Raw genomic sequence first — 57,671 nt, forward strand, 5'->3', positions numbered from 1 at the left:
GGGGTCAGTCCCGAATGAGGAGGCTTTTTATTATAGCGTGTTAAGCATTTTTCGTAATGATTCACGCTCAGGTTCAGTTAAAGGAACAAGTGGTAAACGTACAGATCCTACGTCTAAGCCTTTAAACTGCAGAGCTGTTTTTACAGGTGTTGGGCTTGGAGCAGAGAAAAGAGCCTTCATAACAGGCAATAATTTACCATGTAGTTGAGCTGCTTCTTTTACTTTACCCGTCTCAAATGCTGATACCATCGCTTGCATCTCGTTACCTAATACGTGAGACGCCACAGAAATAATACCATTACCACCAATTGATAATACCGGCAACGTTAAACCGTCATCGCCACTATAAAGCGCAAAGTCATCAGCTGTATTGTTAATAATAGCTGTCATAGCGTCAAGATCTCCGCTTGCATCTTTAATTGCTACTACGTTTGAAAGCTCTGACAAGCGTACAATGGTAGTAAGCTCCATGTTAATAACAGAGCGACCTGGAATGTTATAAAGCATCACAGGAAGCTTTGTGCTCTCTGCAATTGCTTTAAAATGCTGATATAAACCTTCTTGATTTGGTTTATTGTAATACGGCGCAACGATCATTACAGCATCTACGCCAATTTCTTCAGCTTTTTTTGTTAGCTCAATCGATGCATACGTGTTGTTACTACCAGTTCCAGCTACTACTGGAACACGACCTGCCGCTACTTTAACTGAGTGTCTAAATAGAGCTAGCTTTTCTTCTGTGGATAACGTTGGTGATTCACCCGTTGTTCCAGCAATGATTAAAGAATCTGATCCATTCTCAATCAAATAGTTAATTAACTGTGTTGTTTTTTCAAAATCAATGTTTCCCTTATGATCAAAAGGGGTTACCATAGCCGTTGCTACTTTACCAAAATCAATCATGTCTTCACTCCTTGACGTTCAATTATCTCCATTGGTAAACAACTCCATCAACAATATTTAATTGATGGAGTCTGTTTACTTTATTGAGTTACTTTTGATAAATCAAAAGCACGGTGAAGTGCATTAACTGCTTTCTTCAAATCCTCTTCTTTTACAAGTACCCAAATTGTTGTGTGACTATCAGCTGATTGTAAAATTTGAATTCCTTCGCTTGCAAGCGCCGTTACAATTTTAGCCGTTACGCCAGGCACACCGGCAATCCCTGCACCTACGATAGATACCTTAGCACAATTGCGGATAACAGAAGGCTCGTAACCAAGCTCTTGTAAAACCGCAATCGCTTTATCTGTTGATTCTTCAGTAATAGTGTACACAACACCTTTTGGTGAAATATTAATAAAGTCCACGCTAATCTTTTCCTGAGCCATAGCTTTAAATACTTCAGCCTGCGTGTCGTAATAACCGTCCTTACTGAATACCTTAATTTGTGTCACATTGGATACGTGAGCAATGCCTGTTACAAGACGCTCTTGGACATCGCTTCCACGCTGTTGAGCCGCACTATGGGAAGTCACTAGTGTACCTTCAGAGTCAGCATAGGTTGAACGTACGCGCATTGGTACTTTGGCCTGCATAGCAATTTCAACAGCTCTTGGATGAATAACCTTCGCACCTTGATATGCCATGTTACAAATTTCATTATATGTCACAACCGATAGCGGTCTTGCATCTTCAACAATGCGTGGATCTGCTGTCATTACCCCTTCGACATCTGTAAAAATGTCAATGTATTCAGCTTGTAATGCAGCTCCTAAAGCAGAAGCAGACGTGTCGCTACCTCCTCGACCTAACGTTGTTGTATCACCGCTTTCGTTTGCTCCTTGAAAGCCTGTTACTACCACGACATCATACTCTTCTAATTCTTCTATTATACGGTCACATTTCATTTCAATAATCTTGGCATTAGTAAAATCACTATTCGTGATAAAACCAGCCTGAGCACCATTTAGAGCTGTAGCCTTTATGCCATTTTCGTTTAATAAGTTAGTGAATACAACGGAAGAAATTAATTCTCCACAAGCCATTAACATATCTAACTCTCGTTTATTCACAGAAGCCTTATTACCATTCACAAGTGATAACAGCGTATCCGTTGCATATGGTTCGCCTTTACGTCCCATTGCAGATACAACTACCACTACTTTGTAACCTTCTTTTTGTGCATTTTTCAGATGATGAATAGCACGTTCTCTTCCTTGTTCATTACGAACGGAAGTTCCTCCAAATTTTTGGATGATGATTTTCATACTTACACCTCATTAATACTCTGAAACACGCTAGTTGCGCTTATTTTACTAAGCCAAGCTTAATAAGTGACTCTGCAATTTGTACAGAATTCCAAGCTGCACCTTTTAATAAGTTATCAGATACAATCCACATATGGAAGCCATTTTCGTGATCTAAATCTTTACGGATACGACCAACGAATACTTCACGCTTGCCTACGCAGTCTGCAGGCATTGGATATACTTGATTCTCTGGGTCATCTTGTAAAACGATACCAGGTGCATCAGCTAGTAATTTTTTCACATCAGCTACCGTTGCATCATTGTTTTCAATTTCAATATAAACTGACTCTGAATGTCCTGTAACAACCGGTAAGCGAACACAAGTAGCAGCTACTGGTAGTTCAGGCATGCTCATAATTTTTTTCGTTTCGTTAATCATTTTCATTTCTTCGAATGTAAAGCCGTTATCTTGGAACTTATCAATCTGAGGAATAGCGTTAAAAGCAATTTGGTAATGCTTTTTATCCCCACCAACTGGTAAAATTTCTGGCGTGAATTCTTTTTCGTCCAGGATTGCTTGTGCTTGTTCCTTTAATTCATTAATTGCTGCGGCACCAGCACCTGAAACAGCTTGATACGTCGATACAATCACTTTAGATAAACCGTATTTTTCACGCAGTGGCTGCAGTGCTGCTACCATTTGAATCGTTGAACAGTTTGGATTTGCAATGATTCCATTATGTGCTTTTAGTGCTTCTTCGTTTACTTCTGGCACAACTAAAGGTACGTTTTCATCCATACGAAATGCGCTTGTATTATCAACTACAATCGCTCCACGTTTCACTGCTTCCGGTGCTAACGCCTTGGAAATGCTTCCTCCTGCGCTAAATAAAGCAATATCTACTCCTTCAAAGCTCTCTGGCTTTGCTTCTTGAATGATTATTTCTTCTCCATTATAAGTGACTTTCTTACCCGCTGAACGAGCTGAAGATAATAATGTTAATTTGCCAATTGGAAGATTACGCTCTTGTAGAGTTTTTATCATTTGTTGTCCTACTGCACCTGTTGCTCCTACTACTGCTACATGTAATTCTCTTGTCATTTTAATACCGCCTCCAACAATTTTCAACTACTCAACATTTTTCTGCATATACTGACTATTTTAACATAACACCTTATTTTATTGCGCTAAAGAAGAGAAGATTTTAAAATCTTCTCTTCTTTTTTCACCTTTGACAGAAATATATTCTTAAAATTACTTTATGATGCGGCGCGCTACTTTGTTTCTTAATCGCGAAAACGCTCCACGACAACAGGTTGAATTTGTTTCCCTTCCAATGCCGCATACACCGTATCAGAAAGCATAGGCATACGAGCTACCATTGAGTTTGGCTTTGAAATAGGATCATCTTGACCAAATGGAATAAAGTAAATGTTTTTAGTAGCCATTAGTCGCATTAAGTTTACACCATTTAGACCCAATGCGTCATTGGTTGAAATACCTAAGACAACAGGCTTATTATTACGTAGCGTTGCTTTTGCAGCCATTAGAACTGGGGATTCGGTCATAGCATTCGCAAATTTACTCATTGTATTTCCAGTAATTGGAGCAACCACCATGCAGTCAAGTGGAATTTTGGGTCCTAATGGCTCTGCTTTTACAATGGTATTGATAACAGAGTTCCCGGTAACTTCTTCAATTTTTCGAATCCAATCTTCGCCATCTCCAAAACGTGTATTTGTTGATTGAACAGTATAAGATACCACAGGCATTACTTCTGCTCCTAAATTGACAAGCTTTTCAATTTCTGGCATTACTGCATCGTACGTACAGTGAGAGCCCGTTAAACCAAAACCAATTCGTTTTCCTTTAAGTGACATTATTGTTTCTCCTCCCTTTGATCAGCAGCTTCTTTCAGTAACGTCACAATGACATTGGCAACGATTTGTCCTGCTGTTTTTGGTGCCACGATTCCAGGAAGTCCCGGTGCTAGAATCGCTTTAATTCCTCTTTTTTCAGCGTAGCGAAAATCAGTACCTCCAGGCTTTGATGCAAGGTCCACTACAAGAGCATGCGTTGGAATATTGGCTAAGACACTAGATGTCAAAACCGGATATGGAATCGTATTAATACAAATATCACTATCCGTTATTTCTTGAGCTAAATCGTTTAAATGAAACGGTGTTAACCCCATTTCGCTAATGCGTGCTAAATGCTCTGATTTACGCGCACCAACCTTTACATTTGCTCCTAATGCTGCAAACGAGCGCGCCACACTCATTCCTACTCTTCCTAATCCAAGAACGGATATATTCGCTCCATGTATTGTAAAATCTGTATGTTGAATGACCAGCATAATTGTCCCCTCAACTGTTGGAACTGAGTTGTAGATAGCAACATCGTCACGCTCAAACAGCTGAATGAGTGTTCGATTTGTCTTTTGAACAAGGCTATTTAAATAATCATTACTAATTCCTGAATAAATGGTACAATGCGCAGGAGTACTAGCTAAGATCTCTTCTGTTAAAATTACTTTTTCATTTGAAAAGATGGTATCGACTTGCCCTTCATGATTTGTACCTGGTACAGGCAAAATAATGGCATCGACATCGGAAAAATTTAGTTCATCAATTTGATATTTAGTCGCACCAGTAAAGCCGTGATCAAGCTGATCAAACCCTATAAGCGATGTTTTTGCATCTAATTGGATGAGCTTTCGTATGACCTCAAGCTGTCTTGCATCACCACCAATGACAGCTATGTGCAAATCCGTTAACATGTGTCTGTTCACCTTCTTTAATATTAAATAGAGACGTCTAGTTCTTTAAAATTATAGATATCATAGAATCATTCATTACCATTAGATACCTATTGCATTTTCTTCAACATAGTATGTAAACAACTGAGAATCGGTGAATCTTTCTCCGCATTGTATGACAAATATTCGAGTCCAAAAAAAGCATGGCTACTAACAGCCATGCTTTTCTACTATTCAATCGATGTATTTTCGTATTGTTCTAAATTAACTATAACCATATCGGTTCCTATCTTTTCAATATGAGACCATGGTACTCTTACATCACTACCCTGCTTTCGGAAACCAAACCATTTCATAGAAGGAATTAATAGCGCTTTTATTTGGCCCTGCTCATTAAATTCTAAGTCCGTTTGCCCCAGTACACCAAGGCGTTCAGCTCGCTTTAAATCCACAATTTCCTTACCGCTTAGTTCACTTAACCTCATAAACCTCTCCCCCTTATAACTAGTTTATCAATGAACATAGTAAAAACATGACAAGAAAATAAAAAAAGTGTGGGACAAAACGAAATGTTTCTTTCTCAAAGACGAGTTATGCCTTTTCTAAGGTAGTTAGGTTATAATAACAGGTTCGTTTCGTTCCATTGCGCTACGGACACTCGCTTTCCGCGGGGAGGAATCTGAGCCTCCTCGCTGCGGAGTCTCAGCTCTTCCTCTAGTCCCCCTAGGAGTCACATGCCTTACGCTCCATTCCACTAATTCTTTAAAATTAGTTTCCTAATCAACAAAAAATCCGAACTATAAAAGAGTCGTTAACTCTCAATAGTTCGGATAGATCATTGACTGAAATACTTATGTTCCAGCCGCTTTCGTACTCTTATTTTTTATTCAATCCTTTTGGCATTTCACCGCTAGGGCTAATTAAAGATAGTGCAAAATCATCTTTGAAAATAGAACGTGCCAATGAATTAACGCTGTCAATTGTCACATTGTTAACTAGATCTAAAATTTCATCTAATGAGCGATGATGACCCAACATTAGTTCATTTTTTCCGTTGCGACTCATACGACTATTTGTGCTTTCTAGACTCAGCATTAAGTTTCCTTTTAACTGCTCTTTACTGTTAGCAAGCTCTTTCGCCGTAATCCCTGTGTCTGTAAGCTCTGTAAGCGTATCTTGAATTGTATCATACAGCACATCAAGCTGATTGCTACCTGTTCCACCATAAATAGTCACAAGACCACTATCACGGTAGGAAGAATGATAAGAGAAGACCGAATAAGCTAATCCACGTTGCTCTCGTACCTCTTGGAACAAGCGACTGCTCATACTTCCTCCCAATACGTTATTTAAAACGATTAGGCTATACACATCTTTTCCACCAATTGGAAGCCCTTTGAAACCTAAGCATAAATGCGCTTGTTCTGTATCTTTTTTGCGAGCGATGTGATTTGTATGAAAAGCTGGCTGTACATACTGATGGGCACCATATGATGAAGTGTATGTACCAAAATACTTTTCAACTTCTTTAATAAAAGAATCATCTACGTTACCCGCTACTGAAATCACAACATTTTCAGGAATGTACATTTTTTCCATATAGCTACGAAGCGAATCACCGTTAAACGTTTTTAACGTCTCTTCCGTTCCCAAAATTGGATATCCTAACGGATGGTCACCATACACAGCTTTACCTAATAAGTCATGTACGATGTCGTCTGGCGTATCTTCATACATCTTAATCTCTTCGTATACTACATTTTTCTCTCTAGCTAACTCTTCTTCATCAAAAGCAGAGTTAAAGAACATATCTGCTAGCACATCAAGCGCTTGATTGGAATGTTCATCTAACACTTTTGCATAGTAACAAGTATATTCCTTTGATGTAAAGGCATTAACTTGTCCTCCAATTTGATCAAAGCTCTCTGCAATGTCACGAGCAGAGCGTGTCTTAGTACCTTTAAAAAACATGTGCTCTAAAAAATGTGAGACACCATTAATTTCTGGATGTTCACTTCGAGAACCAGTCCCAATCCAAACTCCAATCGCTACCGAACGAACCGTTGGGATATTTTCAAGCACAATTCGCACACCATTTTTGCATGTATGTCGAGTAATCAAGCTAACTCCTCCTTTGTCATTTGCTTCATTTTAATGAGATACGTTTATAAGAAAAATACGCTTGATATCCGTTAATCTTTACGATAACTGACCATTCTTTCTTCATCAAGCAGCATCGTTACCGTCGTAACATCTAACCCTTTTTTCTCAATATCCGTTAACAGCTGATCCAATGAATTCGCTGTAGCCTCAGTAGGATGCATCAGCACGATTGCACCTGGATGAATTTTTTTCATCACGCGATTAATCAGCACATCTTTTGTTGGCTTTTGCCAATCAATTGTATCTACTGTCCACATAATTGTACTCATTTTTTGCTCTGAAGCTAACGTTACTACTTCTTTTCGAAAGCTACCGCTTGGGGGCGCAAACCACTTTACTTTCTTACCAGTAGTAGCCGTAATTACTTCATTCGTTTTCTTTAATTGATCAACAATTTGTCCTGATGATAATGTAGCCATGTTAGGATGCGAGTAGGAATGATTTCCAACTTCATGTCCCTCATCTACAATCATCTTTGCCAACTCAGGGTTATTTTTAACCCATCTTCCTTCTAAAAAAAACGTTGCTTTTGCATCGTGCTTCTTTAAAGTTTGAAGCATATCTGGTAAATATTCATTTCCCCAGGCCACATTTATCGTAAACGATACCATAGGCTTTTCAGGGTGTCCACGATAGATAGCTTCAGATGGAAGATCATCTAAATGCACCTTTGGCTTTATTTGTTTATAAACCAGCTTGTCTTCATTAAACTTACCGCTTTTTTTCATGTTCTCATAGGAAGCCTTTACATCTACAGCGATTCCATTGTAACCCGGCGTTTTCTTCCAGACTGGGTCAATGGCTGCATTAGAAGGCTTAACGTTATATATCTTTGCTTTCTCGGCAATCTTCTGATATAGGTCGTTTCTTTCGACACCAGCTTGCTCAACCGTTGTCTGAAATGCTTCCACATAATCAGTAGCAAACGGATTATAAATTGATTTATATGTAATTGCAAGTAAAAATAAAAATGCAGTAAATTGAATGATTGAACGTTTCACTTATCCTTCCCCCTTTTCCATACAAAGTATGTAGAAAAAGGACAAGGTAGAACAGCGTCTTCAAGCCAATGTAATAAAACCCCCACATCAGTTAGACTGCGTGGGGGAATAACAAGGCAATTATTTTGTTTCTTTTGCCTGCTCTTCTTTTTCTTTTTGCTCTTTCAGAACTGCTTTCCTTGATAAGTTAACGCGACCTTGCTTGTCGATTTCCATTACTTTCACAAGAATTTCATCACCGATAGCAACAACGTCTTCCACTTTACCAATACGTTCTTCAGCAAGCTCAGAAATATGAACAAGGCCATCTTTACCGCTGAAAATTTCAACAAATGCACCAAACTTCTCGATGCGTTTAACTTTACCTAGATACATTTGTCCAGCTTCAACTTCACGAACAAGATCTTCAATGATTTTCTTCGCTTTTAGGTTCATCTCTTGGTCAATTGATGAGATAAAGATTGTACCATCTTGTTCAATATCAATCTTAACACCAGTTTCTTCAATGATCTTATTAATTTGTTTACCACTTGGTCCAATAACATCACGAATCTTGTCTGGATTGATTGCCATCGTCAAGATTTTCGGAGCGTACTGAGACAGCTCTTCACGAGGTGTATTAATTGTAGAAATCATGTGATCTAAGATCTGCATGCGTCCTTTTTGTGCTTGTTGAAGAGCCTCTTCTAAGATTTCACGAGATAGGCCATCAATTTTAATATCCATTTGTAACGCAGTAACACCTTTTGCTGTACCCGCTACTTTAAAGTCCATATCACCTAAGTGATCTTCCATTCCCTGGATATCAGTTAAAATTGAGTAATGCTCACCCGATTTAATAAGACCCATTGCAATACCCGCTACAGGAGCTTTAATTGGAACCCCAGCATCCATCATTGCAAGCGTACTTGCACAAATACTTGCTTGAGACGTTGAACCGTTTGATTCTAACACTTCAGATACAAGGCGGATTGTGTATGGGAAATCTTTTTCTGTTGGAATAACAGGCTCTAATGCACGTTCACCAAGTGCTCCATGACCGATTTCACGACGTCCAGGTCCACGCATTGGTCTTGTCTCACCTACGCTGAAAGAAGGGAAATTATAGTGATGCATAAAGCGTTTAGATTCTTCTACGCTTAAGCCATCTAGAATTTGCACATCTCCAAGCGCTCCTAGTGTACAAATGCTAAGTGCCTGCGTTTGTCCACGCGTGAATAACCCAGAGCCGTGTGTACGCGGCAATAAGCCAACTTCAGATGATAATGGTCGAATTTCGTCAATGCTTCGACCATCTGGACGCACTTTTTCTTCTGTAATTAGACGACGCACTTCGCTTTTAACAAGCTTAGATAAGATCTCACTGACTTGACCTAATACATCAGCTTCAACTTGTTGCTCTTCAAACTGCGCAATTACCGCTGCTTTTACTTCGCTAATTGCTTCTTCACGAGCATGCTTTTCTTGAACTTGAACAGCTCGGTTCATGTCTGCTTCTGCAATTTCACGCACTTGTCTTTCTAAGTCTGCATCTACTGTATAAAGTTGCACTTCCATTTTCTCTTTACCAACAGCTGCAACAATTTCTTCTTGGAATTCAATTAACTTCTTAATTTGGTCATGTCCAAACATAATTGCTTCTAACATCACTTCTTCTGGTACTTCATCTGCACCAGCTTCAACCATGTTAATAGCGTCTTTTGTTCCAGCAACCGTTAAATGAATATCGCTTTTTTCTTGGTCTTCTACACCTGGATTTACAACAAATTTACCGTCTACACGCCCTACGATAACCCCAGCAATTGGGCCTTCGAATGGAATATCAGAGATAGAAAGTGATAAAGAAGAACCAAACATAGCGGCAACTTCAGACGAGTAGTTTTGATCTACACTCATTACAACACTTACGACCTGTACTTCGTTACGGAATCCATCTGCGAATAGCGGACGAATTGGACGGTCAATTAAGCGGCTAGCTAAAATAGCTTTCTCACTTGGACGACCTTCACGCTTAATAAATCCACCTGGAATTTTACCAACTGCGTATAAACGCTCTTCATAGTTAACTGTTAAAGGAAAAAAATCTACGTCTTTCGCTTGTTTTGAAGCTGTTGACGTGCTTAATACTACTGTGTCTCCATAACGAATCAGTGCTGCTCCGTTAGCTTGCTTTGCTAATTGACCAACTTCAACCTCTAGCCTTCTACCGGCTAGGTCCATGGAGAACACTCGTTTTTCTTGTTCCATATCGACGAGTACCCCTCTCTACATATAAAATATATGTATGTAAATAAATGTGATAGTTTTATTATAAACGAAATACTAAAAAACAATAGCTTTTTTCACATTATGTAGCATCTTTTCAAAATATCTAAATGTACATACTAAAAAAGCGGGAATGCTCCCGCTTTCTTCTTATTATCGACGTAAACCAAGCTTGTTGATTAGATCACGATAACGAGTAACGTCTTTGTTACGAAGATAGTTAAGTAAGTTACGACGTCTACCTACCATTTTTAGAAGTCCACGACGAGAGTGGTGGTCCTTCTTGTGAGTACGTAAATGATCGTTTAGATTGTTAATTTGCTCTGTTAGGACAGCGATTTGAACCTCTGGAGATCCAGTATCGTTTGCATGAGTTTTGTACTCATTAATGATTTCATTTTTACGCTCTTGTGTGATAGCCATCCTATTCACCTCCTTGTTTATAAACCCCAGTTACCGAGCAAGACGTTGGTGAATCGTCATGCCAAGCAATGGTTGTTTTGCATACAAGTGTTATATTACTACTTTCTTTTCAAAAAAGCAAGAAGATCTCTGCTTTTTCTTTTAGTTTATTGTACGTTTTTTGAAACACCTACAAAGTACTGGTTTGCTTCTTCTTTATCTAATGAAATTTGTTCAATTAGCGCTTCAATTCCAGAAAATTTGCGCTCACTACGAATGAGCTTATGCCAACGAACTCTTACATGCTCACCGTAAATTTGCTTATTAAATGATAGAAGGTGCACTTCAATTGTGGGCTTTTTTAAGTCTTCATGAAATGTTGGTTTATATCCTATATTGCATACTCCTTGATACCATTGATTATTTAGCTCTAACTCCACTGCGTATACGCCTGTTCTTGGCAGGAGATAATCAGCGGCTAAGGAAACATTTGCCGTTGGAAACCCAATTTGCCTGCCTCTTTTTTCACCATGAACGACCGTTCCTTCTACTTCATAATTACGTCCAAGCAGCAATTTCACTTTCTCCATTTCACCATCAGCTAAGAATTGTCTAACTAACGTTGAGCTTACTTTCTCTTCATTTGTTGTTAGCTTATCTACGACCGTCTGCGTAAACTGTGAACGAGAGTGAAAAGGTAACGTTTCCATCGTCCCTTTTCCTAGCTTACCATATGAATAATCGAATCCTGCCACAACATGCTCTACGTTTAAGCCGATAATATACTGATCAACAAACTCTTGTGGTAATAAAGATGCAAACGCCCGATCGAAATGCACTATATATAAAAAGTCAATTCCCAGTTTTTTAATAAGTCGTTTTTTTTCTTCTAAAGGTGTAATCATATCAACGTGCTGAACGTTTTTCCCAAGAATGACGGATGGATGAGGTGTGAAAGTCATCACTGCGCTCGCTACATTTTTCTCATCAGCGATTTGCTTTGCTGTTTTAATCACTTGCTGGTGCCCCAAATGTACACCATCAAAAAATCCAAGAGCTAAAACAGAACGCTGTACAACCTCTCGTCCTAAATGATGTGGATGTCGAATCTCTATCGTTTCCAAAACGCACTTCACCTTTTCCTTAACCAATTCAGTCGATTGCTAAGACTTTTACCGGTTTAATTAAATGTTTTTTTGTGGGATGCTGCGCATAAATCGCCATGCATTTTCCAGCTGAATCCACCATTAGAAATTGCCCCTCGAGTAAAGATTCATCTTCTGGACATGGTAATACCGCACCGTTTCTCACTTTCTCTGCTAATGTATCATTTATTTTGAATTTCGGCAAATGAAAGAGCGCACGCTCAATAGGATGTAAAAGTGATTGAATTGTTCCTTCTTCTACTGCTAGTTCAATCTGTTCAAACGTTAAGCAATCCTCTAAAGAAAACTGACCCGATCCTGTTCTTTTTAAATAAGACATATGAGACGGGTAACCAAGTTTCTCACCGATCATAACAGCAAGTGTTCTAACATACGTTCCTTTACTACACGTCACACGGAAGCGAAATGAAATGTTTTCGCCCGTAAATACATCTCGGTCATCAAGAAGTTCAAACTGATAAATTTGAATAGTACGCGCAGGTCTTTCAATCTCAATCCCTTGCCTTGCGTATTCATATAACTTTTTACCATTAATTTTTACGGCTGAATACATGGGAGGAACTTGTTCAATCGTCCCCGTTAAGGATTTAAGAACCTCTTCAATTTGAGCACACGTAAACGTCTCATTTATCTCTTTTCTTTCCACCACATCACCAGATGAGTCTTCCGTCGTGGTAGAAAAACCAATAGTGACTTCCCCTTCATACGTTTTTGTTGCACCTGTTAAATACTCTACAATTTTGGTTGCGCGACCGATACAGATGGGGAGTACACCTGTTACATCTGGGTCAAGCGTGCCCGTATGACCTACTTTTTTTGTTTTTAGTAGCTTTCTAACTTTAAAGACACAGTCATGAGACGTCATCCCCGCTGGCTTATTTAAAACTAAAACACCATCCAACTTACTCAACTCCTTTTCCTCCATAAAAAAGGTGCCTCAAAAAGCACATGTACTTGTTGAGACACCCTTTATCATGCTCATTTGAGCACCCTAATCATCCATTAATTATGGTCTTGCTCATCGTTGCTTTCTTTTTTAATTTCATGAAGTAACGACTCAATCCGATTACCATAATCAATTGACTCATCAAATTCAAATGTAATTTCAGGTGTTTTACGTAAGCGAATGCGCTGACCAATCTCTGAGCGAATAAAGCCTTTTGCTTTTGCAAGACCTTTTAACGTATTCTCACGCTGCTCAGCATCTCCTAATACAGAGATATATACTTTTGCTTGCTGCAAATCGCCTGAAACCTGAACGTCCGTAACCGTTACAAAGCCGATGCGTGGATCTTTAATCTTTCGATTTAAAATCTCACCTAGCTCTTTTTTCATTTGTTCACCGACTCTAGTTGCTCTAATTTTCATACTGTGTCACCCCTTTTATACCACTTCAACAGGCTGACTGCTATTAAATCAGCTTGAAAAACCCAATTGGTTCCAACACTTCATCAACAGAAAAATTTTCTGCTTATAATCGGTATTATAACCAATCAAAGGTTGTAATAGTGCGTTCGATTTCTGGAAAAGAATCCATTAGAGCAATTGCTTTTTGTAATTCTTGTTCCGTTGCGATGCGACTAGATGAAACTGCAACTATGCTAATTTTTGTACGCTGCCACACATCTTGAAAATCTGTTTCGGATACCGATACATTATACTTTTGTTTTAGGCGCATTAAAATCCGCTGTAAAACCGCTCGCTTATCCTTTAGTGAGGCCGCGTTATAAATTAAACATTCACATTCCACTAATCCAATCACTTAGGATCGATTTGCTCCATTACATATGCTTCAATAACATCGCCTTCTTTAATGTCATTGAAGTTTTTAATTGTAATACCACACTCGTAGCCTTGAGCTACTTCTTTTGCATCATCTTTGTATCGTTTTAGGGCATCAACTTCACCTTCAAAGATAACGATACCATCACGAATTAAACGGATGCTGCTGTGGCGCGTAATTTTACCTTCTGTGACGTAACCGCCGGCAATTGTACCAATTTTAGATACTTTGAACGTTTGACGAACTTCAACTTGACCAATAACTTTTTCTTCAAACTCAGGATCAAGCATTCCTTTCATCGCTGATTCAATCTCTTCAATCACTTTGTAGATAATACGATGTAGACGAATATCTACTTTTTCAGCTTCTGCCGTGCGTTTTGCACCTGCATCTGGACGTACGTTAAATCCAATTACGATTGCATTAGAAGCTGTTGCTAAGATGATATCAGATTCTGTAATTGCACCTACACCAGTGTGAATGATGCGTACGTTTACGCCTTCAACATCAATCTTTTGTAAAGATGCTGCTAAAGCTTCAACAGAACCTTGTACGTCAGCTTTTACGATTAAGTTTAAGTCTTTCATTTCACCTTGCTTGATTTGCTCAAATAAATCATCCAAGCTTACGCGCGTTTTTTCACCACGCTGTTGTTCAAGCTGCTTTTGAGCACGTAGCTCACCGATTTGACGAGCTGTTTTCTCATCTTCAAACACCATGAAGCGGTCACCAGCTAACGGTACATCGTTTAGACCTGTGATCTCAACTGGAGTTGAAGGACCAACCTCTTTCACGCGACGACCGATGTCGTTTACCATTGCACGAACACGACCGAACGTGTTTCCGACAACGATTGGATCTCCAACTTTTAGTGTTCCATTTTGAACAAGTAAAGTAGCTACTGAACCGCGACCCTTATCAAGCTGTGCTTCGACAACCGTTCCAACAGCACGACGATTTGGGTTTGCTTTTAATTCTTCTACTTCACTTACCAATAGGATCATTTCAAGAAGCTGGTCAATACCTTCTCCTGATAGAGCAGATAGCTTACAGAAGATTGTATCGCCACCCCATTCTTCCGCTACCAATCCGTGTTCCATTAGTTCTTGCATAACGCGGTCTGGGTTTGCTGCTTCTTTATCCATTTTATTAACAGCTACGATAATTGGTACTTCAGCAGCTTTCGCGTGGTTAATTGCTTCAATTGTTTGTGGCATTACACCATCATCAGCTGCAACAACAAGAATTGTAATATCTGTTACTTTTGCTCCACGCGCACGCATTGTTGTAAACGCGGCATGTCCTGGTGTATCTAAGAACGTAATCTTCTTCTCTTCTACCACAACTTGGTAAGCACCGATATGCTGCGTGATTCCACCAGCTTCTCCAGCCGTTACCTTCGTGTTACGGATTGAATCTAATAGCGTTGTTTTACCATGGTCTACGTGACCCATAATTGTAACAACTGGTGGACGAATTTGAAGGTCTTTCTCATCGTCAATGATTTCCATTGCTTCAAAATCAGTTGCGTCTAACACAACTTCTTCTTCCACTTCTACGCCATACTCACCAGCAATTAATTCAATTGCTTCTTTTTCAAGCTCTTGGTTGATTGTTGCCATAACACCAACCATGAACAGCTTTTTAATAATCTCTGAAGGCTCTTTGCCTAACTCTTTTGCCAATTCAGAAACTGTTAAACTTTCAGAGTATGTGATTTTTTCAGGAAGTTCTTTTGGTTGTGCCGGAGCCGGTCTTCCTTTTCCTCCCTGAGGCTTTCTATTACCTTTTCCACCTTTGTTGGCAGCAGGTTTTGCTGGCTTTTTGTTGCCTTTTTTATCATTATTATTTGGTTTTGAATTATTATTTAGTGCTGCATCTAGTTTTTTCACATGCTCATCCTCTAACGTTGTCATGTGGTTAGACACTTCAACATTCATTTCTTTTAATTTTTCTATAACGTCTTTGCTTGAAATATTGTATTGTTTTGCATATTCATGTACGCGAACTTTACTCAATATTTTCACCCCCAAAAAGATTAATCGAGCATCGTGATTAGCTTTTTGGCAAAGCCACTATCCATCACTGCAACGACAACACGTGCATCTTTACCGATTGCTTCTCCTAAAACGTAGCGATCCACAACGGTTCGAACCGGAACTTGATAATACGTGCATTTGTCGATGACTTTTTTTGTTGTGTTATCTGATGCATCACCGGCTAAAAGAACAAGCTTTGCTTTTTTTTTGCGCACTTCTCCTATTACAAGCTCTTCACCAGAAATTAATTTACGTGCTCGATTTGCAAGTCCTAAAAAAGAGAGCCACTTTTCATTATTCAATGTCATTGCTTCTCCTTCTCTACAAGCGTCAACAATTCATCATAAACTGCATCTTCAATCGGTGCGCTCAAGTGAGTAGATAAGACATTTTTCTTTTTTGCTAATAAAATGGCTTCTTTATCTTTACTTAAATAGGCACCGCGCCCGGACTTTTTACCCGTTAAGTCAACCGAAACTTCACCTTCTTTAGAGCGTACAACGCGTACTAGCTCTTTTTTAGGCATCATTTCACCAGTGGCCACACATTTTCGCATCGGGACTTTTTTACGATTGTTCATTTGGCTCACCTCTTATTCCATGTCATCTTCGTCTGAATCAAATGCATGTTGACTCACTAACATGTCATCACTTTTTTGAATATAAATACCTTCTTGCTCGGCTTCGGATTGACTCTTAATGTCAATTTTCCATCCTGTTAACTTAGCTGCTAAACGTGCATTTTGTCCACGTTTACCGATTGCTAATGACAGCTGGTAATCTGGCACGATAACCGTTGTTGCTTTTTCCTCTTCATCCACCATTACTTCTAATACTTTTGATGGACTTAATGCATTTGCCACAAATTCTACCGGGTCATTTGACCAGCGAACGATATCAATTTTCTCACCTTTTAATTCATTCACAACAGCCTGAACACGTTGACCTTTTGGTCCTACACAAGAACCGACTGGATCTACTTCAGCATATTCTGAGTGAACAGAGATTTTAGAACGATCGCCAGCTTCACGTGCAACTGACTTTAATTCAACTGTACCATCATAAATTTCTGGTACTTCTTTTTCAAATAAACGCTTAAGTAATCCAGGGTGTGTTCTTGAAACGTAAATTTGAGGACCTTTTGTTGTTTTTTCCACTTTTGTGATATACACTTTAATACGGTCATGTGGTTTATATTGTTCGTTGGGCATTTGTTCACTTTGTGGCAATAGAGCTTCGATTTTCCCAAGGCTTACATAGATAAAGCGTGAGTCTTGACGCTGAACAATTCCTGTCATGATGTCTTCTTCACGATCGCTAAACTCAGAATAGATAACGCCACGCTCTGCCTCACGAACGCGCTGTGTTACAACTTGCTTCGCTGTTTGTGCAGCAATGCGACCGAAGTCTTTTGGCGTTACTTCAATTTCTACAACGTCGTCTAATTGAAAGTTAGGATTAATCCCTTGGGCTTCTTCAACTGAGATTTCCAAGCGTGGATCATACACTTCATCTACAACGTCTTTACGTGCGAATACGCGCATTGTTCCTCGATCTAAATTTAAATCAACACGCACGTTTTGCGCTTGATTAAAATTGCGCTTATAAGCAGAAATTAACGCTGCTTCAATCGCTTCAATAATAACATCTTTACTAATGCCTTTTTCTTTTTCAAGAACTACCAAGGCATCTAATAACTCACTGCTCATTTTGGTTAATCCCCCTTTAATATTCACTAGTTGCTAATGCGTTAAAACACAATTGCCAGCCTAGCAAACGCAACTTTTTCATATGGTAATTCCACTGTTTTTGTACGTGTTTTAATGCGAATTGATAACGTTACTGTTGTACCGTCAAATGCTACTAGTTCGCCTTCAAACTCCTTTGCTCCTTCAATTGGCTCATATGTTTTTATGTATACATGCTTACCGATTGAACGTTCAAAGTCTTTGTCCTTCTTTAAAGGTCGCTCAGCACCTGGAGAGGATACTTCAAGAAAATAGTTATGTGTGATTGGATCAACTTCATCCATTTTCTCGCTAAGCTTTTCGCTTACAGCTCCGCAGTCTTCAATATCTACACCCGTTTCAGAATCAATAAAAACTCGAAGGAACCAATCGCGCCCTTCTTTTACATACTCTATTTCCACTAGCTCTAAGTTCATTTCTTCTAAAATTGGTGTAACCATTTCTTCTACTGTTTCTTTTACGCTTTTGCCCATTTCTAATCCTCCTTTCGAGACAACAAAATCTATGTCTCTTATCTAAAAAAGAGTGGACACATTTGATACTGTCCTTTCAATACCTAGTATGAAGCTGGTACATACGCACGATATACTAATGAGTAAGAATGATGAAAATAATAATGAATGTTTTCAATTCATATCGCCGTGATACAGTCCGATACTTAAGTTTCGATGCTAGAACGTCTCGAGTCAAAAAGCATGCACGTACAGAAAAAACGAATCATGCTAACCGCCGATTCGTTTCCCATACTCCTTACTAGTTCGTAAGTTCATATCAATAAGAAAGAGCGGGTTTCCCCACTCTTTACTCGTCCGTATCCTTAGCATTTCCACATTCACTATATCATAACCGCTTATTTTATGCAAATGTTAGAAAAGTGAAAGTTGGTTTTGATCTGGCAAGCTTTCTAAGCAACCGTGATTGTCTAAATACTCTAGAATTGTCTTTGATACTTTTCCTCTTTGCTGTAGATCTTCTTTTGATAAAAACTCTCCATCCTTGCGAGCTTTCACAATATTTAAAGCCGCATTAGTACCCAATCCTGGAATGGAATTAAATGGTGGAATTAACGATGTACCATCAATAATAAACTCATCTGCACTCGATTCATACAAATCAACTTTTTTGAATGAATAGCCACGCTCACACATTTCAAGCGCAAGTTCAAGCACTGTTAATAAGTTCTTCTCTTTCGGAGAAGCATCAAGTCCCTTACCATTGATTTCTTCCATTTTCGCCCGAATAGCAGTCGAACCCTTGATCATTGTGTCAATATCGAAGTCATCGGCGCGTACTGTGAAATATGCTGCATAATATAAAAGCGCATGATGAACTTTAAAATACGCAATACGTACAGCCATTAAAACGTATGCTGCTGCATGGGGTAGCGATAGGTAATATTCCCCTCAGCCTCACCTGTTTGGGTTCCATTTTCCCCCGCTTCACACCGTACGTGAACCTTTCGATTCATACGGCGTTCCATCGAACAACAACCAAATGTTACTTCACTAATTTTTCCCGAAATGAAAGTATCTTTTTAATTTGTTTTTGCTTATAACCTAAGCTAAGAAGCTTGTCTTCATTGCTTCTAGCTACTTCAATAATTCCTTGGAACTTAGGTTGCTTTCTCTCAGCGATTGCGGCTTTCGTTACCGCGTATATTGTATCTCTAAGAGTTTGAAACTCCTCTTCCGATTTCGGTATGCTAAGTTTTATAGATGCTCGCTCCTTTCACAAGGATACTTGCATCTCGGTACTTTACTCTCAACGGAATTTCTTAGCAGTTAGTGAATGTTGGTTGCTCCTTTTCTTGAGTCCGACTATGCCCCTTCGCTCCACTTCCATTACAGAAGCTTCAACACTACTACGGGCTGCCGCCAGGTGTATGAAGAGAGTCATTTCCTACTCTCAGGGATTTCACTTGGCTCCTGCCATCCATCCTACACCCTTCACACGTTCCACATGAAATTATCCCTTCTTTAGTGGTGACCTTAGGTGTCCTCTCTGACCCGACATTTAGCTTAATCTAACAGGAGTTTAAAGACTTCAGCCGAACAACCTTTAATGGTTGAACGCAGATATTCCCCCAAAAGATAGGTAATCCGCAAATGTTCCATCGCAAGCGATAGCCTCAGCTTCTCAACTGAGTTGTCCTTACGAGCCTTTCCATACGAGGATTCGTTGCCTCACCATAGCCACTTTTTGGGACCCCCGCCTTTACTCACGTCTACGTGTCACGCTTTTAAGACGAACCTTAGCGAGCTCTCTTACAGTTCAAGCCAGGAGACCATTCCTGCAAGTCGCGGTGCTCAGGGGGTTTCACCGTATCCTGTTACGGTAGGAGGGGATTTCACGCCTCCGACTCATTTCATGTAGTTCTCATGTAGATTTACTGTCTTTGTATCTACACGGGCTTGTCTTTATCCAACATTTCTGTTGGGGTTAAACGAGCAACGTGTCGCACCTTTCGGGAACATGTACTTAATCTTTTTACACGAATCAATGTACCAATCTGGCACGCCGTTTTTAATCATTTCTTCTTCGAATTCAGGGGTCAACCCTTTCCCTTTACGAACTGACTCCATAATTTTAAACGCTAAGGAAGGCTCTAACCCTTGATAAATTAAATACACCATAATATCATCACGACAGCCAATTACTTCACTTAGGTTACAAATATTATTACGAATTAACTCTTGCGCATTTCCTAGCCATACATCCGTTCCGTGAGATAGCCCAGAAATTTGAACAAGTTCTGAGAACGTAGATGGTTTTGTATCCTCCAACATTTGGCGAACAAATCGAGTACCGAATTCAGGGATACCAAGAGTTCCTGTTTTACACATAATCTGCTCTTCTGTTACACCTAAAGATTCCGTTCCGCTAAAGATCTTCATGACTTCAGGGTCATCTGTCGGAATGGTCTTTGGATCAATTCCACTTAAGTCTTGTAGCATACGAATAACCGTAGGGTCATCGTGCCCTAGAATATCAAGCTTTAAGAGATTGTCATGAATAGAGTGGAAGTCAAAATGAGTTGTACGCCACTCAGAGTTTCGATCATCTGCTGGGAACTGAATTGGTGTAAAGTCATAGATATCCATATAGTCTGGTACAACGATAATTCCTCCAGGGTGCTGACCTGTTGTTCGTTTTACTCCTGTACACCCTGCTACTAATCGATCAACTTCTGCATTTCGCAAATGCAATTCATGATCTCCAGCGTATCCCTTTACATATCCATACGCCGTTTTCTCTGCAACGGTACCGATTGTTCCAGCACGGTATACGTTGTCTTCTCCAAACAGCACTTTTGTATAGTTATGCGCTCTTGGCTGATATTCACCAGAGAAGTATGATGATAGGTAAGCATTTGAAGTTATCTCCAGCTTTTCCCCCATCTCACACCGTACGTGACCCTTTCAGTGTCATACGGCGTTCCATCGTTAACATTGTCGAAGTTACTCAGCTAAGTTTTGGATTTCCTACTTCCGTTCTTAACTGATTTAGGTTTTTAATTGCTTTTAAATCAAAAGTTTCAAGTATTGCTTTGTACTTTGGATTTGTCGTTGGATTGTTATTATGAATTAACATATGGTAGTCTTTTTTGATAATTATTAGATTATCGTAGTCATCAGTTCCGCCTTGGGCAGTTGGTTTCTTGTGGTGACATATTGCATTAAACGGGGTTAATCTTTCACCCGTTATTCCGCAGCAACCTTTCTGGGCAACGTATTTACTTAGACGATTGTCTTCGTATTTTACGCTCTTGGACTTATAAGTACCTTTTCTAAACATTTCAATTTCAGTAACGGATACGTTTTTAATCTCTTTGTGAATGGCTTTTCGGTCTTTAGCATTATAGATTGTAAATTCTGGCTTGCGTTGACCTCGGATATCGTGTTTAACTGCTTCCATCGGATATACTAAAATGCCATTACTTTTAAATCTAGGACATCGGTAACCAGTGTAAAATTTTTCAATCACTTTGTTTTTCTCTTGAGTAAAGTTAAAAATATTTCTGTATAAAAGTGATTTAATATTTTTGTGTACTCTATGCCTTATATCATTAAAGTCTTGGGATACTCTTGTAGCTATTCTGTAATAGTTCTGCATTCCAAGGATATTGGCGTTGTACATCATAATCTTTTCTGGTGTAGGACTTTTTCTTATCTTTACTAACTTATGCCTAATTACTTCTTCTACCTTATTTTTAGATTTAGGACACATTTTTGAGTTTACTATATATCCTGTTTTTCCAGTTCCCTTTTTAACGGCTCTGAACCGTACTCCCAAAAAGTCTGTACCATTTTTTCGGATATTTGTGATTTTGCTTTTCTCTTTGCTTGTCTCTAAGCCAAGTCTTTCTTGTAACCATTTTTCGACGGCTATTTTGATTTTCTTGGCATTATTGTATGAGTTCGTAAAGATTTTAAAGTCATCCGCATATCTTACTAGGTACATCGGTTTGAGTTTCGTCTTTTTAAGAGCATCTGTTTTGTTTCGTTTTAATTTATAAGGTATTTTCGTAGGTTTTGTTTCCCATTGGTTTGATATCCACCAATCTAACTCGTTTAATACAACATTTGCGAGTAGTGGTGATAATATCCCGCCTTGTGGCGTGCCTTTCTCTGGTACTCCAATTCCTTTGACTTCGGCTTTCAGCATTTTCTTAATAATTGATAATACTTTTTTGTCCCGTATCCCGATGGTCCATAGTTGTTTGAGAAGCTTGGTGTGATTAACATTATCGAAAAATCCTTTTATATCTACATCAACCACATAATGATTGAAGCTGTGATTTACTAGATGATAACATCTAGCCAAAGCGTCGTGGGTACTTCTTTTCGGTCTAAACCCAAAACTATTTGAGTTAAACTTTGCTTCCACAATAGGTTCAAGAATTTGCAAAAACATCTGTTGAATTAATCTGTCCTCTATTGTGGGAATTCCAAGTGGTCTCTTATCGCCATTAGGTTTAGGTATCAATACCCTTTTAACAGAATGTGGTTCGTAGTATTTAAGTCTTTTTCTTGTTATTGCAACAAGCTTGTTAATATCCATTCTTTGTAAATATTTAATGGTATGTCCATTTGTGCCTTTTGTTTTGCTTCCAGTATTACTTTTGATATTTCGATACGCTAATCTAATGTTCTCTTCCGATACAATAAAATCATAAAGGTTTTTAAAGTATCTACCATTTGCGCTTTCTTCATAAAGATTATCCAACTGGCCTTGCATACCAAAGTATTCGTTATTTCTCAACTTTTGTATCATTAAGTCAGTCAACTAATCACTTCCTCTCGAAAGTTTTCGTTTCTTTAAGTCTTACTAGAACCTGACTTTTGTAGGTTTGTTTCGACGTTAACGACTAATGCCCTTCCCTCAAGAGTGTTTTATCCTCCGACTTATTGGTTATTCAGTCATCATAGGCAATCTTGTAAGCGGTACTACGGCATCACTGCCACTTCCATAAATCTATGTTATAGCTGTTACTTTTCCATAGAAACACTTTTAACGAAGTGCAACCTTCTGATGTGTTGGAAGCTTCTCACGTTCCACTATTTCTATCTTTACATAATCTACTTAGGTTCCCCCTAAATCCCGTTGAGCTTGACTGTGCCTGTAACACAGTATGGACTTTCATAACCAAACGTTTACTCATCCACACTCAAAATTCCTATTAGGAACCCATATCATTTCTGATATGTGACATTCACGAGAAGTCAATCGAGGGTTCGTCCCAGTTATTCTACTGATTCTAACCATATAGATTTTATAGACACCAGACCTATCGTTCACAGAAGCTTTATAGCTCCCTTTCCTCAGCCGTACTGTTAGGGTGACCTTCAGCCTACTTTAGCGGGCTTCAGACAAAAGTTGTTTTTGCATTACTTCTTATGCCTGCCGCAGCTTCAGTGAGTGTGTTTCAGGGCGTTACCCCATCATTCCACACTTCGAAATAGTAGTTCTCCTAGCATTATAGCTAGTGGCTAATCTTTTCAATTAGCAACGTGACGCACTCAAATCGATATCCGGTACTTTATCTCCTTTGAAACCAAGGAACGTTTCAAACGGAATGTCATGTCCGTCTTTTTTATACGGAGTGCCACATTCGACGCAACTTTTATCAGGGAGGTCAAATCCAGAACCTACCGAACCGTCATCAAAAAACTCCGAATGCTTACATGAAGGGCAAACATAGTGCGGCGGCAGTGGATTTACTTCGGTAATTTCCGTCATCGTCGCTACAAATGAAGATCCGACAGAACCACGCGACCCAACGAGATAGCCGTCATCTAGCGATTTCTTTACAAGCTTATGAGAAATTAGATAAATAACCGCGAAGCCGTGACCAATGATACTTTTTAACTCTTTTTCCAACCTTGCTTCAACAACTTCAGGCAAATCGTCTCCATAGATGCTTCTAGCCATCGCATAGCTCATCGCCCTCATTTCTTCATCGGCACCTTCAATTTTCGGCGTATATAAGTCGTCTTTAATCGGCTTAACTTCTTCAATCATATCAGCAACTTTTTGCGTATTGGCTACGACAATTTCCTTGGCTTTATCAGCACCTAAAAATGAGAAGCACTTCAACATTTCATCTGTTGTGCGGAAATGAACGTCCGGTAGCTGATGACGATTAAGCGGATTAGCGCCACCCTGTGAACTAATTAATATTTTTCGATATATTTTATCTTCTGGATTCAGATAATGAACGTTTCCAGTAGCAACTACAGGCTTCTCTAACTTTTCACCGAGCTTCACAATATTGTTAATAATGTCTTTTAACGCTCGCTCATCTCGCACCAGCTCTAGTTCGATGAGGTGCTTGTAGTTTTCAGGCGGCTGTACTTCAATGTAATCATAGAATTCTGCCGCTTCTTGCACTTCATCGATACCTTTTTGCATCATTCCTTCGAATACTTCACCGCGGTCGCAAGCAGTCCCGATTAAAATCCCTTCTCGAAACTTTTGAAGTTTGGAACGCGGGATACGCGGTACACGATAGAAATAGTTTAAATGAGACATTGAAATGAGCTTAAACAAGTTTTTTAAGCCTGTTTCATTTTGAGCCAACATCGTTACATGATACGGGCGTGCGCGCTGGTAAGCATTCCCTTCTCCCATATAATCGTTAAGCTGATTATGATTTAAGATATCACGTTCAAACGCATCTTTTAACATTTTGACTAGTAAATAACCAGTTGTTTCAGCATCATAAATCGCACGGTGATGCTGGACTAGCTCTACATCAAACTTTTTCGCTAACGTGTTCAAACGATGATTTTTCATATGTGGATATAAAAACCTTGCTAGCTCTAAGGTATCAATCACACCATTTTGCACTTTTTCAAATCCAGCTCGCTGTAATCCTGCATTTAAAAAGCCCATGTCAAAGCTCGCGTTATGTGCAACTAAAATGTCATTTCCAATCCAATCGCTGAACTTCTTTAATACCTCTGAAGCATCAGGCGCATCTTGGACCATATCGTCTGTAATGCCCGTTAATTCAATTGTTGTAGCTGAAAGAGGGTGATGCGGGTTAGCAAAGCTTTCAAACTTATCAATGATTTCTCCCTCTTTCATTTTAACAGCAGCCAGCTCAATGACCGTGTCATACACGGCTGATAAACCAGTTGTTTCTACGTCAAATACGATATACGTGGCATCTGGAAGCGAAACATCTTGAGGATTATATGCAATCGGCACACCGTCATCCACGAGATTTGCTTCGACACCATATAAAATTTTAATCCCGTTTTTCTTTCCCGCACCGTATGCTTCAGGGAAAGATTGTGCTACAGCATGGTCCGTTACGGCAATGGCTTTATGTCCCCACTTTTTAGCTTGACCAACCAATGTGCTCACCGATGTTACAGCGTCCATTTGACTCATCGGTGTATGGAGATGAAGCTCAACACGCTTTTCGTCATCAGAAGCTTTATCCTGTCTTGTAATTGGTGAAATTTCATTCACATCGTTTCCAATCATAACAAGATCGCGTACAAACGTATCATTTTGTACACTGCCTCGTACTTTCACCCACATGCCTTTTTTAATTGCTTGAAGCAGTGGAATATCTTCTTTATCGCGTGAGAACATCTTAATCATAATGGAATTTGTATAGTCTGTAATTTTAAAGATTAATAGCGTACGGCCGCTTCGAAGCTCTCTTGTTTCAGCATCAAATACATAGCCTTGTACAGCAATTCTCTTCTCTTCATCAACAATGGTATCAAGTGAGACCACTTCATCTTTAATTGTATAACCGATTGTAAGCGGACCTTTTGGTAAATCTGGCCCATCACTTTTATCGTTTTCTTTATTCTGCATTTCAGTAATGGCCTGAAGCACTTTTTCTGTATCTTCCTGCTTGCGCTGCTCAACAAACTGTTGAAAAGCTTCCTCAGAATGCACAACCTCTGTTACCAGCTGCATCTGTGGAAAACCATAGGACGAATACTGGTCGGCAATTAGCTGACCATATTTTTTTCGCAGAGCCGTTCCTTCCGCCTCATGTCTTGCATTTAATACTAGCTTTACACCATTTAGCGTTGGCCTTTGTCCTTGTAAAAGCGACATAAGTAAAGGCGAAATACCTTGAAGTTCACTGATACAATGTTGCCAGTAGCTTTGAATGTCGTCCTGTGTACATTCTTTCGTCTCTGCCGTAATAGAAAAAGAGACGTTTGCTATATGTGAGAAAGCTGACCGAATACGTGTTTGAAAAAGCTCATACACATTAAACGGAAGCACTCGTTGAAATTGAAAGTAAAAGTGCCATTTTTTTTGTTCTTTATTAATGACTACCTTCTCAATTGAGGCTTGGTCAAAATAAGGAACAACTTGGTCACTCGTTAACTCTAACTGCTGCAGCAGTAGCTTAAAACGCTCTTTTTTTCCTAGCGTTTGTTCTCCCAAAACTTCTGCCTCCTTTAAAAAATAATGCACTTCATTTTAACATAAACCTAGCATCGGCTGTTGACGCAATGCTTATAAAATCAAACGAAAATCGCTCAACTGCAAATACGAAACTTGTCATATTTGCATTGAGCGATTTTAAAATTAGCGTAAATTACTTAGCTAACATTTCCATAATTTTCGATTCTACTTCATCAACATGGACTTCAAATGATTCCCCTGTTTGACGCATTTTCACTTCTACAATTCCTTCTGAGGCACGTTTACCAACCGTAACGCGCACTGGAATTCCAATTAGATCTGAATCTGCGAATTTAACTCCTACACGTTCTTGTCGATCATCAAGCAGCACTTCTACACGACGATCTAATAGCTGGTTATATAACGTTTCACCAAGCTCGCGCTGCTCATCATTTTTCACATTTACCGTGATAACATGGACATGATAAGGCGCAACAGCTTGAGGCCACACAAAACCTTTCTCGTCATTAAACTGCTCAGCAATCGCTGCTAATGTACGCGATACACCAATTCCGTAACAGCCCATAATCATTGGCTGAGAACGGCCATTTTCATCTAGGTATGTTGCGCCCATTGCTTCGCTATAGCGCGTACCTAATTTAAATACGTGACCCACTTCGATTCCTTTAGCAAACTTAATAATACCTTGTCCATCTGGAGAAGCGTCTCCCTCTTGAATAAAGCGGAAGTCTTCATATGTTGCTGTAAAATCTCTCTCTGGATTCACGCCTTGGTAGTGAACACCATCTTCGTTTGCTCCGCATACGCCATTTACAACAGCTTTTACTGCATGATCTGCGACTACTTCAATCTTCTCGCTTACTTGAATAGGACCAAGTGAACCAATTTGAGCTGCCATCACTTCTTTTGCTTCCTCTGGCGTTGCAAGCTCAACAACTGTTGCTTCAAAATAATTTTTTACTTTGATATCATTAATCTCATGATCTCCACGAGCTAAGACCAACACAAAGCGATCATCTACCTTAAATAGCAGCGACTTAATGCATGATGATGCTTCGACATTTAAAAACGACGCAACTTCTTCAATTGTGCGCGCATCAGGCGTATTTACTTTTTCAAGTTCAACAGGTGCTTCGTTTGATTTCTTATACTGCGTTACGACTGGAGCCATTTCAATATTTGCAGCATAAGAAGATGTATCTGAATAAGCAATTGTATCTTCACCGATTTCAGATAGCACCATAAACTCATGCGTATCTTTTCCACCCATTGCCCCTGAATCTGCAATAACTGCGCGGAAGTTTAATCCGCAACGCTCAAAAATGCGGCTGTATGCTTCGTACATCTTATCATACACTTCATCTAAGCTTTCTTGTGAAGCATGGAAAGAATAAGCATCTTTCATCACAAACTCACGACCACGTAATAGTCCAAAACGCGGACGTTTTTCATCACGAAACTTTGTTTGGATTTGATATAGGTTTAAAGGTAATCTTTTGTATGATTTTACTTCATCACGAAGCAAGCTTGTAATAACTTCTTCATGCGTTGCGCCTAAAGCGAATTCACGGCTATGGCGATCGTTCATACGCATTAATTCTGGTCCATATGAATACCAACGGCCAGACTCTTTCCACAACTCTGCTTGTTGAAGTGCAGGCATTAGCAATTCAACTGAGCCAGCACGCTCCATTTCTTGTCTTACAATTTCTTCAACCTTTTGAAGCACTTTTTTACCTAAAGGTAAGAAGCTGTATACACCACTAGCATTTTGGCGAATAAAGCCTGATCTCACTAAAAGCTGATGACTTTTTACTTCTGCATCAGCAGGTACTTCTCTTAATGTAGGAATTAATGTTGCACTTTGTCTCATAACCTTGCACCTCTTTACTCACTTCTCTATTTTCATAGTTTATCACGCTTTTACAACCACAGTAAGCCCCTATTTACAGGGGCTTACCTTTGTTCATCACGTATTCCCTATTTGTTTTTATAAAAAGAAACTTTGAATGTCATTCCACGTTACTACAAGCATTAATAGCATAAGTAACGCAAATCCAATAAAGTGAACTACACCTTCTTTTTGACGATCAATCGGCTTACCCCGTACTGCTTCAACTGCAAAGAACACGAGACGTCCACCATCTAAAGCCGGAATAGGTAATAGATTCACGATTCCTAAGTTGATGCTTAAAACAGCCGCCCACTTCATTAGGTAGTAAATACCTGACTGTGCCACTTGGTCAGTAGCTGCATAAATACCAACAGGACCTGAAAGCATATCAAGTGAAAACTGTCCTGTCACTAGCTTTCCTAACCCAGTCACAATTTCTTTCATCCACGTTGCTGTTTCAGTTGCGCCGTTTGTGATAGAGCCAATTACCGACTTTTCAACAGGTGCATACACACCTATTAAACCGATTTTTTCTTCTCCCATTTCACGACTATCCGGTGTTACCTCTATTTCACGCGTTTCATCACCGCGATTAACAGTGAACGTAATCTCTTGCTCTGGATGCTTACGGATGACTTCAACAACATCTTGCCATGTCGAAACAGCTGCACCATCAATTGCTTGTACTTCATCACCTTGTTTCAAGCCCGCTTCAATAGCAGCGCCGTCCTTTGTTAATTCACCAAGTACCGGCTTATCAACTGCATAGCCTTGTGAAATCCCTAGTACCACAAAAATAACGAAAGCTAGCACAAAGTTCATTAAAGGACCTGCAAAGATAGCCATAGCACGTTGTCCCAATGTTTTGGAAGCAAATTGACGACTGTACGGTGCGATTTGAACCTCATCACCATCAACAATAAAGTACGACTCTTCAGCTACTCTAAAGGTGTGTAATCGTTCTTCATCTTCTGATTCATATCCTTTAATAACCATTTCATGCTCTAAGTCTGCATGCTCTACTTCAATCACTCTAGCATCTGGATATTGCTCTTTATTATTAATAATGACTTTTTCTACCTTTTCATCATTATTAAACAGTAAGCCAATAACCTGACCCGGTTTCACATCAATCATTTCCGGATCTTCCCCGGCCATACGTACGAATCCACCTAATGGCAATAAGCGAATTGTATAGACTGTTTCATCTCGTTTGAACGAAAGAATTTTCGGCCCAAAGCCGATAGCAAATTCACGGCATAGAATTCCAGCTCGTTTCGCAAAAATTAAATGCCCTAACTCATGGAAAAAGACAAGAGCACCAAAGATAATAATAAACGCAATGACCGTATTCAATGAGTATGCCCCCCTTCTTATGATAAGGTGAAACGTTAATCAGAAATGTACGCCTTCTTAAGTTATCATACTAACTTTAATTAGTACGAGCTAAAAGGTTTACAAGTTTTCTTGTTTCTAAATCTACTTCTTTTATTGTAGACAAGCAAGGATTTTTTATAACCTGATGCTCATTCATTGCTCGTTCAATCACATCTTCAATCTCTAAAAACGTAATAGCCCCATCTAAAAAGGCCTGAACAGCGGATTCATTTGCTGCGTTTAAAACCGTTGGCATCGTACCGCCTACTTTACCTGCTTCAAAAGCAAAACGCAAACATCTAAAGCGGTCTTGATCCATTTTCGAAAAGTGTAGCTGTCCAATATCAGCCAAGCTTAAACGATCTGTGCCCTGCAGCGGTAAGCGTTTTGGATAGGTTAACGCATATTGAATTGGCACGCGCATATCTGGTGTTCCAAGCTGTGCAATTACACTAGTATCAGCAAACTCCACCATTGAATGAATAATACTTTCTTTATGTAATAATACATCAATTTGTTCATACGGAATATCAAAAAGCCAGCGTGCCTCAATGACTTCTAGTCCTTTATTCATCATAGTAGCTGAGTCAATTGTAATTTTTGCGCCCATCGACCAATTTGGATGATTTAACGCTTCTTGAACGGTTACACCTTTTAACTCTTCTCTTGTTTTATCTCGGAAGCTACCGCCAGAAGCTGTTAAGATTAAACGATCGATTGCTTTATCATCTTGCCCTTGAAGGCTTTGAAAAATAGCTGAATGCTCGCTATCTACTGGTAAAATGTCCACTCCATACTCCTTAGCCGCACTCATAACAATATGGCCTGCTGTAACTAACGTTTCCTTATTGGCTAACGCAATTGTTTTTCTCATTTTAATCGCTTCAAGCGTTGGTACTAATCCAACACTTCCCACAACGGCATTCACTACTACTTCCGTTTCCGGGTGTGTCGCTACCGCCACCAAACCTTCTTCACCATACATGAACGTTACGTTTGGAAACTCCGCCTGCAGTGTTTCACTGTCTTCTTTGTTCATAAGTGAGACAAGAGATGGCTTACATACTTGAATAATCTTGCGTGCTTCTTGTACATTTCGACCAAATGACATAGCTACAAGTTCAAAAGAATCACAGTGAGCTTGAACAACGTCAACTGTTTGAAGTCCAATCGAACCTGTAGCACCTAATAAAGAAAGTTTCTTCAAATATATTCACTCCCATTACTTCAAAGACATGTTTTTACTGAGTAGACAAGCCTTAGCTATTTTTAATTATGGTTCTACTAGAGAGATAAAAGAAACGCCAGAATTGGCATAATAAATAGCAGACTGTCAAATCGGTCTAGTATTCCTCCATGCCCCGGTAAGAGTTTACCTGAATCTTTTACTCCATAATATCGTTTAAATGCCGACTGTACTAAATCTCCCATTTGTCCAAACAAAGAGATGATGATTCCAATTAAAAGTACTGCGCCCATGGACTGCTCAATGCCCGACGTGACTTTAAAAATAACCGCAACTACTAATGCACATACTACTCCACCAACAAAACCTTCAATTGTTTTATTAGGACTAATCTCAGGCCACAGCTTTCTCTTCCCCATTGCTCGTCCGATAAAGTAAGCGCCAGAATCAGTTGCCCAAATTAAAAGAAATGCGAAAAATAAATATGTTAACCCATGCTCTGCACGAACTTCAATAAAGTAGTGAAAGCCTAGCCCTACGTAAATGGTCGTTAATAAAAGAAAACCTACGCCATCAAATGTAAATACATTTTTTACAACTACTGTATACATTAATAATAACAGCGTAGCAAATAGAGCTACTTCTACTTTATGTTCACTTACCATTTGAAATGCAACATCTGAGCTATTTGGTAGTAAAAACACCCACGTTAGTAGGAAACTGATAATGCTGGGAAAAGACAATGGTTTGATTTTTTTCATATTTAACAGTTCAACAACACCAATTGTTGCTAACAAATACATTAAAGCAGTAAATGGCATGCCACCAATCATGACAATAGGAACAAACACCGCTAGTGCAACAATGGCTGTAATGATTCTTTGTTTCATGTTAGTTCAACACCCTCTTAGACTCCACCAAAGCGACGCCCACGATTTTGGAACGCCTCAATTGCTTCAATTAAATGATTTTCTTTAAAATCTGGCCATAATACATCTGTAAACCAAAATTCAGTATAAGCTAACTGCCAAAGCATAAAGTTACTTAAGCGCAGTTCACCACTTGTTCGAATTAACAAATCTGGATCTTGTAAGCTCTTACTCATTAAATACGAAGAAAACAATTCGTCATTAATTTCAGAAGGATTTAAATTGTTAGATTCAACATCCTTCGCAATAGCCTGGACAGCCTTAACGATTTCATGTCGACTTCCATAATTAAGTGCAAAGTTCAAAATAAGGCCTGTATTATCTTTTGTTTCATCAATTGCCTTATCAACTGCACGTAATGTATGAGAAGGTAGTTCACTCTTATCTCCCATAATGCGCACCTGAACATTTTCTTCAATCAGCTCCGGTAAAAAAGTCGTTAAAAATTCCTCAGGTAACTTCATAAGGAATTCTACTTCCACCTTTGGTCGTTTCCAGTTCTCTGTTGAAAAAGCATATAAAGTTAGCGCTTTAACGCCCAATTGACTTGCTGCTTTTGTAATTTGTCGAACGACTTTCATTCCCTCATGATGTCCCATCATTCTAGGAAGTGCTCTTTTTTGTGCCCAGCGCCCATTACCATCCATAATAATTGCAATATGTTCTGGTACAGCCTGCTTCTTCACTCGCTCTTTTCGTTCCTCAAAAGACTGTGTGCCTGGATCTTGACTTTTTTTCCATGCTTGAATTTTTTTTAACATGCAAAGGTCCCCCGTTGTATGTTCTCATTGACATTTTGTTCTTTGTCATTCGATATTTTGTCTTACTACACATTATTAACAAAAAAACCCCCTGTAAACAATAGAGGGTCTTTTACAATATATTTTACATTGAAATGACTTATACCGCCATAATTTCCTGCTCTTTATCTTTTGTCACGCTATCAACTTTAGCAATGTGGTCATCCGTTAACTTTTGAATATCATCACTATATCCGCGAAGATCATCTTCTGTAATTTCACCGTTTTTCTCTAACTTTTTAAGGTCATCGTTTGCATCACGACGAATATTACGAACTGCTACTTTCGCATCTTCAGACGCTTTCTTCACTGTTTTAACAAGCTCTTTACGACGCTCTTCTGTTAAAGCAGGAATTGATAAACGGATGATTGAACCATCGCTTGTTGGCGTTAGGCCTAGGTCAGATTTCATAATTGCTTTTTCCACTTCACCAAGCTGTGATTTATCATAAGGTTGGATTACCAACATACGAGCTTCCGGTACGCTAACTTGTGCAAGTTGATTAATTGGTGTTGGAACACCATAATATTCAACCGTCACGCGGTCTAATAATGAAGCACTCGCACGTCCAGCACGAATTGAAGCTAATTCACGACTATATGACTGAAGTGCTTTTTCCATTCTTTCCTTTGCATCTTGCAACACTTGTTTTGCCATCATTATTTCCCCCTTACAATTGTTCCAATATTTTCGCCTGTTACGGCACGTTTGATGTTTCCTTCTTCCGTAATCGAGAAGACGATTAGCGGAATATCATTATCCATGCATAGAGAAGAAGCAGTCGAATCCATTACAGCTAGTCCATCCTTTAAGACATCAATGTATGTTAATGTTTCATACTTTACTGCGTCTGGAACTAGTTTCGGATCAGCATTGTATACGCCATCAACATTATTTTTCGCCATTAGAATTACATCTGCTTCAATTTCAGCCGCACGCAACGCAGCTGTCGTATCAGTAGAGAAGTAAGGATTTCCTGTACCTGCTGCAAAGATTACAACGCGTTTCTTCTCAAGGTGACGAACCGCTTTTCTTCTTATGTATGGTTCAGCAACTTGTCTCATTTCGATAGATGTTTGAACGCGAGTTTGTACTCCAATGTTCTCTAAGCTATCTTGAAGTGCTAGTGAATTCATAACAGTTGCAAGCATGCCCATGTAATCTGCAGCTGCACGGTCCATTCCCATTTCGCTACCAATTTTACCACGCCAAATGTTTCCACCACCAACGACTACTGCTACTTCAACGCCTAAGTCATAAACGTCTTTCACTTGCTCTGCAACCGACTTAATGATAGAAGGATTAATACCAAATCCGTCTTCTCCTGCTAATGCTTCGCCACTTAATTTTAATACAATACGATTATATTTTGCTTGACTCATGCCTAACCTCCATCGTCAACGGTGAGATCCATTTTTTTGAAAAAGGGAACACAGAGTGTTCCCCATTTAATCACATTCTTACTTTTTAACTTGGCTCATTACTTCTTCAGCAAAGTTGTCTTGACGCTTCTCAATACCTTCTCCTACTTCAAAGCGTACAAAGCTCTCTACTGTTGCACCTTTGCTCTCAACGAATTGACGAACTTTTTGATCAGGATTTTTAACAAATGTTTGATCTAATAAGCAGATATCTTCGAAGAATTTGCTTAAGCGACCTTCAACCATTTTTGCAACGATTTTTTCTGGCTTACCTTCGTTTAATGCTTGCTGTGTTAATACTTCACGCTCACGCTCAGTCTCCTCAGCAGAAACTTCGTCACGAGATACATATTTAGGGTTGATAGCAGCGATGTGCATTGCAACATCTTTTGCAGCTTGCTCATCAGTTGTACCAGATAATACTGTTAATACACCAATGCGTCCACCCATGTGTAAGTAAGCACCAAATGCGTCAGCATCTGTTTTGCTTACTACAGCGAAACGACGTAGAGAAAGTTTTTCACCAATTGTAGCGATTGCTGAGTTAATGTGCTCTTCTACAGTAGCTCCATTTTCCATTTTTTGAGCAACAGCTTCTTCAACGTTAGCTGGTTTGTTAGCTAAGATATGTGCAGCAAGTTCTTTTGTTAACTTCTGGAAACCTTCGTTTTTCGCAACGAAATCTGTTTCAGAGTTTACTTCAAGGATAACTGCTTCGTTACCTTGTGTTTCGATGTAAGTTAAACCTTCAGCAGCGATACGATCAGATTTCTTAGCCGCTTTAGCAATACCTTTTTCACGTAAGAAATCGATTGCTTTTTCCATGTCACCGCCAGTTTCAGTTAATGCTTTTTTACAATCCATCATACCAGCGCCAGTTTTTTCACGTAATTCTTTTACCATTTGAGCTGTAATTGCCATAATAAATAGCCTCCTTATTTGGGTATGTACTCTATATCAATTAATTAAATCTTTTCAAAAAAAGGTGATAAAAGGCTATTCCCTCTTATCACCTTTCGTGGAATTAAGCAGTAGTTGTTTCAGTTTCAACTGCTGTTTCTTCACCTTGTTTTGCTTCTAAGATTGCATCAGCGATTTTAGAAGTTAAAAGTTTCACAGCACGAATTGCATCATCGTTTGCAGGGATTACATAATCAATTTCGTCTGGATCACAGTTTGTATCTACGATACCAACGATTGGGATGTGTAATTTTTTAGCTTCTGCTACTGCGATACGCTCTTTACGAGGATCGATGATGAATAATGCATCAGGAAGTTGTTTCATATCTTTAATACCGCCTAAGAATTTCTCAAGACGCTCTAACTCTTTTTTAAGTTGAACTACTTCTTTCTTAGGTAGTACTTCAAAAGTACCGTCTTCTTGCATTCTTTCGATGTCTTTTAAACGCTTAATACGTTTTTGGATTGTAGAGAAGTTTGTTAATGTACCACCTAACCAACGTTGGTTAACGAAGTACATACCAGCGCGAGCTGCTTCTTCTTTAACAGAATCTTGAGCTTGCTTTTTAGTACCTACGAATAACATAGTACCGCCATCAGCAGCTAATTCTTTAACGAAGCGGTAAGCTTCTTCTACTTTCTTAACTGTTTTTTGAAGATCGATAATGTAGATACCGTTACGCTCAGTGAAGATATATTTCTTCATTTTTGGGTTCCAACGGCGAGTTTGGTGACCGAAATGTACACCAGCTTCTAGTAATTGTTTCATTGAAATTACTGACATGTGTTTTTCCTCCTAATGGTTTTGATTATCCTCCGCTCATTTCATCTTTAGCCAAAACTACAAAGCGTAGCACCAATGACTAAATCAATGAGCGTGTGTATTAACACCAAAAACAAATATAGCACACTCACTTTTCACAAGCAAGCCTAAAATGCAGTTTATTGTTGAAATTTCAACAATAACTCAATTTCAGTTTTTCCTCTATATAGATTTTTCGCAATTTCTTCGATTGTTAAACCTTTTTTTTGCAGAGAAAGCGCAATTTCTTGTACTTCATTTCTAGATAATTTACTAGCTTCTTCCTTTGTCAGTTCGTTTTCACTTCTTTCAACTTCTTCGGTCATCTCTTGTTGAAGAAGTTCTGCAAAAGACTCTTGTGGTTCGCTTTTTAAATCTATTTTTTGATAAGCAATATCTAACTTTTCTTTCCCTTCCTCATCAGAAGGTGGTTTTGTTATAGACACACCTGGCTGTTCAGCTTCTATTCGCTTCATTCTTTGCTGCACCTTTAGTAGAAAAGCATCGTTTTGAGCATCCACTTCCGCTAAATAAGTCGCCATTGTGCTATCCATTTCCTCTATTATTTCACGCTGTTTTTTTTCTAAAGCATTTACCGAATACAGTTGCTGACGCAACCGCCAAATAACTAGAAGCGTCACACTGTGTAAAACAAAGCTAATCATTAATAAGATATACATTGTAAAATCCCTCTAACTTACATCATTTTATTTAACGTATTTCTTAGTTTGAACAAAGCTTTTGAGTGTATTTGTGAAATACGTGATGTGGATAAACCTAAAACGTGTCCAATTTCAGTAAACGTCAATTCTTCTTTATAAAATAATGAAATGACAAGCTGCTCTTTCTCATTAAGCTTTTCAATTACCCGAACCAGTTCCGCAAAGTATTCTTCTTTTAAAAGATGGTCTTCAGGAGTAATCATTCTCTCGTCACGGATTGTATACGATTGGTGATCACCTTCATCATGCTCTTTTATTGGTTCTTCAATTGATAAAACATTAGCGAAAAAACCTTCATTCATCACATGAATGACTTCTTCTTCTGTCATCTTTACTTCACTAGCAATCTCTTGAACAGTAACATTTCGTAAATAATGTTGTTCAAGTTTTTCAATCGTATGCTCCACTCTTTTGGCTTTTTCACGTGCGCTTCTAGAGAGCCAATCTTCTTTTCTTAATCCGTCTAAAATAGCACCTCTGATACGGAACGATGCATACGTATCAAATTTCAAATCACGTTTATGGTCAAATTTTTCAAGTGCATCATACAACCCCATTAAGCCAAGGCTTTTTAACTCTTCTTTATGTACATTTCGAGGTAAACCCACTCCAATTCGTTGCACATGGTAATTGACAAGCGGCATATATTGCTTCACAAGCAAATTACCAGCCTCTTCATCTCGTTCTTTTGACCATTTTTCCCACCGTTTCTTTTCATCCATTACATTTACACTTGTCATGACGGCTTCTCCCCCTTCTTTCGTACAATAAATAGCTATCCTTTTAGCTTACTGGCTAGATTTCAACCACACCTTTGTTTACCGTTCGAACCATTAGTCGTGAAGTTGTGGGATCGAATTCAATTGTTCTGCCGTTTGTTCCTCCCACATCTTTTGATATTAACCTAATATGATGCTGTTTTAACTCCTGCTCCACAGCTATAATATTTCGAGCGCCAATTTTCATAAAATCATTATTTGAAGTAAATTGAAACATCTGCGCACCACCTGCTATTTTGGCACATAAGCGTCTTTTATTTACACCTAAATGTACGAGCATTTCAATCAAATCAATAATGGCTGTATCTGCATACTTAGCCCGGTTGAATGACTCTTTCACATGCCGAGAATCCGGCAGCATAATATGAGCTAGACCCGCTACCTTTAAGATGTCATCATATAATACAACTCCTACGCACGAGCCTAATCCTGCTGTGCGAATTAAATCAGGTCCTTGCACAACATTCATATCTGAAATACCAACTTTTACAATATGCTTATCCATGCAATGGTACTCCTAATGCTTGAAATAATGGTTGAATAGAATCGTTGTCTGGAACAAGGAGGAAATTCCCTTTCATAACGGAAGAGTGCGCTTGTTCTTGTAACATTGTTTCAATTATTAAAACCGATTCCATCTGATACCCTTCTTCCAGTAATCCACTCGTCATCGTAGCACCAAGCATATCTACACAAACAGCTGGTAATGAAGGGTAGATGTGAAGGTTTGTTAAATCTGCAAGAGCAGTTAAATAGGAGCCACATAAAATATTCCCTATTTCACATAGCGTAGACCGCATTAATTCTGATTCAAGGAAATTCAAACTTTCAATTTCTATTGAAGGTTCATCTAATAAATAGCCTAGTAATGTCTTCGTATCATCTACTGATAATAGAAAAAACAAGCTACCTTGAATATCTCCTTTAATCTGTAATAATAGCTGCACTACTACTCGCTCAGGACCTCCAATTTCTTCAACCGCTTCGTTTATATCAGTAACTTTTACGCTTGGAAGCTGCATCTCAATTCTTTTTTTTACCAAATGAGAAAGGGCCGTGGCTGAATTAGCAGCTCCAATATTTCCTATTTCTCTCAAAACATCTAAATGGATTGCGTCAAACTTCAAATTGTCTAAGTTGGTTTTATTCTTGGTCATCCAAACCTAAAACCTTTCCTAAATTCACTAGTACTATTAAACGCTCCTCTACTTTTACAACACCGCTTATATAATCAGCTTCAATACCTTCGATGACTTCAGGTGCTGGTTCAATATGGTCATCATAAATATCTAACACATCGTTTGCTGCGTCTACGATTAAGCCAACTTCAATATCGTTTATTATGACAATAATAATTCGTGTATGATCTGTATGAGTTTGCTCTTGCAAGCCAAACTGCTTTCTCAAATCTAGAATTGGAATTACTACTCCACGTAGGTTGATGACGCCGCGCACATATTTTTCTGTTCGAGGGACTCGCGTGATATGTTGCATTTTCTCAATTGATTTAACCTGCTCTACTGCAATTCCATACTCTTCGTTCCCCAGCTGAAATACAATGAATTTTGTCTCCATTTCGCTCTCCTCCACTACGGTTTAAAACGTTGTTTTCCCAAACATTATTATTTAATTAAAGCATTACAATCAATAATTAACGCTACTTGCCCATCACCTAAAATTGTTGCTCCTGAAATGGCAAACGGAGAAGTTAAGTAATTGCCTAATGATTTTAAAACGATTTCTTGCTGACCTATAAACGAGTCAACAATTAAACCGGCTGTCTTATCACTTTTTCGTACAATCACAACAGGATAAACATCTTTTTCCTCAGAAGTTTCCGGTACATCAAACAGCTTTTTTAGGTTTAATAGCGGTATGATTTTCCCTCGGAAATCAATAACTTCTTGCCCGTGAGCTTTCATAACGTCTTTTTTATTTACAAGTGCTGTTTCAATGATAGATGACAATGGAAGTGCATAGCGTTCATCTTGCATATTAACAAGCAACGCTGAAATGATTGATAATGTTAAGGGTAGTTGGATAGAAAAAGTAGATCCATAGCCTGGTATTGAATCAATTGTCACCGTTCCACCTAAGGACTCAATTGTATTTTTGACAACATCAAGCCCTACACCACGCCCTGAAACATCAGAAATTTGTTCGGCTGTGGAAAAACCAGATGCAAACATAAGATCATATACTTGTTGATCTGTTAAACCTTGAGCACCTGTTTCTGAAACAATTCCTTTTTTCAGGGCTTTTTCTAAAATTTTATCGCGGTCGATCCCTGCACCATCATCTTCAAGGTCGATGAACACATGATTACCACTATGATATGCTTTCAGTCGAACTGTACCTTCCCTCTTTTTCCCATTCTGTTCACGCACGTCCGGCATTTCAATCCCATGGTCTAGCGCATTGCGAAGCAAGTGGACCAGGGGATCACCAATCTCATCAATAACCGTACGATCAAGCTCTGTTTCAGCACCGATAATCTGCAAGTTGATTTCTTTCCCTAAATCTTTTGCTAGTTGACGAACCATACGTGGAAAACGATTAAAAACAGTCTCGACTGGAACCATACGCATGTTTAAAATAATAGACTGCAAATCTCCAGAGATACGTGACATCCGCTCAACAGTTTCCTCTAACTCTTGATTATTTAAGTCTTTTGAAATCTGCTCAAGGCGCCCTCTATCAATAACTAGCTCTTCAAATAAATTCATTAAGCTATCTAAGCGATCGATGTTCACTCGGATTGTTTTATTAATAGGTGCAGTTTTTGCTGGTGCAGTTTCTTTGACATTAAGGTCATCAGCACGCTTTGTATTAGACTGTTGAGGGCGTGACGTTTGTTTTTCACTATCGGTTGCTACATTTTCTTTTGGCTCCACAGTATTAATCTGAACATGCTCTACTTCAGAGATTTGCATCAGCTGCTCTTTTAACGAGCTTTCCTCTTCTTTTGATACCAATACAGCCGTAAATTGTTGATCAAACTGTTCTTGTTCTATATCTTGAACTGATGGGTTTGACTTAACCACTTCACCAGCTTGCTCAAACACGTCAAATACCATATATGCTCGCGCTGCCTTTAATAAGCAGCGCTCATCTAATGTAACGGTTACCTCATATACAAAGAATTCTTGTTGTAACGCTTGGTTTAGAAGGTCCGTTTCAAATTCATCATATACAATGCTAGGTGATACGACTTTACTTTCTGTAGCTGCTGCCACTTCTAATCCTCCGCTTTCTAAAGCCTGGAGTTTCGTTACAATCTCTTGTACATCATATCCTCCGTCACCACCTGTGGCGATTGACTCCACCATGACGTCTAAAGCATCCACTGATTCAAACACTAAGTCGACAACGCGTGTATTTACGCTTAATTGCTGGTTACGAATCGCATCTAGTACATTCTCCATTTTATGAGTAAGGTTCGCTAAATCTTCAAACCCCATCGTTGCTGACATTCCTTTTAACGTATGAGCTGAACGGAAAATTTCATTTACAAAACTAAGATTATTAACATCCTTTTCAAACTCTAACAACTGTTGATTAATATTCTGTAAGTGTTCCTTACTCTCTTCAATAAATACTTCTAAATACTGACTCATATCCATTGAGTGCTCCCCCTATTTCTGCACGTAATGTAAAATACGATTTGCTACATAATGTAATGGCTGTATTTCATCTACTAACCTTGTGGCGATTATAGACTTTGGCATTCCATAAATAATAGCCGTTTCTTCCGACTCGGCAATCGCTATGGTTTGCCCTTTGCTTTTCATATGAATAACGCCTTCCGTTCCATCTGCTCCCATTCCAGTTAATACAACCGCAACTTTTTCATAGTTAGGACAATCTGCAAGCGACTGAAACAAAGTATCAACTGATGGTCGGTGCCCTTTTACCGGTAACGACTGATCCAAAACAGTTATTAATCCTTCTTTAGATTCTTTTACGGTTAGATGGTAGCCTCCGGGTGCAATATACGCACATCCTGGTTCTAACTTTTGATCATCTCTTGCTTCTTTTACCGAAATAGCAGCTAACCGATCTAATCTAGCTGCTAGTGAACTCGTAAAACCAGCTGGCATGTGTTGAACAATTAAAATAGGGACTGGAATCGTTGCAGGAAGCATTGTTAGAACTTCTTGTAATGCTCTTGGCCCTCCGGTTGATGTACCGATGCAAACCACTTTCTTTAACGGCTTTCGGTCTCCCCTTACCATTGATGATTTCACAGGCTTGTCTTTAATTGATTCTTTTGAATTGAAAGGAAGATTTGCTTTGCTCGCAATATAGAGTTTTGTTAATAGCTCATCTTTTACTTTGTCGATATCTAGTGAAATAGCACCTGAAGGTTTGGCAACAAAATCAACTGCTCCATACTCCATCGCTAAAAATGTATTATTTGCTCCTTCAAACGTTGTACTAGACAACATTACAACAGGAGTTGGCTTAATTTTCATTAATTCTTTTAACATCTCTAATCCGTTCATCACAGGCATCTCTACGTCAAGTGTCATAACATGTGGATTCAATAGCACAGCTTTCTTTAGTGCTTCCTCGCCGTTTCGAGCTGTCCCCACTACGTTAAACCTACCATCTTCCTCTAGTAAACTAGTAATAACCTTTCTCATAAACGCTGAATCATCAACGATTAATACTTTAATTTTATTCAACTAGCAAACCCTACCTTTCGAGAAATAACTTCTTCAGCTTGGCTACAAATCCAACGCTGTGATTTCTGGTACTAGACGATGTTGCATATTGATTTACAATATTCTTAATTCCTTGGCTTGCACTGCCTTTTGGATATTGTAAAATGAATGGAACCTGACTATTTACCGAATGAGAAACGCAGCGGTCTTCCGCTATTGTTCCTAACAATTCAATTGAGCACTTCAAAAACTGTTTAGCTGCTTGATTAAAGCGTTCATACGTGTTTACACCTTCTTTAATAGAAAGTGACTTATTTACTACCATCTTAAAAGAAGCATTCACACCATATAAATGTAAGAACTTTAATGCAGCGTAACAATCCGTAATTGATGTTGGTTCAGGCGTAGTAATGAGCACCATGTCATCCATTGCCTTTAAAAAAGCAATGACGCCCTCTGTCATTCCTGCTCCCATATCAAAAATTAAGTAGTCATAATCTTGAGAAACGGAGTTAAATTGATCAATTAGATAATGCAAATCATTTTGTTTCCACTCAAATAAAGAAGTAATTCCAGAGCCTCCTGCAATATATGAAAGACCCTTTGGTCCTTGTTTGATGACACGCTGAATGGGCCATTTATTCTCTAACATATCCACGATAGTGTAGGTCGAAGCAATTCCCATTAATACGTCAATATTGCCCATTCCAATATCCATATCAAAAAGCAGCACCCGATATCCTTTCTCTTGTAAAGACAATGAAAAGTTCAGCGAAAAATTAGACTTTCCAACTCCGCCTTTTCCACTAATGACTGCTAATGTCTTAGCCTCCGTCCGTTGATTAGAACCATGTTTGACCGCTGCTACCCTTTTTCTTAAAGCTGCTGCTTGATCATTCATGTTTCCAATCTCCAAACAGATAATCCACTATTTTTTCAGCAGTATATTTCTCTAGATCGTCAGGGACATCTTGTCCAATCGTCATAAAAGAAGCTGGCAGCTGACACTCCGTTAGCACATTAATAATTGGACCAAATGTTGTGGTCTCATCTAGCTTTGTCAAAATAATTGAATCAATTGGTATACTACTAAACTGTTGGTAAACTTTACGTAAATCAGCCATTTTTGCCGTCGCTGCTAACACTAAAAAGGTTTCCATGTGTTCATTAAACGACATCATATTGTGGAGGTCATGAATGTATTGGCTGTCTAAAAAGTTCCGCCCCGCTGTGTCTATGAACACAATATCGTATTCATTAAATATCTGAAGCGCTTGCTGAAAATCTTCATTGTTATAGCAAACTTCAATTGGAACATTCAGAATGGACGCATACGTTTTTAACTGATCGATAGCGGAAATACGATATGTATCAGTTGTAATGAACGCAACTCTTTTATTTTGTTCTAAAATACACGACGCAGCTAATTTTGCTAGCGTTGTTGTCTTACCAACGCCTGTAGGACCAACAACGTTAATATATTTCTTTTGAAATACTTTTGAACGTTCTGAATATGATAGGTAATCTTCAAACCAGCTTTTCAGCCATTCAACCACCTGCTTATCGCCTAGCGATGGTGTTGTATAATATAACTCCATGACTTTGTCTCTTACTTCTTTTAACAATCGTTCTTCGATCTCTTGATGTTGCAAATATGAAATAACTTTTTGAACAAGCAACGGATATTCAACAACAGTATTTCTTAATGGGTGCACCGTTGCAATAAGCTGTTTTAATTCATCAACCTGCTTCATAAGCTGTTCATCTGTACGGTTTTTAACGTATTTTTTAGTTTTTTTTACTTGGTCGTCTACCCCAGCAATTACTTCCAACTTCTTTTTAGTAAAGACGCCCATAAATCCACCAACTTTAACAGAACGCGACTTTAAGATCACCGCTTCTGGACCAAGCTCTGCTCGAATAACTTTCATTGCTTCCGGCATTGAAGATGCCACATATTTTTTTACCTTCATGATAAATCAACCACTCCAACGCTCTGAACTTCAATACTTGCTTCTAGTTCGTTATATGATAAAATCGCAACTTGAGGTATATATCTTTCTGTTAGCTGGCGGACATACATCCGTACAGCTGGTGAGCAAAGAACAATCGGTGTTTGATCTTGAAACCCTGCCCCATCAACTTGAGCTACAATATGTTCCACAATGTTTTGGGAAACGTATGGATCCAATGATAAATAGTTCCCATGTTCTGTTTGTTGAACTCCTTCAGCTAGTACTTTTTCAACCTTCCCCGATAGCGTAATGACGCGAAGCAGCTGTTCTCCAGCAGCATACTGGGTGGTAATTTGCCTAGATAATCCTTGACGAACATATTCTGTTAATAGATCCGTATCAGATGTCATCTTTCCATAGTCAGCTAGTACTTCAAAGATAACTGGCAAATTCCGAATCGATACCTGCTCTTTTAATAATTTAGCTAATACTCGCTGGATTTCTCCTACTGAGAGTGGAGATGGGGTAACCTCCTCAATTAAGATTGGATACGACTCTTTTACATGATCAATTAATTGTTTAGTTTCTTGGCGACCTATTAGCTCGTGAGCATATGCTTTAATTACTTCTGTAATATGTGTTGATACCACTGAAGGCGGATCTACTACGGTATACCCAAACATCTCTGCTTGCTCTTTAGTTGCTTCATTAATCCACTTGGCTGGCATTTGAAAGGCAGGCTCAATTGTATCAATGCCTTCTATCATATCGTCACCCATTCCAGGACTAATTGCTAAGTAATGATCGAGCAATAAATCACCTCTTGCCATTTCATTCCCTTTAATTTTTAGCCGATATTCGTTTGGCTGTAGTTGAATATTGTCGCGAATTCTTACAACAGGAATTACTAAACCAAGCTCTAAAGCAAGCTGACGGCGAATCATAACGATACGATCTAACAAGTCGCCTCCTTGATTTGTATCTGCTAAAGGAATAAGACCATAACCAAATTCAAACTCGATAGGATCTACGCTCAATAAATTCACAACGCTCTCAGGACTTTTCATATCATCAGCTGGCACTTCTTCTTCTGATGCGGCTTCTTCGTTTAAAAGAAGTTTTGCTTTTTTAGGAGATAAGTAATAACCTCCTGCTGCTAGTAAAAGTGCTAATGGAAGTGTTAATAAATCATTGATTGGCGTAATGAGGCCAAGAACAGCAATAGTCGCTCCAGTAACATATAGCATTGTAGGAAACGCAAATAGCTGTCCCGTAATATCTTGACTTAAATTCCCTGTAGAAGCTGCTCTTGTTACAATAATACCTGTAGCAGTGGAAATCATTAATGCTGGAATCTGACTGACCAACCCATCACCAACTGTTAATAAAGTAAACGTTTGGGATGCTTCTCCAATGCTCATACCCATTTGCATCATTCCAATAATGATGCCAAATAAAATATTAATTAGTGTAATAACAATACCAGCAATTGCATCTCCCTTTACAAACTTGCTGGCTCCGTCCATTGATCCGTAAAAATCCGCTTCACGCTGAATTTTCTCACGCCTTTGAATGGCTTCTTTTTCGGAAATCATTCCTGCATTTAAATCAGCGTCAATGCTCATTTGTTTTCCTGGCATTGCATCAAGAGTAAAGCGTGCAGCTACCTCTGAAACGCGCTCAGCTCCTTTTGTAATAACTAAAAACTGAATGATAATTAAAATAACAAAAACAACAAATCCTACAAGTGGATTCCCACTGATAACAAAGTTACCGAATGTCTCTACCACACCGCCGGCATTACCTTCACCTAAGATAGCTCTTGTGGTGGATACATTTAACCCCAAGCGAAAAAGTGTCAGCACAAGCAATAACGATGGAAAAACAGATAGCTCAAGCGGCTCTTTCATGTTCATTGATACAAGCAAAACAAGCAGTGCAAGAGATATATTTACCATAATTAACACGCTCAACAACCAAGACGGGAGCGGAATAACAAGCATAACAATAATGAGTACAACACCTATAACAACTGGTAACTCTCTTGCAGACATGAATCATTTCTCTCCTTATTTCTTATAATCTTCAATACTTATACCTTTTTTTGAATGCGATACACATACGCTAAAATCTCAGCTACCGCTTTAAAAAACTCTTCGGGCACCACATCGCCAACTTTCGTTTGTTCATATAAGCCTCTTGCTAAAGGTCGGTTTTCTACCATAATGATTTCATGGCTTTTTGCAACGGCTTTTATCTTTTGAGCTACAAAATCTACTCCGCTTGCCACCACGTATGGAGCATCCATTTTATCTTCATCATATTTTAAAGCAATTGCATAATGAGTTGGATTCGTAATGACAACATCCGCTTTCGGCACTTCTTGCATCATTCTAGACATCGCCATCTCACGTTGTTTCTGCTTAATTTTAGATTTGATGAGTGGATCTCCTTCAACATTTTTATTTTCTTCTTTAATATCTTGCTTTGACATCCGAATGTTTTTTTCAAAATCAAACTTTTGGTACATGTAGTCAAGAACAGATAATAAAAGTAGAACACAAGAGGCTGCAAGGCCCATTTGCAACACTAGTTTTGCTAGCGATACCAGACTGTCTCCGATGCTCCGATGAGATAAAATGAGAACCTCATCAATGTTAATCCATAATACAGCAAACGTAACGGCACCAATTAAGACAATCTTTAACGTTGATTTCAATAGTTCTACAATGGCTCTCATTGAAAAAATTCTTTTAGCCCCTTTAATTGGATCAACCTTCTCCAATTTTGGCTGAAGGGGTTCAGCTGAAAAGAGGACACCCACCTGCATATAATTAGCTGCAAGCGCACCTACCAAGGCAACGAGCATAATAGGTCCGAGTGCATATGCAATTTCAGGAAGAAGGTCTCGTAACAAAATAAACACACTTTCTTCCGTAACTTCCGTTAGCATATATGTCTGAAAAGATTCCTTTATAATGAGCATCATCTTTTCAAGCGTATGCCGAGCTCCGAATATAAAATAGAGAAAAACAAGAAGTAGCATAATGGCTGTCGTGACGTCTTGACTTTTTGCTACTTGTCCTTTTTTTCTAGAGTCTTGCCTCTTTTTAGGCGTTGCCTTTTCCGTTTTTTCTCCCGCAAAAAACTGCAAATCTAACCGAACGAGAAACATTTTTATACTCCTCCTAGTAAATGAACCATCGTTCGCATCGCCTCTAGCATGTATTCAAAGATTAGCTGCATCATATAAAACATACTTCCCATAACCACGATTAGAAAAATAAACGCCACGATGATTTTGAGCGGAAATCCTACTACAAAAATATTAAGCTGAGGTACCGTTCTTGCGACGATTCCTAGTGCTATATCAACAAGAAATAACGCGCCAACAACCGGGAGCGACATTTGAACCGCTAATAGGAACATCATGCTAAATGTTTTAATAATTGTCGTCACAAACAGTTCGGTTCCAACTGAAAATGAAAGCTCGTTAATCTTTAATACTTCATAACTATGATAAACTCCATCTATTAACAAATGATGACCATTGGTCGATAATAAAAAGAGCAGGGCAAAAATATAAAGGTACTGACCGGTAATTGGACTTTGAGCACCCGTTTGCGGATCCATCACGTTAGCGATAGCAAAACCCATTTGAAAATCAATTAACCCACCAGCAATTTGAATTGCCATGATTACGATATATGCAATTAACCCCATCGAAATTCCAACGAGACACTCCTTAATGACAAGAAGCAAAAAGCGATCATCAAGTGGAATAATTGGAAAATCTAGTGTTGTGACTACAACAAGTGATAAAGCTGCCGCTAGCCCTACTTTGTGAAAAGTTGGAACTGTACGATATGAAAAAAGCGGTACCGTAATAAAGAAAGCGGACAATCGTACTAAAATTAAGAGAAATGCCGGATAAACACTGATTAGCTCCACCATCTTTATCCGATATACCTATGTAGGTTTGAAAAGATATTATACGTAAATGACACCATCTTAGATAACATCCATGGCCCAAAAAATACAATTCCTACAAGTACCGCTACAATTTTTGGCACAAAGGCCAAGGTTTGTTCTTGAATCTGAGTTGTCGCTTGAAAAATACTGACAAGCAAACCGACAACGAGTGCTAATAGCAAAAGTGGACCACACACAATTAAGATTGTATATACGCCTTTTTCTGCTAACGAAATGACAAATTCTCCATTCATGTTTTTCACCTATTGAAAACTTATTAATAATGATTTAACGACTAAATTCCAACCGTCTACTAAGACAAAAAGCAAAATTTTAAACGGCAGAGAAATCATCACTGGCGGCAACATCATCATCCCCATCGACATTAATACGCTGGAAATAATCATATCAATGACAAGAAACGGAACAAAGATCATAAAGCCGATTTGAAAGGCTGTTTTTAATTCGCTAATTGCAAATGCAGGAACCAATGCCGTTAATGGAATTTCTTCTACTGAACTTGGTTTATCCATCTCTGCATATTCTAAAAATAACGCTAAGTCTTTCTGCCTTGTATGAGCACTCATAAACTCTTTCATAGGAAGAGATGCTCGATCGTACGCTTCTGTTAAATTAATTTCTTCATTAAATAAAGGCTGCAAAGCTTCTTTATTCACCTGTGAAAACGTCGGTGCCATAACAAAGAATGTTATGAATAAAGCGAGTCCTAACAGTACTTGATTGGGAGGCATTTGCTGAGTGCCTAATGACGTTCGAACAAACGAAAGAACAATAACAATTCGAGTAAAGCATGTCATTAAAATTAAAATACCTGGAGCAATTGATAGAACCGTTAAAAGCAGCAATAATTGGATTGAGGTTGATACATTTTCAGCATCACTAGCATTAAAAATCTCCATCACTTCATTCATGTTGCTTACGGTTCCTTTCTAATTCTTCCAACTTGGTTTTCCGCTTTTTCATCATCTGATTTAACGATTGTGTAAAAGATTTCATACTTTCAACTGAAATAGCTTCCTTTTCTTTTCGTTCAAATAGTGATGGAAGAACCACTTTATATTCACCATCACTGCGTTGATCTTCGTACTTCTTTAACAGCTGCTCCTTGTCTTCTCCAACTACTTCTGAAAGCAGCTCAATATTTTCTCCTACACCTACAACGAACAGCTGCTCACCGACCTTAACAACTTGAACCGATTTACTATTCCCAAGGTTAGTTCCACCTAAATTTTCCACCAGTTGATTTTGCTTTAATACATTTCCTTTTGACTTCACAAATTTTAAGACAACTAGCAATAAGCCAATAACAAATGCAAAAGCAACTAACATTTTCACCACTTCACCAGCGGAAATAGTCGCACCTTGATTGGTATCACTATCACCAACTGCGTTAGGGTCCAACTCTTTTTCACAAGCGCTTGGATTTTCTATACATTCTTTCACTGAATCCGATGTTTCTGCCGCTTGCACGCTTATACTATTTTGAAACAACAGACTTCCAGCGATAGCTAAAATAAATACGATATATCGCAGCAACATTTGCCACCTCTTACCTTTTCATAATACAAAGTGGAGCAGAGCAGCTGCTCCACTTTTTTCTTTATCCTACAGCTTTTGAAATGGCTTCAAGCACACGGTCTGCTTGAAATGGCTTCACAATAAAGTCTTTTGCACCAGCTTGAATTGCATCGATAACCATTGCTTGTTGTCCCATTGCTGAACACATAATTACTTTCGCAGCTGGATTCAGTTGCTTAATCTCTTTTAAAGCCGTAATACCATCCATTTCCGGCATTGTAATATCCATTGTTACGAGGTCTGGCTGATGCTCTTTATAAAGATCGATAGCTTGCATTCCATCAGCAGCTTCCCCCACAACTTCATATCCATTTTTCACAAGAATATCCTTAATCATCATGCGCATAAATGCCGCATCGTCTACAATTAATACTCGTTTACTCATTTTATTTTCCCCCTATATAAAGTTACTTTAATTTATTAATACGATCACGTTGACTAACTATATCCGTCACGCGAACGCCAAAGTTTTCATCAATTACCACTACTTCACCTTTAGCGATTAGCTTGCTGTTAATCAAAATATCGACCGGCTCACCAGCAAGTTTGTCTAACTCAATTATTGACCCCGATGACATCTCTAAAATTTCTTTAACAGTTCGTTTTGTACGCCCTAACTCTACAGTTACTTGAAGTGGTATATCTAACAACATGTCTAAATTATTTGTTTCGGACTGTGATGGTATTTCATTTCCATCAAAAGATGAAAAAGCAACAGGTTGAACATTAACAGGAGCTGCAGGCATAACTGGTTCTTGTTGCAGTGATTCACTCACTTGATTTTGCAAAGGTTGTTGAGATGGCATTTCTTGAACAAGTTCACTCTCTTCTTCTGCGGTCGCAACTGGATTCAGCAGTTCATTTACTAACCCTTTTGCAAAAGGAAGAGATAACAATTGCATAATATTAGAATCGATTAGCGTGCCAACTTTTAGATTGAATGAAACTTTAACTAGCACATCATCCCCTTCTAATAAGTTCGTGCCTTCTCCTTCTGGAAGATCTAAAATATCAAGGCTTGGTGGCGAAATATCTACTTTCTTTTGAAAAATCGTAGACATAGATGTCGCTGCTGAACCCATCATTTGGTTCATCGCTTCTTGAACGGCACTTTGTTTAATTTCATCTAGTAATTCTCCTGGATTTTCACCGTCTCCACCAAGCATTAAATCAGAGATAATAGCTGCATCACTTTGTTTAATAACAAGTAAGTTTCGACCTGAAATTCCTTCTGTATAATGAACTTCTACCGCAACATGCGGATTGGGAAATTCTTCTTTCAGCTCTTCTTTATGAATCAACGAAACATAAGGCGTTGTAATGTCAACTTTTTGATTTAATAAGGTTGACAATGCAGTAGCAGAGCTACCAAATGAAATATTGCCAATTTCACCAAGCGCATCGCGTTCCATCTCTGTAAAGTGTTTACTAATTTCACTTTCTTCTAGGTTGCTATCTGAAGGCATAGGGTCTAATGAAGACGTTCCTTTTAGCAATGCATCGATTTCATCTTGAGAAAGCATATCTCCTGTCATAACGACGTTCCCCCCTTAAACTGATCTAAAATTTGAATCGCCAATTTCCTTTTTAATTGTCCTGGCTGCGCACTAAATTTCGGTACACCTCCAACTTGAACGATGAGAGGTTGATTAACACCTCGGTCCAAGCGAATGATGTCTCCCTTATCTAAAGAAAGGAAATCCTCAATGGATATATCAGTCTGTCCTAGCATCGCAACAACAGGAACGGTTGCACCTTGAACTTGTGTTCGAATCTGCTCAACCTCTAATTCATTTGGCTCTTTTTTAGATGATTGCATCCAATAATGCACTGATAGCTTTGAAATAATAGGCTCCAGCGTAACATGTGGGATACATAAGTTAATCATGCCTGTTTCTTCACCAATTTGTACGCTCAGCGAAATGACTACAACAATCTCATTTGGTGATATAACTTGTAAAAATTGTGGATTAACTTCAAATTCTTCCATTTCTGGATTAATCACAGCAACTGAACTCCAGGCCTCTTCCATAATATCCAGCGTTTTATCTAACAAATTACGAAGTAGTTTTGTTTCAATCTCTGTTAAATTATCTATTTTTTTATTTCCTGCTTCTCCTTTGCCACCTAAAATACGGTCTAGCATCGCGTATGCAATATTCGGGTTTACTTCCATAATTACTCTGCCATCCAGAGGTTCGACTGACATGACATTTAAGACCGTCATGCTCGGAACCGAGCGAACAAACTCTTCATAAGGAATTTGATCTGCTGATACAACTGAAACCTGTGTGATTGTTCGCAGTTGAGCTGAAAGTAATGTTGTTAATAATCTCGCATAGTTCTCATAGATCCTTGTTAAACTTCTAATTTGATCTTTTGAAAACCGTAAGGCTCTTTTAAAATCATAGGACCTGACGCGATTTTTCGTGTTTTCATCTTTTAACTGCTGCGCATCCATCTCTCCTGTCGACAGCGCAGACAACAGTGCGTCAATCTCGTTTTGAGACAATACATCACCGGCCAAAAACCTCACCTCCTACCTGCCATTTTTCCATTATTGTAGAACCTTGGAGGTCGTATAAATCTTCACCACATGCCCAGTCTCAATCGAGCTATCGATCTGTTTTGAAATTCGCTCTTCAAGCGCTTCTAAACCTTTTTTTCCCTCGAAATCTTCAGCTGTCATCTCCGATAGTTCTTTAATAATAATGTCTTTTACTTGAAACTCTCTTTTCTGTAGTTCTTCAGCTGCTTTTTTGCTATCCATTTGAATTTTAAATGATAGGCTAATATAATTATTGCTTTTTAAATTTGTTTTAATATCAGCAATGTCAACAGATGAATCAATTACTTCATCAATGGAAGGCGCAGCTTCAGCCGCCGGCTCGCTTGCTAACTTTAGCGTGACAATGACCCCAACACTCCCAATCAATGTTAAAGACAATAAAATAATGATCATAGTGCCAACTAACTTATTTTTAAACACAGCTTATTCCTCCATATCGCGCCGAAGTCCTAACACATTAATCGATTGATAATAAGCGCATACCTTTTCATTCACTTCAGCAATCGACTCTTTTACAACCAACTTTTTATTGTTGGTTAATGTAATAGTTGTGTCAGGAAACGATTCCACTTGCTCTATGTAAATTGCATTTAGCGTAAATTGTTTTCCATTTAACCTTGTTAAAGTCACCATAATTGATAAAAAGCCAAGCTGATCAGCTCAGCTTCTTTCCTCCTAGGCTATCAGTTTATCGTTTTAAGTTGACAAGTTCTTGTAAGATTTCATCAGAAGTTGTAATGATTCGAGTATTCGCTTGGAAACCACGCTGAGATACAATCATTTCCGTAAATTCTTCCGATAAGTCAACATTAGACATCTCTAAAGCACTCGATACAAGCGTTCCTGTTCCGTTTACTCCCGGTTCACTTAAATCAAAAAATTCTGTACCATCAACTTTTGCGCTACCTGAATTGGCTGTTTCAGCAAAGAGATTACCTCCTACCTTTTCAAGGCCATCATTGTTTGAGAATTTTGCTAATCGAACTCTACCCGCTATTTGTAAAGCACCGTCTGAATCAACATAATTTACGACTCCATCTTGACCAATGCTAAAACTTTTAGCTGTATCTGGAATATTTATTGCCCCTATAAACTCCGTTTCATTTCCATTAACGTCATAAACAGAACCAATAAGGTAAAGGCCTTCAGCTGTTACGATGTTTCCACCTTCATCTAAATAAAAATTACCTGCTCGTGTATACAGTGGTCTATCAATTGTTTGGCCATCTGCCCCATTAGCTACAGTAAAGAATCCTTCTCCTGAAATAGCTAGATCAAGTGGGCGACCTGTTGGCTGAATGCTTCCAGAAGTATGTATCGTATCAATTGTTCCAATTTGAGACCCAAGCCCTACCTGCTTTGGGTTCACTCCGCCTCGATCCGCTCCCGGTGCACTCGCTCCTGCTATTTGCTGACTAACTAAGTCTTTAAACGTTGTACGCCCTTTCTTAAATCCGTACGTATTAACATTTGAAATATTATTACCGATTACGTCTAGCTTGGTTTGAAAATTTTTCATTCCACTAATTCCAGAATACATTGAACGTAACATGTAACTTCCCCCTTATTTATAGTGTTCAACGAGTGACAGACAAAATATCGTCAAGAGTTAAAGTTGTATGAGACTCATCATCTAACATAAAAGTAAGCTTGCCGTCCTTTACAGAAGTGGCTTTCACAACAGCTTCGCTTTCTTTATTCGTTTCATCTACCCAAGAAACCGTCTTACCAATAAGCTCGCTACCTTTTAGAATTGGAGATTCACTTTGAACTACTTGTAAAAATTTCTCCATCGATGTACTCATATTTGTCATTTGTTCTAGTGTTGAAAACTGAGCCATTTGAGAAATAAACTCCTTATCTTCCATAGGACTAGTTGGATCTTGATTTTGTAATTGAGTAATTAAAATCTTTAAGAAGTCATCTTTTCCAAGCGAGCTTGTTCCTGTTTGCTTTTGCTGCACGGGCTGATTTGCCAAATACAAATCAGACTGAACCTTATTTGTCATATACATCACCTACACATTGTAGTTAATTAACGCTTCTTCTAATGAGTGAGAAAAGATTTGATTAGTTTCGTCTTTTTCGTCTTTTTCGTCTTTTTCGTCTTTTTCTTCAACTCGTTTTTCTTGCTGCTTTTGTTCTTGATGTTCTTCGCCGTTAGTCATCCATTGTTCTGCTGTGTGAAAAACGTCAATTTTATCTACTTGCACCTGCTGACTAATAAGCGTTTGTTTCAAAGCCCCTAGCTGAGTATCTAAGAGATCTTTTGTCTGAGCAGATGATGCGATAATACGAGCGACAGTCTCATGGTTTCGCTGCAGTAGTTCAATTTGAATGGAGCCTAGCCTTTCAGGGAAGAGCTTTAAAACTAGCTTCGTTTGAGACGCATTATGCTGAAAAGAAGCTTTCACTAATAGCTCTTGTACCTGCTTCATCACCTGTGATGCCTGCATATCTTTGGGCAAATTCGTATTTACATGAAACGATAGCTGCTGCAACTTACTCATTTCACCCGGTACAAACGTCACTTTATCAACAGGAATTTTTTGCTTACCTAACTCATCCGTTTCCATGCTTATTAATTGTCTAGTTGGCAGTGAGTGATTATCACTTGCTGAAGCAATTTTTTGTGTAATCAGTTCAATAAGCTGTTTCATTTCTTTACGAGAAAACTGAACAGATTGTATCTCAGGCTGCTGCAGCTTTTCTTGCAATGCTTTTAGTTGACTGGATTCCACTGGAACAAGCTCTCGCAAGGTTTGAAAAAACTGTTGAAATTCCTTAACGAAATTTTTTGCACTTTCTGGCAATGTGACATCCGCTAAGTATGCCTGCAAATTCGTAGCATTGGAAAGCAATTGCTTCAGCTTAGATTCTTTTACTCCGCTTGTAGGGAGCTGTTGAATAAGATCAACAAAAGGCTTAAATAAAATACTTTGCTCTTCATTTTCTATCTTTTCAACATTCCCTTCTTCTAAATGAAGCTCAAGAAGCGCCAAGAATTCAGCCAAATCTTCGTTATCATCTACGTTCATCATTTGATTGTTCAAAGGCTGACTAATAGAATGACTGTTCGTGCTGAGATTATCAGTCGTTTCCAGCTCTCCGAATAGCATTGCTTGAAATAAAAAAGAATGTTCTTTCTTAACTGTACGATCTACGTTTTGCTTCTCATTCATAACTGGAAGCATAGGCTGCATAGCTACCTTCATTCTTTCACCTCCATTACTCACTTAACGGCTCAGCTAGTAAGCTTGTATAGCGAGCTGCAACGGCAGGGTCCATCTTTTCTAAGACTTTCGTGCGTGCATCCGTTTTTAACGCTTTTAGCAGCAAGATTGCTTCATTTTCTTTTAATTCGGTAAAAATGAGAGCTGCTTTCGTCGGGTTCATCTTTTCATAAGTAGAGACAATGTCTTTCTGTTTATCGTCTCCACCGTCTTGTTCTTGACTAGCAACATCTTTCTCATCTTCTGAATCTCTAATCTTAATTTTTAACTCATCAATCTCGCGCTCTTTAGCCGTTATTTTTTCTTCTAAACTTCTAATATTGTCTTCTTTCTTTTGAAGCTTTTCATTCAGGCTCTTTATTTGATTTTCTAACTCTTTATTCGCCTGTTGCTGATTAGTAGATTTTAAGCTTTCATTATCGTCTCCTATTAAAGGAAGAGATGAAGTTACCGACGAGATTTTCTCTTGAACATCGACTCCACTAATTGTTAGACCAATATAAATAGCTGTAATAATAAACAGCAGGGGTATAAAAATAATAAACAAGAAGACTTGCCACTTACTATTTCTTTTTTCTTCTATTTCTTCATATTCATCTTGCTTTTTTCTAGCCATCTTCTCACCTAATTTCTGTGTAGCATAAACTGTTGCAGAGAAATCTCATCCATTTGCTTACTTTCCGCATCACCCTGAGTTTTTAGGTAGCTTGTATAGCTTTTGTCTTTAAGCTTTTCATACTTTTTGCACTCAATATTTTTTTCTTGAAGCTTCAGCTCTTTCATACTCATCTGCTGTCGCGCCAACATGACGTCTCGCTGGAGCCTGGCAATCGTCGCCTCAATGCTTTCAAGCGCTTGTTGAAAAAATTTAATCTCGCTAACCGCTAAACCACTTTTAAGCTTTTTTGCCTGAAGTTCAAGCATTTCTTCTTTCTGCTTGAGCTTATCGTAAAGCCTCTGCCCGACTTGCTCGAAATATTGAACTGATTCATTATATTGAGCCAATAAACGATTTTTTTCATCTTGCTTAACCGTCATGACTTTTGCTAACTTAAACTGATACGTCACGTTCGTTCACCTTTCTGAAAGAGCTGTTTTAGTATCTCTACGCTATCTTTAAGCGTGGGATGTTCACTCGTTTTTTGCTTTAAAAATGAAATAAGTTCTGGATAATATAAAATTGCTTCATCAATTTCAGCAGAGGAACCTCTTTTGTAAGCTCCGATATTAATAAGGTCTTCTGCTTCAATATATGTAGAAAGTAATAACCGTAGCTTTTCAGCACTTATTTTATGATTTGCTTCTACAATATGATTCATAACGCGGCTAACACTTTTGAGCACATTAATGGCTGGATATTGACCTTTATTAGCTAAATTCCGATCCAATACAATATGCCCATCAACAATTCCTCGAACCGTATCAGCAATCGGTTCATTCATATCATCACCGTCAACTAATACCGTATAAAATGCCGTAATAGAGCCTTGTTCAGTAGTACCTGTTCTTTCTAATAGGCGAGGTAATGAAGCAAAAACCGATGGTGTGTATCCTTTGGTTGTGGGAGGTTCTCCCACTGCTAAACCAATTTCTCGCTGCGCCATAGCAACGCGCGTAACGGAATCCATCATCATCATGACGTTAAGCCCTTGACTTCGAAAGTATTCTGCAATAGATGTAGCTGTATAAGCCGCCTTCATTCGTAATAGTGGAGGCTGATCAGAAGTTGCGACAACGACAATTGAATTTCTCAAACCTTCCGAACCAAGGTCTCTCTCAATAAACTCACGGACTTCTCGACCACGTTCCCCTACTAATGCAATGACGTTGATATCTGCATTCGTGTTTCTCGCAATCATTCCCATAAGCGTACTTTTCCCAACTCCACTTCCTGCAAAGATTCCAATCCGCTGACCCTTGCCAACTGTAAGCAAACTGTCGATTGCTCGAACCCCTACTTCAATTGGTTCAGAAATTGGTGGGCGTTGCAATGGATTAGGAGGTTCCTGTTCAGTTAACACTGATGGAAGATAGCTAGGTAAGCTAGTTCCATCAAGTGGATTTCCTAGGGAATCTAGTGCTTGACCAATTAGCTCAGGTCCTACTTTTACTTGAAGCGGTTTTTCAGTTGTTTCCACGATGCAACCAGGTCCAATATATCGAACAGATGTATAGGGCATTAAAATGACATGTTCATCTTTAAATCCAACTACTTCTGCTTGAATTCGCTCACAAGTATCCTTTAAGTGGATATAGCAAACATCACCAATGGAAGCTTGTGGTCCTCGTGATTCAATCATCATTCCAATAACTCGGTTAACTTTCCCATATCGTTTAAACGAAGAGATATGAGCTATCTCAGGAATAAGCTGCTTCACTTT

At 38.7% G+C, this 57,671-nt stretch carries 57 protein-coding genes and 3 pseudogenes (2 of these 60 only partly in view); all 60 read right to left on the reverse strand.

From position 1 onward, the window contains the following. Positions 1-30 precede the first annotated feature (30 nt). Positions 31-903 (reverse strand): 4-hydroxy-tetrahydrodipicolinate synthase, encoded by an 873-nt coding sequence (gene dapA / locus BFL01S_RS00005; RefSeq protein ID WP_025910557.1) that lies wholly within the window; start codon positions 901-903, stop codon positions 31-33. Between the two features lie 80 nt (positions 904-983). Then, positions 984-2,210 carry an aspartate kinase gene (gene dapG, locus BFL01S_RS00010; RefSeq protein ID WP_061784559.1) on the reverse strand — a complete coding sequence of 409 codons (1,227 nt, stop codon included), beginning with the start codon at positions 2,208-2,210 and terminating at the stop codon, positions 984-986. A 40-nt stretch (positions 2,211-2,250) separates the two neighbouring features. Continuing rightward, positions 2,251-3,294: an aspartate-semialdehyde dehydrogenase gene (gene asd / locus BFL01S_RS00015; RefSeq protein WP_061784560.1), complete on the reverse strand. Its 1,044-nt coding sequence runs from the start codon at positions 3,292-3,294 to the stop codon at positions 2,251-2,253. A gap of 185 nt (positions 3,295-3,479) precedes the next feature. Then, positions 3,480-4,073, reverse strand: coding sequence for a dipicolinate synthase subunit B (locus tag BFL01S_RS00020; protein WP_025910560.1), 594 nt, complete (start codon positions 4,071-4,073; stop codon positions 3,480-3,482). Continuing rightward, positions 4,073-4,972 carry a dipicolinic acid synthetase subunit A gene (dpaA, locus tag BFL01S_RS00025; protein ID WP_025910561.1) on the reverse strand — a complete coding sequence of 300 codons (900 nt, stop codon included), beginning with the start codon at positions 4,970-4,972 and terminating at the stop codon, positions 4,073-4,075. The genes BFL01S_RS00020 and dpaA overlap by 1 nt, the downstream gene beginning before the upstream one ends. A gap of 209 nt (positions 4,973-5,181) precedes the next feature. After that, a complete protein-coding gene (locus BFL01S_RS00030; protein WP_061784561.1) occupies positions 5,182-5,436 on the reverse strand; it encodes a YlmC/YmxH family sporulation protein in 255 nt (84 codons plus the stop codon). Between the two features lie 391 nt (positions 5,437-5,827). Then, the gene (locus BFL01S_RS00035) at positions 5,828-7,072 is read right to left on the reverse strand and encodes a M16 family metallopeptidase (protein ID WP_061784562.1); all 1,245 of its coding nucleotides are present in this window, start codon (positions 7,070-7,072) and stop codon (positions 5,828-5,830) included. A gap of 71 nt (positions 7,073-7,143) precedes the next feature. Continuing rightward, positions 7,144-8,115 carry a polysaccharide deacetylase family protein gene (locus BFL01S_RS00040; RefSeq protein ID WP_025908936.1) on the reverse strand — a complete coding sequence of 324 codons (972 nt, stop codon included), beginning with the start codon at positions 8,113-8,115 and terminating at the stop codon, positions 7,144-7,146. 120 nt (positions 8,116-8,235) lie between these two features. Beyond that, positions 8,236-10,362, reverse strand: a complete 2,127-nt coding sequence (gene pnp / locus BFL01S_RS00045; protein WP_061784563.1) for a polyribonucleotide nucleotidyltransferase — start codon at positions 10,360-10,362, stop codon at positions 8,236-8,238. Positions 10,363-10,533: 171 nt separating this feature from the next. After that, positions 10,534-10,803 carry a 30S ribosomal protein S15 gene (gene rpsO, locus BFL01S_RS00050; protein ID WP_025908938.1) on the reverse strand — a complete coding sequence of 90 codons (270 nt, stop codon included), beginning with the start codon at positions 10,801-10,803 and terminating at the stop codon, positions 10,534-10,536. Between the two features lie 146 nt (positions 10,804-10,949). Further along, positions 10,950-11,906 carry a bifunctional riboflavin kinase/FAD synthetase gene (ribF, locus tag BFL01S_RS00055; RefSeq protein ID WP_061784564.1) on the reverse strand — a complete coding sequence of 319 codons (957 nt, stop codon included), beginning with the start codon at positions 11,904-11,906 and terminating at the stop codon, positions 10,950-10,952. Between the two features lie 28 nt (positions 11,907-11,934). Next, positions 11,935-12,849, reverse strand: a complete 915-nt coding sequence (gene truB / locus BFL01S_RS00060; protein WP_061784565.1) for a tRNA pseudouridine(55) synthase TruB — start codon at positions 12,847-12,849, stop codon at positions 11,935-11,937. A gap of 101 nt (positions 12,850-12,950) precedes the next feature. Further along, complete coding sequence (rbfA, locus tag BFL01S_RS00065) at positions 12,951-13,316, reverse strand: 30S ribosome-binding factor RbfA (protein WP_025908941.1); 366 nt, start codon at positions 13,314-13,316, stop codon at positions 12,951-12,953. A 115-nt stretch (positions 13,317-13,431) separates the two neighbouring features. Next, complete coding sequence (locus BFL01S_RS00070; RefSeq protein WP_061784566.1) at positions 13,432-13,710, reverse strand: DUF503 domain-containing protein; 279 nt, start codon at positions 13,708-13,710, stop codon at positions 13,432-13,434. Further along, complete coding sequence (gene infB / locus BFL01S_RS00075) at positions 13,707-15,749, reverse strand: translation initiation factor IF-2 (protein WP_061784567.1); 2,043 nt, start codon at positions 15,747-15,749, stop codon at positions 13,707-13,709. The genes BFL01S_RS00070 and infB overlap by 4 nt, the downstream gene beginning before the upstream one ends. 20 nt (positions 15,750-15,769) lie before the next feature. Continuing rightward, positions 15,770-16,078, reverse strand: a complete 309-nt coding sequence (locus BFL01S_RS00080) for a YlxQ family RNA-binding protein (protein WP_078989371.1) — start codon at positions 16,076-16,078, stop codon at positions 15,770-15,772. Beyond that, complete coding sequence (gene rnpM, locus BFL01S_RS00085; protein ID WP_025908945.1) at positions 16,075-16,350, reverse strand: RNase P modulator RnpM; 276 nt, start codon at positions 16,348-16,350, stop codon at positions 16,075-16,077. Before rnpM ends, BFL01S_RS00080 begins: the two co-directional genes overlap by 4 nt. A 12-nt stretch (positions 16,351-16,362) precedes the next feature. Then, positions 16,363-17,478 carry a transcription termination factor NusA gene (nusA, locus tag BFL01S_RS00090; RefSeq protein WP_025908946.1) on the reverse strand — a complete coding sequence of 372 codons (1,116 nt, stop codon included), beginning with the start codon at positions 17,476-17,478 and terminating at the stop codon, positions 16,363-16,365. Between the two features lie 41 nt (positions 17,479-17,519). Continuing rightward, positions 17,520-17,990, reverse strand: a complete 471-nt coding sequence (rimP, locus tag BFL01S_RS00095; protein WP_025908947.1) for a ribosome maturation factor RimP — start codon at positions 17,988-17,990, stop codon at positions 17,520-17,522. 393 nt (positions 17,991-18,383) lie between these two features. Then, positions 18,384-18,899 (reverse strand): annotated as a pseudogene (locus BFL01S_RS00100) (helix-hairpin-helix domain-containing protein); the annotation flags it as partial. Continuing rightward, the gene (locus BFL01S_RS21200; RefSeq protein ID WP_258954098.1) at positions 18,875-18,997 is read right to left on the reverse strand and encodes a hypothetical protein; all 123 of its coding nucleotides are present in this window, start codon (positions 18,995-18,997) and stop codon (positions 18,875-18,877) included. The gene BFL01S_RS21200 and the pseudogene BFL01S_RS00100, both read right to left, overlap by 25 nt. A 982-nt stretch (positions 18,998-19,979) precedes the next feature. Beyond that, positions 19,980-20,867, reverse strand: a pseudogene (gene polC, locus BFL01S_RS00105) (PolC-type DNA polymerase III); the annotation flags it as partial. A gap of 112 nt (positions 20,868-20,979) precedes the next feature. Continuing rightward, entirely contained in the window at positions 20,980-22,803 is a 1,824-nt protein-coding gene (gene ltrA, locus BFL01S_RS00110; protein WP_061784568.1) for a group II intron reverse transcriptase/maturase, read from the reverse strand. Positions 22,804-23,529: 726 nt separating this feature from the next. Continuing rightward, a pseudogene (locus BFL01S_RS00115) lies at positions 23,530-26,442 on the reverse strand (PolC-type DNA polymerase III); the annotation flags it as partial. Between the two features lie 154 nt (positions 26,443-26,596). After that, a complete protein-coding gene (locus BFL01S_RS00120) occupies positions 26,597-28,297 on the reverse strand; it encodes a proline--tRNA ligase (RefSeq protein WP_025908952.1) in 1,701 nt (566 codons plus the stop codon). A gap of 117 nt (positions 28,298-28,414) precedes the next feature. Beyond that, the gene (rseP, locus tag BFL01S_RS00125; protein WP_025908953.1) at positions 28,415-29,674 is read right to left on the reverse strand and encodes an RIP metalloprotease RseP; all 1,260 of its coding nucleotides are present in this window, start codon (positions 29,672-29,674) and stop codon (positions 28,415-28,417) included. Positions 29,675-29,750: 76 nt separating this feature from the next. Next, positions 29,751-30,902, reverse strand: a complete 1,152-nt coding sequence (gene dxr / locus BFL01S_RS00130) for a 1-deoxy-D-xylulose-5-phosphate reductoisomerase (RefSeq protein ID WP_025908954.1) — start codon at positions 30,900-30,902, stop codon at positions 29,751-29,753. A gap of 77 nt (positions 30,903-30,979) precedes the next feature. Continuing rightward, positions 30,980-31,771 (reverse strand): phosphatidate cytidylyltransferase, encoded by a 792-nt coding sequence (locus BFL01S_RS00135; RefSeq protein WP_061784569.1) that lies wholly within the window; start codon positions 31,769-31,771, stop codon positions 30,980-30,982. A 17-nt stretch (positions 31,772-31,788) separates the two neighbouring features. After that, positions 31,789-32,571 carry an undecaprenyl pyrophosphate synthase gene (gene uppS / locus BFL01S_RS00140; RefSeq protein WP_025908956.1) on the reverse strand — a complete coding sequence of 261 codons (783 nt, stop codon included), beginning with the start codon at positions 32,569-32,571 and terminating at the stop codon, positions 31,789-31,791. A 139-nt stretch (positions 32,572-32,710) separates the two neighbouring features. Then, complete coding sequence (gene frr, locus BFL01S_RS00145; protein ID WP_025908957.1) at positions 32,711-33,268, reverse strand: ribosome recycling factor; 558 nt, start codon at positions 33,266-33,268, stop codon at positions 32,711-32,713. Positions 33,269-33,270: 2 nt separating this feature from the next. Next, positions 33,271-33,993 carry a UMP kinase gene (gene pyrH / locus BFL01S_RS00150; protein WP_025908958.1) on the reverse strand — a complete coding sequence of 241 codons (723 nt, stop codon included), beginning with the start codon at positions 33,991-33,993 and terminating at the stop codon, positions 33,271-33,273. A gap of 78 nt (positions 33,994-34,071) precedes the next feature. Further along, a complete protein-coding gene (tsf, locus tag BFL01S_RS00155) occupies positions 34,072-34,953 on the reverse strand; it encodes a translation elongation factor Ts (protein WP_025908959.1) in 882 nt (293 codons plus the stop codon). 103 nt (positions 34,954-35,056) lie between these two features. Continuing rightward, positions 35,057-35,776 carry a 30S ribosomal protein S2 gene (gene rpsB / locus BFL01S_RS00160; RefSeq protein ID WP_025908960.1) on the reverse strand — a complete coding sequence of 240 codons (720 nt, stop codon included), beginning with the start codon at positions 35,774-35,776 and terminating at the stop codon, positions 35,057-35,059. 158 nt (positions 35,777-35,934) lie between these two features. Then, on the reverse strand, positions 35,935-36,474 hold the full coding sequence (locus BFL01S_RS00165) for a hypothetical protein (RefSeq protein WP_025908961.1): 540 nt from the start codon (positions 36,472-36,474) through the stop codon (positions 35,935-35,937). A gap of 17 nt (positions 36,475-36,491) precedes the next feature. Beyond that, positions 36,492-37,256 (reverse strand): FliA/WhiG family RNA polymerase sigma factor, encoded by a 765-nt coding sequence (locus BFL01S_RS00170; protein ID WP_025908962.1) that lies wholly within the window; start codon positions 37,254-37,256, stop codon positions 36,492-36,494. A gap of 55 nt (positions 37,257-37,311) precedes the next feature. After that, a complete protein-coding gene (locus BFL01S_RS00175) occupies positions 37,312-37,800 on the reverse strand; it encodes a chemotaxis protein CheD (protein WP_061784570.1) in 489 nt (162 codons plus the stop codon). After that, entirely contained in the window at positions 37,793-38,452 is a 660-nt protein-coding gene (locus BFL01S_RS00180; protein WP_061784571.1) for a chemotaxis protein CheC, read from the reverse strand. Before BFL01S_RS00180 ends, BFL01S_RS00175 begins: the two co-directional genes overlap by 8 nt. After that, a complete protein-coding gene (locus BFL01S_RS00185) occupies positions 38,439-38,870 on the reverse strand; it encodes a chemotaxis protein CheW (protein WP_025908965.1) in 432 nt (143 codons plus the stop codon). The genes BFL01S_RS00180 and BFL01S_RS00185 overlap by 14 nt, the downstream gene beginning before the upstream one ends. A 47-nt stretch (positions 38,871-38,917) precedes the next feature. Continuing rightward, a complete protein-coding gene (locus tag BFL01S_RS00190) occupies positions 38,918-40,918 on the reverse strand; it encodes a chemotaxis protein CheA (protein ID WP_061784572.1) in 2,001 nt (666 codons plus the stop codon). A gap of 12 nt (positions 40,919-40,930) precedes the next feature. Continuing rightward, positions 40,931-41,983 (reverse strand): protein-glutamate methylesterase/protein-glutamine glutaminase, encoded by a 1,053-nt coding sequence (locus tag BFL01S_RS00195; RefSeq protein WP_061784573.1) that lies wholly within the window; start codon positions 41,981-41,983, stop codon positions 40,931-40,933. 10 nt (positions 41,984-41,993) lie between these two features. Next, complete coding sequence (locus BFL01S_RS00200) at positions 41,994-42,863, reverse strand: MinD/ParA family protein (protein ID WP_061784574.1); 870 nt, start codon at positions 42,861-42,863, stop codon at positions 41,994-41,996. Continuing rightward, positions 42,856-43,935: a flagellar biosynthesis protein FlhF gene (locus BFL01S_RS00205; protein ID WP_061784575.1), complete on the reverse strand. Its 1,080-nt coding sequence runs from the start codon at positions 43,933-43,935 to the stop codon at positions 42,856-42,858. Before BFL01S_RS00205 ends, BFL01S_RS00200 begins: the two co-directional genes overlap by 8 nt. Next, positions 43,932-45,971 (reverse strand): flagellar biosynthesis protein FlhA, encoded by a 2,040-nt coding sequence (flhA, locus tag BFL01S_RS00210; protein WP_025908970.1) that lies wholly within the window; start codon positions 45,969-45,971, stop codon positions 43,932-43,934. The genes BFL01S_RS00205 and flhA overlap by 4 nt, the downstream gene beginning before the upstream one ends. Before the next feature lie 38 nt (positions 45,972-46,009). Further along, positions 46,010-47,092 (reverse strand): flagellar biosynthesis protein FlhB, encoded by a 1,083-nt coding sequence (gene flhB / locus BFL01S_RS00215; RefSeq protein WP_025908971.1) that lies wholly within the window; start codon positions 47,090-47,092, stop codon positions 46,010-46,012. 2 nt (positions 47,093-47,094) lie between these two features. Further along, positions 47,095-47,871, reverse strand: a complete 777-nt coding sequence (gene fliR / locus BFL01S_RS00220) for a flagellar biosynthetic protein FliR (RefSeq protein ID WP_061784576.1) — start codon at positions 47,869-47,871, stop codon at positions 47,095-47,097. Between the two features lie 2 nt (positions 47,872-47,873). Continuing rightward, the gene (gene fliQ / locus BFL01S_RS00225) at positions 47,874-48,143 is read right to left on the reverse strand and encodes a flagellar biosynthesis protein FliQ (RefSeq protein ID WP_025908973.1); all 270 of its coding nucleotides are present in this window, start codon (positions 48,141-48,143) and stop codon (positions 47,874-47,876) included. A gap of 9 nt (positions 48,144-48,152) precedes the next feature. Beyond that, positions 48,153-48,821 (reverse strand): flagellar type III secretion system pore protein FliP, encoded by a 669-nt coding sequence (gene fliP / locus BFL01S_RS00230; protein WP_025908974.1) that lies wholly within the window; start codon positions 48,819-48,821, stop codon positions 48,153-48,155. Next, the gene (locus tag BFL01S_RS00235; RefSeq protein ID WP_061784577.1) at positions 48,814-49,449 is read right to left on the reverse strand and encodes a flagellar biosynthetic protein FliO; all 636 of its coding nucleotides are present in this window, start codon (positions 49,447-49,449) and stop codon (positions 48,814-48,816) included. The genes fliP and BFL01S_RS00235 overlap by 8 nt, the downstream gene beginning before the upstream one ends. Before the next feature lie 61 nt (positions 49,450-49,510). After that, positions 49,511-49,873 carry a response regulator gene (locus BFL01S_RS00240; RefSeq protein WP_025908976.1) on the reverse strand — a complete coding sequence of 121 codons (363 nt, stop codon included), beginning with the start codon at positions 49,871-49,873 and terminating at the stop codon, positions 49,511-49,513. Between the two features lie 22 nt (positions 49,874-49,895). Continuing rightward, complete coding sequence (fliY, locus tag BFL01S_RS00245; RefSeq protein ID WP_061784578.1) at positions 49,896-51,023, reverse strand: flagellar motor switch phosphatase FliY; 1,128 nt, start codon at positions 51,021-51,023, stop codon at positions 49,896-49,898. Beyond that, on the reverse strand, positions 51,020-52,015 hold the full coding sequence (gene fliM, locus BFL01S_RS00250; RefSeq protein ID WP_061784579.1) for a flagellar motor switch protein FliM: 996 nt from the start codon (positions 52,013-52,015) through the stop codon (positions 51,020-51,022). The genes fliY and fliM overlap by 4 nt, the downstream gene beginning before the upstream one ends. A gap of 30 nt (positions 52,016-52,045) precedes the next feature. Further along, entirely contained in the window at positions 52,046-52,477 is a 432-nt protein-coding gene (gene fliL, locus BFL01S_RS00255; RefSeq protein ID WP_025908979.1) for a flagellar basal body-associated protein FliL, read from the reverse strand. 3 nt (positions 52,478-52,480) lie between these two features. After that, a complete protein-coding gene (locus BFL01S_RS00260) occupies positions 52,481-52,690 on the reverse strand; it encodes a flagellar FlbD family protein (RefSeq protein ID WP_025908980.1) in 210 nt (69 codons plus the stop codon). Between the two features lie 55 nt (positions 52,691-52,745). Further along, complete coding sequence (gene flgG / locus BFL01S_RS00265) at positions 52,746-53,609, reverse strand: flagellar basal body rod protein FlgG (protein WP_025908981.1); 864 nt, start codon at positions 53,607-53,609, stop codon at positions 52,746-52,748. Between the two features lie 25 nt (positions 53,610-53,634). Then, positions 53,635-54,072: a flagellar hook assembly protein FlgD gene (flgD, locus tag BFL01S_RS00270; RefSeq protein ID WP_439950859.1), complete on the reverse strand. Its 438-nt coding sequence runs from the start codon at positions 54,070-54,072 to the stop codon at positions 53,635-53,637. A 3-nt stretch (positions 54,073-54,075) separates the two neighbouring features. Next, complete coding sequence (locus tag BFL01S_RS00275; RefSeq protein ID WP_061784580.1) at positions 54,076-55,272, reverse strand: flagellar hook-length control protein FliK; 1,197 nt, start codon at positions 55,270-55,272, stop codon at positions 54,076-54,078. A 13-nt stretch (positions 55,273-55,285) separates the two neighbouring features. After that, positions 55,286-55,906, reverse strand: a complete 621-nt coding sequence (locus BFL01S_RS00280; protein ID WP_025908984.1) for a MotE family protein — start codon at positions 55,904-55,906, stop codon at positions 55,286-55,288. Positions 55,907-55,914: 8 nt separating this feature from the next. After that, a complete protein-coding gene (gene fliJ, locus BFL01S_RS00285; protein ID WP_025908985.1) occupies positions 55,915-56,358 on the reverse strand; it encodes a flagellar export protein FliJ in 444 nt (147 codons plus the stop codon). Next, positions 56,355-57,671 carry the 3' portion of a flagellar protein export ATPase FliI gene (gene fliI / locus BFL01S_RS00290; protein ID WP_025908986.1) on the reverse strand. The gene runs 3 nt beyond the window's last position, so 1,317 of the gene's 1,320 nt are visible here — the last part of the coding sequence; the start codon falls outside the window, past its right edge; it ends in the stop codon at positions 56,355-56,357. The genes fliJ and fliI overlap by 4 nt, the downstream gene beginning before the upstream one ends. Continuing rightward, positions 57,649-57,671 carry the 3' end of a flagellar assembly protein FliH gene (gene fliH, locus BFL01S_RS00295; RefSeq protein ID WP_061784581.1) on the reverse strand. 772 nt of this gene lie beyond the right edge of the window, so the window shows 23 of its 795 coding nt (coding positions 773-795); the start codon falls outside the window, past its right edge; the stop codon is at positions 57,649-57,651. Before fliH ends, fliI begins: the two co-directional genes overlap by 26 nt.

It is taken from the genome of Priestia flexa NBRC 15715, assembly GCF_001591565.1.
Classification (GTDB): domain Bacteria; phylum Bacillota; class Bacilli; order Bacillales; family Bacillaceae_H; genus Priestia; species Priestia flexa.

Bases quoted from the DNA above. Each gene is read 5' to 3' on its own strand.
- BFL01S_RS00240 (WP_025908976.1), bottom strand. From the start codon at position 49,873: ATGAGTAAACGAGTATTAATTGTAGACGATGCGGCATTTATGCGCATG.
- BFL01S_RS00200 (WP_061784574.1), bottom strand. From the start codon at position 42,863: ATGAATGATCAAGCAGCAGCTTTAAGAAAAAGGGTAGCAGCGGTCAAA.
- flhA (WP_025908970.1), bottom strand. From the start codon at position 45,971: ATGTCTGCAAGAGAGTTACCAGTTGTTATAGGTGTTGTACTCATTATT.
- BFL01S_RS00165 (WP_025908961.1), bottom strand. From the start codon at position 36,474: ATGTATATCTTATTAATGATTAGCTTTGTTTTACACAGTGTGACGCTT.
- BFL01S_RS00260 (WP_025908980.1), bottom strand. From the start codon at position 52,690: ATGGTGACTTTAACAAGGTTAAATGGAAAACAATTTACGCTAAATGCA.
- nusA (WP_025908946.1), bottom strand. From the start codon at position 17,478: ATGAGCAGTGAGTTATTAGATGCCTTGGTAGTTCTTGAAAAAGAAAAA.
- BFL01S_RS00120 (WP_025908952.1), bottom strand. From the start codon at position 28,297: ATGAGACAAAGTGCAACATTAATTCCTACATTAAGAGAAGTACCTGCT.
- flhB (WP_025908971.1), bottom strand. From the start codon at position 47,092: ATGTTTCTCGTTCGGTTAGATTTGCAGTTTTTTGCGGGAGAAAAAACG.
- BFL01S_RS00280 (WP_025908984.1), bottom strand. From the start codon at position 55,906: ATGGCTAGAAAAAAGCAAGATGAATATGAAGAAATAGAAGAAAAAAGA.
- rpsO (WP_025908938.1), bottom strand. From the start codon at position 10,803: ATGGCTATCACACAAGAGCGTAAAAATGAAATCATTAATGAGTACAAA.
- BFL01S_RS00170 (WP_025908962.1), bottom strand. From the start codon at position 37,256: ATGACAAGTGTAAATGTAATGGATGAAAAGAAACGGTGGGAAAAATGG.
- BFL01S_RS00080 (WP_078989371.1), bottom strand. From the start codon at position 16,078: ATGACATTGAATAATGAAAAGTGGCTCTCTTTTTTAGGACTTGCAAAT.
- dapG (WP_061784559.1), bottom strand. From the start codon at position 2,210: ATGAAAATCATCATCCAAAAATTTGGAGGAACTTCCGTTCGTAATGAA.
- pnp (WP_061784563.1), bottom strand. From the start codon at position 10,362: ATGGAACAAGAAAAACGAGTGTTCTCCATGGACCTAGCCGGTAGAAGG.
- BFL01S_RS00205 (WP_061784575.1), bottom strand. From the start codon at position 43,935: ATGAAGGTAAAAAAATATGTGGCATCTTCAATGCCGGAAGCAATGAAA.
- frr (WP_025908957.1), bottom strand. From the start codon at position 33,268: ATGGCAAAACAAGTGTTGCAAGATGCAAAGGAAAGAATGGAAAAAGCA.
- asd (WP_061784560.1), bottom strand. From the start codon at position 3,294: ATGACAAGAGAATTACATGTAGCAGTAGTAGGAGCAACAGGTGCAGTA.
- rbfA (WP_025908941.1), bottom strand. From the start codon at position 13,316: ATGAAAATTAGAGCAACTAGAGTCGGTGAACAAATGAAAAAAGAGCTA.
- BFL01S_RS00020 (WP_025910560.1), bottom strand. From the start codon at position 4,073: ATGTCACTTAAAGGAAAACGAATTGGTTTTGGTTTAACGGGCTCTCAC.
- fliP (WP_025908974.1), bottom strand. From the start codon at position 48,821: ATGAATGAAGTGATGGAGATTTTTAATGCTAGTGATGCTGAAAATGTA.
- BFL01S_RS21200 (WP_258954098.1), bottom strand. From the start codon at position 18,997: ATGGAACGCCGTATGAATCGAAAGGTTCACGTACGGTGTGAAGCGGGG.
- BFL01S_RS00235 (WP_061784577.1), bottom strand. From the start codon at position 49,449: ATGTTGCTGCGATATATCGTATTTATTTTAGCTATCGCTGGAAGTCTG.
- BFL01S_RS00275 (WP_061784580.1), bottom strand. From the start codon at position 55,272: ATGAAGGTAGCTATGCAGCCTATGCTTCCAGTTATGAATGAGAAGCAA.
- BFL01S_RS00175 (WP_061784570.1), bottom strand. From the start codon at position 37,800: ATGGATAAGCATATTGTAAAAGTTGGTATTTCAGATATGAATGTTGTG.
- rnpM (WP_025908945.1), bottom strand. From the start codon at position 16,350: ATGAACAATCGTAAAAAAGTCCCGATGCGAAAATGTGTGGCCACTGGT.
- rpsB (WP_025908960.1), bottom strand. From the start codon at position 35,776: ATGTCAGTAATTTCAATGAAACAATTACTAGAAGCTGGTGTACATTTC.
- pyrH (WP_025908958.1), bottom strand. From the start codon at position 33,993: ATGAGTCAAGCAAAATATAATCGTATTGTATTAAAATTAAGTGGCGAA.
- BFL01S_RS00180 (WP_061784571.1), bottom strand. From the start codon at position 38,452: ATGACCAAGAATAAAACCAACTTAGACAATTTGAAGTTTGACGCAATC.
- BFL01S_RS00190 (WP_061784572.1), bottom strand. From the start codon at position 40,918: ATGGATATGAGTCAGTATTTAGAAGTATTTATTGAAGAGAGTAAGGAA.
- dapA (WP_025910557.1), bottom strand. From the start codon at position 903: ATGATTGATTTTGGTAAAGTAGCAACGGCTATGGTAACCCCTTTTGAT.
- flgD (WP_439950859.1), bottom strand. From the start codon at position 54,072: ATGTATATGACAAATAAGGTTCAGTCTGATTTGTATTTGGCAAATCAG.
- fliY (WP_061784578.1), bottom strand. From the start codon at position 51,023: ATGACAGGAGATATGCTTTCTCAAGATGAAATCGATGCATTGCTAAAA.
- BFL01S_RS00185 (WP_025908965.1), bottom strand. From the start codon at position 38,870: ATGGAGACAAAATTCATTGTATTTCAGCTGGGGAACGAAGAGTATGGA.
- tsf (WP_025908959.1), bottom strand. From the start codon at position 34,953: ATGGCAATTACAGCTCAAATGGTAAAAGAATTACGTGAAAAAACTGGC.
- fliQ (WP_025908973.1), bottom strand. From the start codon at position 48,143: ATGAATGGAGAATTTGTCATTTCGTTAGCAGAAAAAGGCGTATATACA.
- fliR (WP_061784576.1), bottom strand. From the start codon at position 47,871: ATGGTGGAGCTAATCAGTGTTTATCCGGCATTTCTCTTAATTTTAGTA.
- uppS (WP_025908956.1), bottom strand. From the start codon at position 32,571: ATGTTAAAAAAAATTCAAGCATGGAAAAAAAGTCAAGATCCAGGCACA.
- rimP (WP_025908947.1), bottom strand. From the start codon at position 17,990: ATGGGCAAAAGCGTAAAAGAAACAGTAGAAGAAATGGTTACACCAATT.
- dpaA (WP_025910561.1), bottom strand. From the start codon at position 4,972: ATGTTAACGGATTTGCACATAGCTGTCATTGGTGGTGATGCAAGACAG.
- BFL01S_RS00030 (WP_061784561.1), bottom strand. From the start codon at position 5,436: ATGAGGTTAAGTGAACTAAGCGGTAAGGAAATTGTGGATTTAAAGCGA.
- flgG (WP_025908981.1), bottom strand. From the start codon at position 53,609: ATGTTACGTTCAATGTATTCTGGAATTAGTGGAATGAAAAATTTTCAA.
- BFL01S_RS00135 (WP_061784569.1), bottom strand. From the start codon at position 31,771: ATGAAACAAAGAATCATTACAGCCATTGTTGCACTAGCGGTGTTTGTT.